General features: G+C 67.0%; 54 protein-coding genes, 1 tRNA gene and 1 pseudogene (2 of these 56 cut by a window edge). 29 read left to right on the forward strand and 27 right to left on the reverse strand.

Going from position 1 to position 56,641, the window contains the following annotated elements; genetic code table 11:
* A pseudogene (locus C457_RS13785) lies at positions 1-2,130 on the reverse strand (NADP-dependent malic enzyme); it reaches 307 nt to the left of the window's first position.
* A gap of 131 nt (positions 2,131-2,261) precedes the next feature.
* Positions 2,262-3,368, reverse strand: coding sequence for a M24 family metallopeptidase (locus tag C457_RS13790; protein WP_008095520.1), 1,107 nt, complete (start codon positions 3,366-3,368; stop codon positions 2,262-2,264).
* A gap of 222 nt (positions 3,369-3,590) precedes the next feature.
* Between C457_RS13790 and C457_RS13795 the strand changes: the two genes are divergently transcribed.
* From C457_RS13795 to C457_RS13815, 5 genes are all read left to right on the forward strand, one after another.
* On the forward strand, positions 3,591-4,382 hold the full coding sequence (locus tag C457_RS13795; protein ID WP_008095522.1) for a COX15/CtaA family protein: 792 nt from the start codon (positions 3,591-3,593) through the stop codon (positions 4,380-4,382).
* A gap of 266 nt (positions 4,383-4,648) precedes the next feature.
* On the forward strand, positions 4,649-5,461 hold the full coding sequence (locus C457_RS13800; protein WP_008095523.1) for a basic amino acid ABC transporter substrate-binding protein: 813 nt from the start codon (positions 4,649-4,651) through the stop codon (positions 5,459-5,461).
* Positions 5,462-5,510: 49 nt separating this feature from the next.
* A complete protein-coding gene (locus C457_RS13805; RefSeq protein ID WP_008095524.1) occupies positions 5,511-6,344 on the forward strand; it encodes an amino acid ABC transporter permease in 834 nt (277 codons plus the stop codon).
* A complete protein-coding gene (locus tag C457_RS13810) occupies positions 6,341-7,069 on the forward strand; it encodes an amino acid ABC transporter ATP-binding protein (RefSeq protein ID WP_008095525.1) in 729 nt (242 codons plus the stop codon). Before C457_RS13805 ends, C457_RS13810 begins: the two co-directional genes overlap by 4 nt.
* A gap of 70 nt (positions 7,070-7,139) precedes the next feature.
* The gene (locus C457_RS13815) at positions 7,140-7,373 is read left to right on the forward strand and encodes a hypothetical protein (RefSeq protein ID WP_008095526.1); all 234 of its coding nucleotides are present in this window, start codon (positions 7,140-7,142) and stop codon (positions 7,371-7,373) included.
* A gap of 35 nt (positions 7,374-7,408) precedes the next feature.
* On the opposite strand, the gene C457_RS13820 is transcribed toward C457_RS13815, so the two are convergent.
* The 3 genes from C457_RS13820 to C457_RS13830 form a co-directional block, all read right to left on the reverse strand.
* Entirely contained in the window at positions 7,409-8,470 is a 1,062-nt protein-coding gene (locus C457_RS13820; RefSeq protein WP_008095527.1) for a zinc-dependent alcohol dehydrogenase family protein, read from the reverse strand.
* A gap of 87 nt (positions 8,471-8,557) precedes the next feature.
* Positions 8,558-10,021: a replication factor C large subunit gene (locus tag C457_RS13825; RefSeq protein ID WP_008095528.1), complete on the reverse strand. Its 1,464-nt coding sequence runs from the start codon at positions 10,019-10,021 to the stop codon at positions 8,558-8,560.
* A 65-nt stretch (positions 10,022-10,086) separates the two neighbouring features.
* Positions 10,087-10,479: a hypothetical protein gene (locus C457_RS13830; protein ID WP_008095529.1), complete on the reverse strand. Its 393-nt coding sequence runs from the start codon at positions 10,477-10,479 to the stop codon at positions 10,087-10,089.
* 198 nt (positions 10,480-10,677) lie between these two features.
* On the opposite strand from C457_RS13830, the gene C457_RS13835 reads away from it, so the two are divergent.
* Both C457_RS13835 and C457_RS13840 read left to right on the forward strand, forming a co-directional pair.
* On the forward strand, positions 10,678-11,316 hold the full coding sequence (locus tag C457_RS13835; RefSeq protein WP_008095531.1) for a GNAT family N-acetyltransferase: 639 nt from the start codon (positions 10,678-10,680) through the stop codon (positions 11,314-11,316).
* On the forward strand, positions 11,313-11,960 hold the full coding sequence (locus C457_RS13840) for a GNAT family N-acetyltransferase (RefSeq protein ID WP_008095533.1): 648 nt from the start codon (positions 11,313-11,315) through the stop codon (positions 11,958-11,960). The genes C457_RS13835 and C457_RS13840 overlap by 4 nt, the downstream gene beginning before the upstream one ends.
* Positions 11,961-11,967: 7 nt before the next feature.
* Here C457_RS13840 and C457_RS13845 read toward each other — a convergent pair whose 3' ends face one another.
* Positions 11,968-13,143, reverse strand: a complete 1,176-nt coding sequence (locus C457_RS13845) for a metal-dependent hydrolase family protein (RefSeq protein WP_049913595.1) — start codon at positions 13,141-13,143, stop codon at positions 11,968-11,970.
* 171 nt (positions 13,144-13,314) lie between these two features.
* Here C457_RS13845 and C457_RS13850 point away from each other — a divergent pair, with 171 nt between their 5' ends.
* Positions 13,315-13,896, forward strand: coding sequence for a hypothetical protein (locus C457_RS13850; RefSeq protein ID WP_008095537.1), 582 nt, complete (start codon positions 13,315-13,317; stop codon positions 13,894-13,896).
* A gap of 55 nt (positions 13,897-13,951) precedes the next feature.
* Here C457_RS13850 and C457_RS13855 read toward each other — a convergent pair whose 3' ends face one another.
* On the reverse strand, positions 13,952-14,518 hold the full coding sequence (locus C457_RS13855) for a GNAT family N-acetyltransferase (protein WP_008095539.1): 567 nt from the start codon (positions 14,516-14,518) through the stop codon (positions 13,952-13,954).
* Between the two features lie 78 nt (positions 14,519-14,596).
* The gene (locus C457_RS13860; RefSeq protein WP_008095541.1) at positions 14,597-15,244 is read right to left on the reverse strand and encodes a metal-dependent hydrolase; all 648 of its coding nucleotides are present in this window, start codon (positions 15,242-15,244) and stop codon (positions 14,597-14,599) included.
* A 140-nt stretch (positions 15,245-15,384) separates the two neighbouring features.
* On the opposite strand from C457_RS13860, the gene C457_RS13865 reads away from it, so the two are divergent.
* Positions 15,385-16,092 (forward strand): helix-turn-helix domain-containing protein, encoded by a 708-nt coding sequence (locus C457_RS13865; protein ID WP_004975230.1) that lies wholly within the window; start codon positions 15,385-15,387, stop codon positions 16,090-16,092.
* Between the two features lie 108 nt (positions 16,093-16,200).
* A complete protein-coding gene (locus tag C457_RS13870) occupies positions 16,201-16,503 on the forward strand; it encodes a DUF5789 family protein (protein ID WP_008095543.1) in 303 nt (100 codons plus the stop codon).
* A 64-nt stretch (positions 16,504-16,567) separates the two neighbouring features.
* Here C457_RS13870 and hmgB read toward each other — a convergent pair whose 3' ends face one another.
* A complete protein-coding gene (hmgB, locus tag C457_RS13875) occupies positions 16,568-17,905 on the reverse strand; it encodes a hydroxymethylglutaryl-CoA synthase (RefSeq protein WP_008095545.1) in 1,338 nt (445 codons plus the stop codon).
* Positions 17,906-17,984: 79 nt separating this feature from the next.
* Positions 17,985-19,892 carry a type IV pilin gene (locus C457_RS13880; RefSeq protein WP_049913597.1) on the reverse strand — a complete coding sequence of 636 codons (1,908 nt, stop codon included), beginning with the start codon at positions 19,890-19,892 and terminating at the stop codon, positions 17,985-17,987.
* Between the two features lie 77 nt (positions 19,893-19,969).
* On the opposite strand from C457_RS13880, the gene C457_RS13885 reads away from it, so the two are divergent.
* Positions 19,970-21,601 carry a hypothetical protein gene (locus C457_RS13885; RefSeq protein ID WP_008095548.1) on the forward strand — a complete coding sequence of 544 codons (1,632 nt, stop codon included), beginning with the start codon at positions 19,970-19,972 and terminating at the stop codon, positions 21,599-21,601.
* Positions 21,602-21,703: 102 nt separating this feature from the next.
* Here C457_RS13885 and C457_RS13890 read toward each other — a convergent pair whose 3' ends face one another.
* The 3 genes from C457_RS13890 to C457_RS13900 form a co-directional block, all read right to left on the reverse strand.
* Positions 21,704-22,291 (reverse strand): DUF2150 family protein, encoded by a 588-nt coding sequence (locus tag C457_RS13890; protein WP_008095550.1) that lies wholly within the window; start codon positions 22,289-22,291, stop codon positions 21,704-21,706.
* A 139-nt stretch (positions 22,292-22,430) separates the two neighbouring features.
* Entirely contained in the window at positions 22,431-23,279 is an 849-nt protein-coding gene (locus tag C457_RS13895; RefSeq protein ID WP_008095552.1) for a TatD family hydrolase, read from the reverse strand.
* Positions 23,280-23,421: 142 nt separating this feature from the next.
* Entirely contained in the window at positions 23,422-23,898 is a 477-nt protein-coding gene (locus tag C457_RS13900) for an NYN domain-containing protein (protein ID WP_008095553.1), read from the reverse strand.
* 195 nt (positions 23,899-24,093) lie between these two features.
* Between C457_RS13900 and C457_RS13905 the strand changes: the two genes are divergently transcribed.
* From C457_RS13905 to C457_RS13915, 3 genes are all read left to right on the forward strand, one after another.
* A complete protein-coding gene (locus C457_RS13905) occupies positions 24,094-25,656 on the forward strand; it encodes a S8 family peptidase (protein WP_008095556.1) in 1,563 nt (520 codons plus the stop codon).
* A gap of 150 nt (positions 25,657-25,806) precedes the next feature.
* Complete coding sequence (locus C457_RS13910; protein WP_008095557.1) at positions 25,807-27,099, forward strand: ATP-grasp domain-containing protein; 1,293 nt, start codon at positions 25,807-25,809, stop codon at positions 27,097-27,099.
* A 338-nt stretch (positions 27,100-27,437) separates the two neighbouring features.
* Positions 27,438-27,689 (forward strand): hypothetical protein, encoded by a 252-nt coding sequence (locus C457_RS13915; RefSeq protein WP_008095559.1) that lies wholly within the window; start codon positions 27,438-27,440, stop codon positions 27,687-27,689.
* 118 nt (positions 27,690-27,807) lie between these two features.
* On the opposite strand, the gene tuf is transcribed toward C457_RS13915, so the two are convergent.
* Positions 27,808-29,070 carry a translation elongation factor EF-1 subunit alpha gene (gene tuf, locus C457_RS13920; protein ID WP_004975270.1) on the reverse strand — a complete coding sequence of 421 codons (1,263 nt, stop codon included), beginning with the start codon at positions 29,068-29,070 and terminating at the stop codon, positions 27,808-27,810.
* 427 nt (positions 29,071-29,497) lie between these two features.
* Between tuf and C457_RS13925 the strand changes: the two genes are divergently transcribed.
* From C457_RS13925 to gcvPB, 7 genes are all read left to right on the forward strand, one after another.
* Positions 29,498-29,983 (forward strand): Lrp/AsnC family transcriptional regulator, encoded by a 486-nt coding sequence (locus tag C457_RS13925; protein ID WP_008095561.1) that lies wholly within the window; start codon positions 29,498-29,500, stop codon positions 29,981-29,983.
* A gap of 379 nt (positions 29,984-30,362) precedes the next feature.
* The gene (locus C457_RS13930; protein ID WP_008095562.1) at positions 30,363-31,847 is read left to right on the forward strand and encodes a proton-conducting transporter transmembrane domain-containing protein; all 1,485 of its coding nucleotides are present in this window, start codon (positions 30,363-30,365) and stop codon (positions 31,845-31,847) included.
* Positions 31,837-34,272 carry a DUF2309 domain-containing protein gene (locus C457_RS13935; RefSeq protein ID WP_008095563.1) on the forward strand — a complete coding sequence of 812 codons (2,436 nt, stop codon included), beginning with the start codon at positions 31,837-31,839 and terminating at the stop codon, positions 34,270-34,272. Before C457_RS13930 ends, C457_RS13935 begins: the two co-directional genes overlap by 11 nt.
* A 316-nt stretch (positions 34,273-34,588) precedes the next feature.
* Positions 34,589-35,680, forward strand: coding sequence for a glycine cleavage system aminomethyltransferase GcvT (gene gcvT, locus C457_RS13940; RefSeq protein ID WP_008095564.1), 1,092 nt, complete (start codon positions 34,589-34,591; stop codon positions 35,678-35,680).
* A 2-nt stretch (positions 35,681-35,682) separates the two neighbouring features.
* The gene (gcvH, locus tag C457_RS13945) at positions 35,683-36,063 is read left to right on the forward strand and encodes a glycine cleavage system protein GcvH (RefSeq protein WP_008095565.1); all 381 of its coding nucleotides are present in this window, start codon (positions 35,683-35,685) and stop codon (positions 36,061-36,063) included.
* Between the two features lies 1 nt (position 36,064).
* Complete coding sequence (gcvPA, locus tag C457_RS13950; RefSeq protein ID WP_049913598.1) at positions 36,065-37,408, forward strand: aminomethyl-transferring glycine dehydrogenase subunit GcvPA; 1,344 nt, start codon at positions 36,065-36,067, stop codon at positions 37,406-37,408.
* Positions 37,408-38,829 carry an aminomethyl-transferring glycine dehydrogenase subunit GcvPB gene (gene gcvPB, locus C457_RS13955; protein WP_008095567.1) on the forward strand — a complete coding sequence of 474 codons (1,422 nt, stop codon included), beginning with the start codon at positions 37,408-37,410 and terminating at the stop codon, positions 38,827-38,829. The genes gcvPA and gcvPB overlap by 1 nt, the downstream gene beginning before the upstream one ends.
* Positions 38,830-38,852: 23 nt before the next feature.
* Here the strand turns inward: gcvPB and C457_RS20670 are convergent, their stop codons facing one another.
* The gene (locus C457_RS20670) at positions 38,853-39,029 is read right to left on the reverse strand and encodes a DUF7838 family putative zinc beta-ribbon protein (protein WP_004969725.1); all 177 of its coding nucleotides are present in this window, start codon (positions 39,027-39,029) and stop codon (positions 38,853-38,855) included.
* Positions 39,030-39,423: 394 nt separating this feature from the next.
* Between C457_RS20670 and C457_RS13960 the strand changes: the two genes are divergently transcribed.
* On the forward strand, positions 39,424-39,765 hold the full coding sequence (locus tag C457_RS13960; protein WP_008095569.1) for a hypothetical protein: 342 nt from the start codon (positions 39,424-39,426) through the stop codon (positions 39,763-39,765).
* A gap of 129 nt (positions 39,766-39,894) precedes the next feature.
* On the opposite strand, the gene C457_RS13965 is transcribed toward C457_RS13960, so the two are convergent.
* From C457_RS13965 to C457_RS13975, 3 genes are read right to left on the reverse strand one after another with little or no spacing between them, the layout of a single operon-like run.
* Positions 39,895-40,674, reverse strand: a complete 780-nt coding sequence (locus C457_RS13965; protein WP_147298779.1) for a hypothetical protein — start codon at positions 40,672-40,674, stop codon at positions 39,895-39,897.
* Positions 40,675-40,718: 44 nt separating this feature from the next.
* Complete coding sequence (locus tag C457_RS13970) at positions 40,719-41,303, reverse strand: hypothetical protein (RefSeq protein ID WP_008095573.1); 585 nt, start codon at positions 41,301-41,303, stop codon at positions 40,719-40,721.
* A gap of 51 nt (positions 41,304-41,354) precedes the next feature.
* The gene (locus C457_RS13975) at positions 41,355-42,071 is read right to left on the reverse strand and encodes a hypothetical protein (RefSeq protein ID WP_147302750.1); all 717 of its coding nucleotides are present in this window, start codon (positions 42,069-42,071) and stop codon (positions 41,355-41,357) included.
* A gap of 98 nt (positions 42,072-42,169) precedes the next feature.
* On the opposite strand from C457_RS13975, the gene C457_RS13980 reads away from it, so the two are divergent.
* Both C457_RS13980 and C457_RS13985 read left to right on the forward strand, forming a co-directional pair.
* Complete coding sequence (locus C457_RS13980) at positions 42,170-42,934, forward strand: ABC transporter ATP-binding protein (RefSeq protein WP_008095577.1); 765 nt, start codon at positions 42,170-42,172, stop codon at positions 42,932-42,934.
* A gap of 3 nt (positions 42,935-42,937) precedes the next feature.
* Positions 42,938-44,542, forward strand: coding sequence for a hypothetical protein (locus C457_RS13985; RefSeq protein WP_008095579.1), 1,605 nt, complete (start codon positions 42,938-42,940; stop codon positions 44,540-44,542).
* Between the two features lie 51 nt (positions 44,543-44,593).
* Here the strand turns inward: C457_RS13985 and C457_RS13990 are convergent, their stop codons facing one another.
* From C457_RS13990 to C457_RS14000, 3 genes are read right to left on the reverse strand one after another with little or no spacing between them, the layout of a single operon-like run.
* On the reverse strand, positions 44,594-45,592 hold the full coding sequence (locus C457_RS13990; RefSeq protein WP_008095581.1) for a metal ABC transporter permease: 999 nt from the start codon (positions 45,590-45,592) through the stop codon (positions 44,594-44,596).
* Positions 45,589-46,413, reverse strand: a complete 825-nt coding sequence (locus C457_RS13995; RefSeq protein WP_081909220.1) for a metal ABC transporter ATP-binding protein — start codon at positions 46,411-46,413, stop codon at positions 45,589-45,591. The genes C457_RS13990 and C457_RS13995 overlap by 4 nt, the downstream gene beginning before the upstream one ends.
* Entirely contained in the window at positions 46,410-47,516 is a 1,107-nt protein-coding gene (locus C457_RS14000) for a metal ABC transporter substrate-binding protein (RefSeq protein ID WP_008095585.1), read from the reverse strand. The genes C457_RS13995 and C457_RS14000 overlap by 4 nt, the downstream gene beginning before the upstream one ends.
* Before the next feature lie 188 nt (positions 47,517-47,704).
* Between C457_RS14000 and C457_RS14005 the strand changes: the two genes are divergently transcribed.
* The 4 genes from C457_RS14005 to C457_RS14020 all read left to right on the forward strand — a co-directional run bounded on the left by C457_RS14005 (position 47,705) and on the right by C457_RS14020 (position 49,133).
* A complete protein-coding gene (locus C457_RS14005) occupies positions 47,705-47,944 on the forward strand; it encodes a glutaredoxin family protein (protein ID WP_008095587.1) in 240 nt (79 codons plus the stop codon).
* Entirely contained in the window at positions 47,941-48,474 is a 534-nt protein-coding gene (locus C457_RS14010; protein ID WP_004969720.1) for a cob(I)yrinic acid a,c-diamide adenosyltransferase, read from the forward strand. The genes C457_RS14005 and C457_RS14010 overlap by 4 nt, the downstream gene beginning before the upstream one ends.
* Positions 48,475-48,734: 260 nt before the next feature.
* Positions 48,735-48,986 carry a hypothetical protein gene (locus C457_RS14015; protein ID WP_008095589.1) on the forward strand — a complete coding sequence of 84 codons (252 nt, stop codon included), beginning with the start codon at positions 48,735-48,737 and terminating at the stop codon, positions 48,984-48,986.
* 72 nt (positions 48,987-49,058) lie between these two features.
* Positions 49,059-49,133, forward strand: a tRNA-Val gene (locus tag C457_RS14020).
* A 239-nt stretch (positions 49,134-49,372) separates the two neighbouring features.
* On the opposite strand, the gene C457_RS14025 is transcribed toward C457_RS14020, so the two are convergent.
* Both C457_RS14025 and C457_RS20785 read right to left on the reverse strand, forming a co-directional pair.
* The gene (locus C457_RS14025; protein ID WP_004975315.1) at positions 49,373-49,561 is read right to left on the reverse strand and encodes a DUF7511 domain-containing protein; all 189 of its coding nucleotides are present in this window, start codon (positions 49,559-49,561) and stop codon (positions 49,373-49,375) included.
* Positions 49,561-49,710, reverse strand: coding sequence for a zinc finger domain-containing protein (locus C457_RS20785; RefSeq protein WP_181950681.1), 150 nt, complete (start codon positions 49,708-49,710; stop codon positions 49,561-49,563). Before C457_RS20785 ends, C457_RS14025 begins: the two co-directional genes overlap by 1 nt.
* Positions 49,711-50,210: 500 nt before the next feature.
* Here C457_RS20785 and C457_RS14035 point away from each other — a divergent pair, with 500 nt between their 5' ends.
* On the forward strand, positions 50,211-51,980 hold the full coding sequence (locus C457_RS14035; protein ID WP_083864298.1) for a DUF7282 domain-containing protein: 1,770 nt from the start codon (positions 50,211-50,213) through the stop codon (positions 51,978-51,980).
* Between the two features lie 90 nt (positions 51,981-52,070).
* Here C457_RS14035 and C457_RS14040 read toward each other — a convergent pair whose 3' ends face one another.
* The 4 genes from C457_RS14040 to C457_RS14055 form a co-directional block, all read right to left on the reverse strand.
* The gene (locus C457_RS14040) at positions 52,071-52,442 is read right to left on the reverse strand and encodes a hypothetical protein (protein ID WP_008095593.1); all 372 of its coding nucleotides are present in this window, start codon (positions 52,440-52,442) and stop codon (positions 52,071-52,073) included.
* An 80-nt stretch (positions 52,443-52,522) separates the two neighbouring features.
* Complete coding sequence (locus C457_RS14045; protein ID WP_008095594.1) at positions 52,523-53,227, reverse strand: haloacid dehalogenase type II; 705 nt, start codon at positions 53,225-53,227, stop codon at positions 52,523-52,525.
* A gap of 120 nt (positions 53,228-53,347) precedes the next feature.
* On the reverse strand, positions 53,348-55,132 hold the full coding sequence (locus C457_RS14050; RefSeq protein ID WP_008095595.1) for an Ig-like domain-containing protein: 1,785 nt from the start codon (positions 55,130-55,132) through the stop codon (positions 53,348-53,350).
* Between the two features lie 3 nt (positions 55,133-55,135).
* Positions 55,136-56,641: the 3' portion of a hypothetical protein gene (locus tag C457_RS14055; RefSeq protein ID WP_049913600.1), read on the reverse strand. 666 nt of this gene lie beyond the right edge of the window; only the last 1,506 of its 2,172 coding nucleotides appear in the window; its start codon lies off the right edge, out of view; its stop codon occupies positions 55,136-55,138.

Raw genomic sequence — 56,641 nt, forward strand, 5'->3', positions numbered from 1 at the left:
TCGTAGGTGCCTTCGAGGATGTCCTCGACGAGGGCGGTGTCGGCCTGCATCTCGCCGTCCACCGGGAAGTCAACGGCGGGGTCGTCCTGCAGGAGCGCCGCGGCGTCGCGGGGCTTGCGCGTCCCCTCGTTCGTGACGCTGCCGAAGTTGGAGTACGAGAGCAGCGCCGCGCGGGGTTCGACGTTGAACTGGCGGGCCAGCTCCGCCGTGTGCTTCGTGATTTCCGCGAGAATCTCCTCGTCGGGGTCGAGGTTGACCGTCGTGTCGGCGCAGAAGACGACGCGGTTCTTGAACGTCATCATGTAGACACCGGCCGCGTAGTTGGCGTCGTCAGCCGTGCCGATAATCTGGAGCGGCGGGCGAAGTGCGGAGGGGTAGTGGTGAGTCAGCCCCGTCAGCATCGCGTCCGCGTCGCCGACCTCAACCATGACGCTGGCGAAGTAGTTCGAGTCGCGGCGGACGAGTTCCTCCGCTTCGGACTTCGTGATTCCTTTGCGCTGGCGAAGCTCGTAGAGGCGGTCGACGTAGTGGTCCCACTCGCCGTCGCGGGGGTTGGCGATGGTCGGGTCGAAGTCGAGACCCAACTCCTCCGCCTTGCGCAGAATCGTCGTCGTCTTCCCGACGAGGATGGGTTCGGCGATGCCCTCCTCCTGCATCTGGTAGGCGGCGCGAATCATCTTCTCGTTGGAGCCCTCGGCGAGGGCGACCCGCTTGGGGTGCGACTTCGCCTTGTTGAGGACGACGCGCATCATCTCGCGAGACTTCCCGAGACGCGCTTCGAGGCGCTCGCGGTACGCGTTCATGTCGAGGCGCTTGCGGGCCGCACCGGAAGTCATCGCCGCCTGCGCGACCGCGGGTGCGACTTCGAACAGCACGCGGGGGTCGAGCGGTTTGGGAATGACGTAGTCGGCACCGAACTGGAGCGGGTGGTCGCCGTAGGCCTTGACGACCGCGTCGGGCACGTCCTGCCGGGCGAGTTCGGCGAGCGCCTCGGCGGCCGCGCGCTTCATCGCCTCGTTAATCTCGGTGGCGCGCACGTCGAGCGCGCCGCGGAAGATGAACGGGAAGCCGAGGACGTTGTTGACTTGGTTCGGGTAGTCGGAGCGCCCGGTCGCCATGATGACGGTGTCCTCGCGGGCCTCTTTCGCGTCCTCGTAGGTGATTTCGGGGTCCGGGTTCGCCATCGCGAAGATGACGGGGTTGTCGGCCATCGACCGCACCATCTCCTGACTGACGATGCCGCCGACCGAGAGCCCAGCGAACACGTCCGCGCCCTCCATGGCGTCCGACAGCGAGCCCTCGTCGACCGGCTGTGCGAACTCGGCTTTGTACTTGTTGACGTCGCCCGCCTCGACGCGCGACTCGGTGATGATGCCCGTGGAGTCGCACATCGTGATGTTCTCCTTTTTCGCGCCGAGGGAGACGTAGAACCGCGCCGTCGCGAGCGCGGACGCGCCCGCGCCGGAGAAGACGATTTCGAGGTCGTCGAGGTCCTTGTCCACGATATCGGCGGCGTTGAGGAGCGCCGCACCGGAGATGATGGCCGTGCCGTGCTGGTCGTCGTGGAACACGGGGATGTCCATCTGTTCGCGGAGCTGTCGTTCGATTTCGAAGCACTCCGGGGCCTTGATGTCCTCTAAGTTGATGCCGCCGAACGTCGGCTCCATCGCCTTCGTGGCCGCCACGAAGTCGTCCACGTCGGTGATGTCGAGTTCGACGTCGAACACGTCGATGTCGGCGAAGCGCTTGAACAGCACGCCCTTACCCTCCATTACCGGCTTCGACGCCTGCGCCCCGATGTCCCCCAGCCCGAGGACGGCGGAGCCGTTCGAGACGACGCCGACGAGGTTGCCCTTCGCCGTGTACNACCGGCTTCGACGCCTGCGCCCCGATGTCCCCCAGCCCGAGGACGGCGGAGCCGTTCGAGACGACGCCGACGAGGTTGCCCTTCGCCGTGTACTCGTAGGCGGCGTCTTCGTCCTCCGCGATGTCGAGACACGGCGCGGCCACGCCCGGCGAGTACGCCAGGCTCAGGTCGCGCTGCGTGTTCGTCGGCTTCGTCGTCGCAATCTCGATTTTTCCGGGTGGGTCTTGTCTGTGATATTCCCGTGAGTCGTCGTCCAGTCCCATGACCCACACGTCCTCACGCAGGGGGCAAAAAGCTATTCAACAACGTCGAATTTTGACTTCGACAATAGTCGAACACTCACCGGACGGCGGCGAGGTCGGGACGGTGAATCGACGCCGTCGCGCTCGAAAAATTACTCCGTTTCGATGTGAAGAATTTCCGGGCGTTCGAGTTCGATGGTCTCCTCGGCGTCGGTCACGGTCCTGGTCGGCCAGCGACCGGTCGTGGTCAGCACTTCGACGCCCTCGTCGGTGACGAGCGCCGTGTCCTCGCTTTTCGCCCCCTGGATGGTCGGGTTGTAGGCGTAGCCCATCGGCGCGTGGACCTCGTCGTCGGCGTCGGGCGTGGCGAACCACTCGCGGCCGGCGAACCCGGCCGCGCCGCCCTGGTGGTGGTTCAGCCACTCCTCGGACTCGCCGACCGAGTCGTAGGCGTCGCGGATGGCGTCGAACACGTCGCCGGCGGTTCCGCCTTCCACGGCGGCCTCTCGGGTCGCCGCCAGTGCCTCCGTCTCGACCTGCATCGCTCCTTCGTGGCGGGTTTCGAGCCACTCGGGCGCGTCGAACGCGACGGTTCGCGTGCAACTCGCGTAGAGGCCGCCGCGCTGGGCCGTCACGGAGACGAGCGCGTAGTCGCCGAGTTCCTCCTGTTTGGGCGTGTAGTGGCGGTACTTCTGGGCCCGCCGCCCGCTGCCGACGAGGACAACCGGCGCTTCGATGCCCATCGCGCTGAGCGTGACTTTCAGGCCGGAGGCGACCTCGTGTTCCGTGTCACCCGGTTCGAGTTCGCGACAGACCCGCTCGACGGCGCTCGCCGCGTCGCGGCCGAGTTCGCGGTAGGCCTCGATGTCGGCGTCGGAAAGCGGCTGGCGGACGGCCGCGGCGTCCACGTTCTCGAAGCCGGGCACGTCGAAGTCGGCGGCGGCGGGGGTCGGCGAGACCGCCTCGACGCCGGACGCCAGCGAGCCTTCGTACCACTGGAAGCGGTGGACGCGAACGTCCTCGTGGGGTACTTCCTCGTGGAGCAGGCGCTCCGCTTCGATGTTGTCTGTCACGACGTGGAACTCGTCGCCGTCGTAGCCGGCGGCGGCGACGCCCAGCGGCGAGTCGCGGTCGACGACGTTGTCGCCGCCGAGGAGCCACGCGAAGGAGTTCGGTCGGGCGAACCAGACCGCTTCGAGGCCGTTGTCGTCGAGGTAGCCATCGAGTCGGTCCGCTCGGGATTCGAGTCGCTCGTCCATGTTCGCGCGTCCAACCGAACCGACTTGAATGGGACGGCTCGGACAAGTGGGACGAAGCCCGTCGGGTCGTCCGGGGCCGGCCGGTTCCGACCGGTGCCAGCCACGGGGCGGCGCTCCGGGGCGACGCCTTCGAGGACCATACCGACGAAATATAAGTTCGCGCGGTCCTGAGCCACGCGTATGACACCTCGGCTTCGCCGCCTCCTCACGGGGGCCGCCGCGATGACCGGCGTCCTGATGGTCCTCGGCGTGTACACCGCCGCCTCGGGGGCCGGCCTCACCTGCGCCGGGCGCTGGCCGTTCTGCGACGGCTTCCTCGGCCTGTTCCCGGCCAACTGGGGCAGCTTCATCGAGTGGTTCCACCGCCTCGTCGCCATGCTCACCGGCTTCCTCATCCTCGGGACGACCGTGCAGGCGTGGCGCGAGGGCGTCGCGAAAGGCGTCCGCTACGCGCTCGTCGTCGCCACGGTCATCCTCCCGTTCCAAATCGTCCTCGGGGCGCTCACCGTCACCGAGTACGAGTGGGTCATCCTCACCGCCCACTACGTGGTCGCGACGTCCATCTTCACCGCCGTCGTCGCCGCCGCGGCGTGGGGGCTCGTCGACCGCGGCATCCCCCGCATCGCCGACGCGGTCAGACTGGCGCTCGTCGGCGCGCCCGTCATGCTCGTCCTCGCGCCCCACGCGTTCGTCTCCTTTGGCCCGACGACGCAAGCGGTCTACTACGTCGTCGGCCTCGCCACCTACGCCGCGCTCCTCGCGGTCACCCTCTGGGCGAACACCGCCCACGGCCCGCGAGCGGACGCCTACGGTCGGCTCAGATTCGTCACCGCGCCCGCGAGCGTCGTGGTCGTCGCGCTCCTCATCGCCGGCCGGCAGGTGTACGGTCCGGCGCTCGAACTCGCCCACCTCGGCGGGACGGTCCTCGCGCTCGTCCTCGTCGTCGGCGCGGCGGTGCTCGTCCGCGGTGGGCTTCCGGTACCGCAGGCCGGCGCGACGAACGACGCGGACTGACGAGCGGACCGCAACCTGATTGGTCGTGCGCTCGCCCGCTTGTCGGAGCTGGCTTCAATACTCGCACTAATCGCGGCAAAAGTTACAACAGTATCGCCAGAAGTTGTACGGCAATCCGAGACCCACGAAGGGGCTGACTCCGTTTCGCGGTTGGAGATATATCCCACCCATCTACACAATTCCCGGATATTTTTCGTCAATATCGGAACGAATTGATGAACGGACCGAAGAAGTGTTATACGGGGCTGTGCTACCTGATGGCTGTTATGGAACGTCGTACCTTTCTGAAGGGCTCCGCCGGGGCCGCGGCCGCGTTCACGCTGGCCGGCTGTCTCGGCGGCGGCGGCAGCGGTAGCGAGACGATTACCATCGGCTCGGACATCCCGTACCGTCCGTTCGAGTACGAGACGACCGAGGGCGAACTCGTCGGCTTCGACGTCGACATCGCGGAGGCGGTCTTCTCAGAGGAACTCGGCTACGAACACGAGTTCCAGAAGACGAGCTTCGACAGCATCATCCCCTCGCTCAACAACGGGAACTTCCGCGTCATCATGTCCGCGATGACAATCACGGAGGACCGCGCGGAGCAGATCGACTTCTCGGACCCGTACTTCACCGCGTACCAGACGGTCATCGTCCTCAACCAGAGCGACATCTCCTCGAAGGAGGACCTCCGGGGCGTCACCGTCGGCGTCCAGAAGGGGACGACCGGCGAGAGCGCCGCGACCAGCCTCAAAGAGGAGTTCGGCGGCGACCTGACGATTCAGAGCTACGACCAGGTGACCGGCGCGTTCGACGCGCTCCGGAACAACCAGGTCAGCGCCGTCGTCAACGACAACACCGTCAACGCCGCGTTCGTCGAGCAGAGCGACAACGTCCGGTTCCTCGAGGGGGCCGGTGCCGCCGAAGAACAGGGCAAGGAGAACGCCCCGCCGTACCTCACCCTCACCGTCGAGGAGTACGGCATCGGCTTCCGGCAGGACGACGACGACCTCCGCGAGGAGGTCAACGGCGCGCTGGAGACCATCCGCGACAACGGGACGTACGACGAGATCTACTCGGAGTACTTCTCCGGATAATTCGACCAGGACGCGTTTTTTTATCCCACTACCGTGAGAAATACTACCAATGGCTGAATCTTACTCCGAGGGACGAACCGGCGACGGTGAGTACCAAGAGCAGTTTTTGAACGACAAAACGCTCAGACGACTGGGCGCGGCCATCGCGGGGCTATTCACGCTCGGAGTCGGCGGATTCATCGCGGCGATTATCTTCACCCAGGTCGATTTCGAACTCTTCGTGGAGATCATCCACCCGCAGTTCGTCAACGCGTTCCTGCGAGTGCTCGCCATCATCCTCGTCGGGAGTCTGTTGTCCGTTACCGCGGGCATCTTCGTCGGACTCGGTCGGGTGTCGAACACGGGGTTCACGAACGCCGTCGCGACCGCCTACGTCGAGTTCTTCCGCGGGACGCCGCTTCTGTTCCAGTTGCTCGTCATTTACGTCGGGATTCCGGCGTTCTGGCCGCCGGGGGAGTTCCCTATCTCCAACTGGCAGTACCCTACAGCCATCATCGGGCTGACGCTCAACCACGCCGCCTACGTCGGCGAGGCCGTCCGCGGCGGCATCGACGCCGTCCCGGAGGGACAGATGGAGGCCGCCCGCTCGCTCGGGATGTCCTACGTGCAGGGCATGCGCGAGGTCGTCCTGCCGCAGGCGTGGCGCAACGCGCTCGCCGCCATCGGCAACGACCAGGTCATCCTCGTGAAGGACACCTCGCTCCTGACGGTCATCGCCGTTCCGGAACTCATCAGCGCGTTTCGCAACGTCAACTCGACCACGTTCGACCCGTGGACGCCGATTATCCTCGTCGCCATCGCCTATCTCATGATTACGGTTCCGCTCGGCAAAATCGTCAGCTACCTCGAAGCCCGCTCGGACTGGGGGGGTGACCGCCGATGAGTCTCCTCGAATTCGACGAGGTTGACAAGTACTTCGGCGAGACGCACGTCCTGAAAGACGTCGACCTCGACGTCGAAGAGGGCGAAGTGTGCGTCATCATCGGCCCCTCGGGGTCCGGGAAATCGACGCTCCTCCGCTGTGCGAACCGCCTCGAAGAGATTCAGGACGGCGAGATTCGACTTGAAGGCCAGTCCATCTCCGCGGCCGACGCGGACATCAATCGCCTGCGCCAGCGAATCGGCATGGTGTTCCAGAGCTTCAACCTCTTTCCGCACAAGACGGCGCGGGAGAACGTGACGCTCGCCCCGACGAAGGTCAAGGGTCTCAAGAAAGGCGACGCCGAGCGCCGCGCCGACGAACTGCTCGACCGCGTCGGCCTCCGCGCGCAGTCGAACTCCTACCCGAACCAACTCTCCGGCGGCCAGCAACAGCGCGTCGCCATCGCCCGCGCCCTCGCGATGGACCCGCACGTGATGCTGTTCGACGAGGTCACGAGCGCCCTCGACCCCGAACTCGTCGGGGAGGTGCTCGACGTGATGCACGACCTCGCCGAGGAGGGGATGACGATGCTCGTCGTCACCCACGAGATGGGCTTCGCCCGCGAGGTCGGCGACCGCATCGTCCTCATGGCCGACGGCCAAGTCGTCGAGGACTCGCCGCCCGAGGTGTTCTTCGAGAACCCGAAGACCGACCGCGGCAAGCAGTTCCTCTCGAAACTGCTCTGAGCCGGGGTAGCCGGGCACACACCCGGATTCATCCAACAAGCTTATCCCCCGAAACGCCGCTTGCTGCGGCATGAACTACGCTCCCCGCGAATTCAGTCACGAACCGCCCGATTGCGAACACACCAAGACCGTTCTCTTCTGTCAGACCTGCGGTCGCGCCGCCGGTATCGACGAGTGGCCCGAACAGGTGCGCGACGGCCGTGCGGTCCGACTCGACTGCCCGGACTGCGGCGAGGTCGTCTGGCGCGGACTGGACGACGACGAGTCGTCAGAAAAACGTCGGGCGCCGACGCCGACGCCCTGAGCGGGCAACGGGCATCCGAACCGACGACCGCTGTTTTACGGAACCATCACTTCGACGCCGACGGTGTCGTAGTCGGTCATCGCGGCCAACCGCCCGGGAACCTCGTCGAGCGAGACGGTCTTCGTCACGAGCGACCCGGGGTCGACCGCGTCCGACGCGAGCAGCGAGAGCAGGTCGTCCGCGCTCGTCGGCGGCATCCCGCGCGCCCCGAGGAACGACACCTCGTGTCTCGTCATCCAGTCGGTCGGCAGCGACACGTTCCCCTTTTCGGCCTCGGTCGTCAGCCCGACTTGCACGTGCGAGCCCCGCGGCCGGACCGACCGAACCGAGTTTCGGCAGGTCTCCGCAACGCCGAGCGCGTCGAGCGAGACGTGCGCCCCGCCGTCGGTCAGCCCCCGGATGGCGTCCACGGGGTCTTCCGCCGAGCCGTTGACCACGGCGTCGGCTCCGAGGTCGGTCGCGGCGTCCAGCGCGGAATCGCGTACGTCGACCGCGACCACGCGCGCCCCGAGGACGTTCGCCACCTGAATCGCCGACAGGCCGACGCCGCCGCAGCCGTGGACGGCGACCCACTGGCCCGCGCGGAGGCCGGCGCGGGCGTCGAGGGCGTTGTAGGCGGTCATGAACCGACAGCCGAGCGCGGCCACGTCGGTCGGCGAGACGCTCTCGGGGAGCCGAATCGCGTTGTAATCGGCGGAGGGGAGATGCACCAAGTCGGCGAACGCGCCCTGCGCGGAGAGTTCGAAGCCGAGGGCGTTGGGGTGGTCGCCCGTGCAGACGTTGCCGTGGCCGGTCCGGCAGTAGCCGCACGAACCGCACGCGAGGTTGAACGGCAAGGCGACGCGGTCGCCCTCCGCAATTGTCTCGACGTCCTCGCCGACTTCGACGACGCGGCCCGCGGGCTCGTGGCCGAGAATCTGTCCGGACGGAACGGCGTCGTTTGCCCACTCGCCGTGGCCCATCCACGAGTGCCAGTCGCTCCGGCAGATGCCGCAGGCCTCGACCTCGACGACGACGCCGTCGGAGTCGCACGTCGGGTCGGGGACTTCGGTCACGTCGAGCGGTTCACCGTGTTCGCGGAGGACTGCGGCTCTCATACGCGCGGTTCGTCGGGCGACCTGAAAAAGCTCCGCGTGGCGTCAATCTCGGGCGTCGGTGCGGCGGAGACGAGACGGCTGGCCCGCTCAGAAGAAGTCGTCGAGGCCGGACTGTCCGTCGTCGGTCGACGCGTCGGTCTCGTCGCTCTCGGCCGACTCGTCGGCGTCGGCGTCCCGGTCGAGCACGTCGTCGGAGCCGCCACCATCGCCGTCGGCGGCCGCGGCGTCGCCCTCGATGGCCACGTCCTCCATCCCGGCGAACGCGCCGCCGGCGTGTGCTTCGACCAGTTCCTCGCGGAGTTCGCCGGCGTCCTCGACGATGGACTGGACCTTGTTCGTCGTCTCGCCGCTCCCGGTGACGAAAGAGACGTGGGACTCGTCGAACTCGTAGTAGGCGGCCGTGGCCACGGTCAGCTCGCGGGGCTTGCAGTGGTGGGTGATAGCCGAGAGGTACGGAAGGACCTCGCGACGGGCGGTCGCCATGCTGAAGCCACCTTGCTCCGCGATTTTCCGGACGACGGTGTCGCGGGTCTTGTCGCGGGTCGAGCGGTAGGGTGCGCCGCCGTAGCGCGTCCACCCGCCGCGGGTCCGGTCGCGGGAGGCCGCGACGCCGGCGGCGAGGTTGTCGGTCGCGTAGCGCCAGTAGGAGTAGTTCTGCGTGGCGCGGACGCGGCCGAGCCAGCGGTCGGCGTTGGCGAGGAAGTCGTAGGCGCGGGCGAGTTCGTCGGGTTCGTAGACGAGCGAGACCTTGTCCTCGACCCACTTCGTGAGGTCGTCGGGCGTCTCGTCCACGTCGTAGGCAGTGTAGAGCGCCTCCTGTGCGGACTTTTCCTTGAGGACGGCGTCGAGGAACTCGAACAGGCCGACAGAGCGGTCGCGGTCGCCCATGACCACGTCCTCCTCGGTGATTTTCTCGCGGCCCTCGGCGATGGCCTGCAGGTCGTTGACGGCCGACCGGAGGTCGCCGCTGTTCATCTCGGCGATGCGGTCGAGGGCGTCGGACTCGAACTCCAGTCCCTCCTTGCGGCAGATGTCGCGGAGGACGGGGACGATAGAGCGGGCGGACACGTCGCGGAACTCGATTTCCTGACAGGCGTTCCGAAGCCCGCGGCTCATGTCGTAGAACTCGTTGGCGATGAGGACGATGGGCTGGCTCGACGACTTGACGAGGCGGGTGACGGCGCTGGCCCCGCCGCGGTCGTAGTTGCCGTGGATGTTGTCGGCCTCGTCGAGGATGACCAACTGCCGGGTGGACGTGCCCGCGGAGGAACCGGCGAGCGTCGCGTTCTTCGCGGCGCGGCCGGCGAAGCGTTCGATGACGTCGCCGGTCCGCTGGTCCGACGCGTTCAGCTCGACCGTCTCCCAGCCCATGTCGGCGGCGAGCGCGTGGGCCGCGGAGGTCTTTCCGATGCCCGGGCTCCCGTGGACGACGACGGCCTCCCGGTGGTCGTCCCACGTCTTGGCCCACTCCGCGAGGGCGTCGCGGGCCTTGTTGTTGCCGCGGACCTCGGAGAGCGTCGATGGGCGGTACTTCTCCGTCCAGTCTACCATTACCGGAAGGAGGACCGAGGCGCGTTTAGTGGTTGCGGAGCGCCGCGCGCCGGTCGGACGCGGACTCACCACGCCGCCCGCCGCGCCCGGTTCCGGGCGTCGACGAGCAACCAGCCGAGCGCCGCCAGAGTGACGAGGCAGACGACGAACAGCGCCACGACGACGCCGACTCGTCCGACACCGGCGTAGTAGCCGGCGCTGTCGATGACGCCGGCGAACAGCAGGCCGAAGGCGACGAGGCTGAGCGGCCGCGCCCACAGTTGGCTCCGGACGAGTCCCACGCCCGTCGCCAGCAGCGACACGCCGGTCAGCCCCCCCAACACGAGCGACGCGAACAGCGCGAACGGGTCGGTCCGCGGTTCCATGACGGACCCGTGCTCGACGGTCAACACCCAGATGGCGAGCGTCACGGCTCCCATGACGAGCGCGTAGCCGCCGACCGTTCGCTCCCAGTCCATACTGACTCCCTTCTGTCAGAGGCGCTCCCGCCACAAATACGCATCTCCGCGTTCTCGCACGGGAGAACGTATGTACGACCGGAAGGTGTTCGAATCCGACTGCTCTGTCGTCCGCGACCGCTCGCCGGACACTGTCCCGTGCCGACATGTGTCAATATTCAGAAAACTTATTAGCGCCCTCCGAGTGGACTCCGTTCCATGTTTCCCGACGAAATCGTGACCCCGCGGCTCAGGCTCCGCGCCCTGTCGCGGGAGGTCGTCGACCCGTTGGACGCGTACGAACACTTCGCCGCCTCGCGGTCGGACACCATCGAAGAGGAGACCGAGTTCGTCACGTGGGGGGCCCACGAGACGCCCAAGGAGACGCTGGACTTCCTCGAACAGGCCGAGGACGGTCACGAGTCCGCCGACAACGCCATCTACGCCGTCTTCCCCCGCGACGGCGAGGACGGCGCGGGCGAGTTCGCGGGCACCGCCGGCTTCAACCCCGAGTGGGACAAGCGCCGGGCCGTCTTCGGCATGTGGCTCCGCAAGGAGTTCTGGGGCCGCGGCTACTCGGGCGAGCGCGCGGCCGCGTTCTTCGCCGCCGTCTTCGACGTGCTCGACCTCGACGTCGCGCTCGCGTACGCCATGCCCGAAAACGAGGCGTCGTGTCGAGCCATCGAGAAGTACACCGACCGCTTCGGCGGGCAGGAAGACGGCCTGTTCCCCAACGAGGCCGTTGACGCCGACGGCACTCCACGGGACGTTCGCGGCTGGTCCGTGACCCGCGAACAGTGGGAAGACGCCACCGGCGGCGACTACGACGCCGAGTTCCGCTGGGAGGGCCGCGCGTGAGCGACCTCTTCCCCGAGGTCATCGAGACGCCGCGGCTCCGACTGGTCGCCCGCCGCCCGAAGCACGTCGGTGTCCACGAGGCCTACGACCTGTGTTCGGCCCCCGAGATGGACGACGTGACCCGGTACATGCCGTGGTCGCGCCACGAGACGCCGAAGGTGACGAAGGACTTTCTCGACCGCGGGGAGTCGAGTTGGACCGACGCCGAGAGCGCCGACTACGCGATTATCCCGCGCGAAGGCGAGGAAGGTGCGGGCGAGATTGCGGGGTTCGGCGGCCTCCACACCGAGTGGGACCGCCGCGTGGGCGAACTCGGTCTGTGGCTCCGGCCGCGCCACTGGGGTCGCGGTTACTCGGGCGAGCGCGCCGCGGCGCTGGCGGCGCTCGCGTTCGACGTGTTCGACCTCGAAGTCGTCGCGGTGTCACACGTCGCGGCGAACGAGAAGTCCCAGCGCGCCATCGAGAAGTACACGGCGGCGCTCGGCGGCGGCCTCGACGGCCGTGAGCGAAACAGCATCGTCATCGACGGCGACCCGGCCGACGAACTCCGCTACAGCGTCTCCCGCGAGGATTGGCTGGCGACGACCGGCGGCGACTACGACGCCGAGTTCCGCTGGGACCTCGACCCCGACGACGTTCGCTGAGGCCGACTTATTCTCCGCCGGGGACCGCGCCGGCGACGACGCGGCCGCCCTTCAGGACCGCCGTCGGGTCGTTCAATACCGTCAGGTCCGACAGCGGGTCGTCGTCGAAGACGAGCAGGTCGGCGTACACGCCGGGTTCGACGACGCCGCAGTCGTCCAACCCCACCGCGTCGGCGGCCGTCTCGGTCATCGCTCGGATAGCGTCCAGTGGCTCCATGGCGTGTTGCGCCATGAACTGCACCTCGGAGGCGTTGCCGCCGTGGAAGTTGAACGGCGTGCCCGCGTCGGTGCCGCCGGCGATTCGGACACCGGCCTCGGCGGCCAGTTTGAACGACTCGATGTGACGCTCGTAGACGGTCTCGGTCTTCGCCACGTCCTCCTTCGTCGCCGCCTCGGTGTTGCGGACGATGTGGTACGGCGCGGAGAGCGTCGGCACGAGCGTCACGTCGCGCTCCACGAACAGGTCGATGGCCTCGTCGTCGAGGAACGTCCCGTGTTCGACCGTGTCGACGCCGGCCCGGATGGCCGCTTTCACGCCCTCGCCGCCGTGGGCGTGGGTCGCGGTGTGGACGCCCCGGCGGTGCGCCTCGTCCACGAGCGCGTGGAGTTCCTCCTCGGTGAACGCCACCGCGCCGGGGTCGCTGCCGGGCGTCGTCACCCCGCCGGTCGTCATGAACTTGATGAAGTCGGCACCCAGTTTCACCTGCTCTCTGACCGCCTTTCGCGCCTCGGTCGGCCCGTCTATCTCGCGGCCCATGTGGTGGCCGTGGCCGCCGGTGATGGTTATCGACCGGCAGTTGGCGACCGTCCGCGGACCGGGCACGTCCCCGGCGTCGATGGCGCGTTTCAGCGCCACGTCGATGTCTCGCGCGCCCATCACGCGAGCGCCCGTGACGCCCGCTTCGAGTGTCTTCCGAGCGTTTCGCGCCTCGACCAGCGTGAGTTCGGCGTCGGACATGCCGACCACGTCCTCGACGCTCCGCTCGCCCGACAAGGAGAAGTGGACGTGCGCGTCCACCAGTCCGGGGGTGACCGTCTTCCCGGCGAGGTCGACGACTCGCTCGTCCCCGCGGGGGTCGAGGTCGCCGACGGCCTCGATTCGCCCCGTCTCGGCGTCGATTCGAACGTCCGCCTCGTCGATGACGCGGTCGCCACGAATCACCCGTGGGCCCCGAAGTAACATGCCCGTCGCTATCGCACGGCGAGACTTGAACGTGACCCTCCGGTATTCGATGGCCGTCGGGCGGTCGCTGGACGCGTCGCCACCGTCACGTATCGGCATCACGTACCGCGAGAGGCCCTCTCACGGCGGCCACGAGACATTTACGGGAGAACGACAATCGCTTCCGACACGATGTCAACGACACCTGAATCAACGCCCGGTTCCACACCATCGACGCTTCGGTCGGTCGGCAGCGGCGGCGTCGCCGGTCTCGGGGCGGCCCTCTTCGGCTACCTCGTGACCTACCTCCTCACCTCCTCGACCATCGAGAACTCGACGGCCAGCCAGGTGCTCGAAGCCCTCGGCTCCGACATCTCGACGTGGAAGGTCGTCGGCTGGGTGTTCATGAGCGCCCACGGCGTGACCACGACGTTCCCCGGGCTGTTCGGGACCACCTCCGCCGCGAACCTCATCGAGAGCGTCGAGGCGTTCTCGCCGGTGCTCTACGTCGCGCCCGTGGTCGCGCTCCTCGCGGCGGGCGCGCTCGCGGCCGTCGTCAGCGGCGCGTCCTCGACGCGGGCGGGCGCGCTGGCCGGCGCGGGAACCACCGTCGGCTACCTCGTCTTCGCGCTCGCGGGTATCGCGCTTTTCACCGTCACCGTCGGCGACGCGGCCGTTAGTCCCGACCCGGTCACGTCCGCGCTCCTCGCGGGCGTCGCGTACCCCGCGGTTCTCGGCACCGTCGGCGGCCTCGCGGCCACGGCGCTCCGGTAGTCGCGCCTGTCCGAGCGCTCGAATCGCCGTTCTCCAGTACCTCGCTTTCTTCGACTCAGAGGTCGCGAGCGACGAGCTCTCCCCAGTGGTCGAAGCCGTAGCGGTCGTAGAACGCCCGCGCCCGGTCGTTCGCCTCGTCCACGTCGAGGACGATTCGGTCCAACGGGAGGTCCTGCGAGCGCGCGTGGTCCAGTACGGCCTCCATGAGTTCGTCGGCGACGCCCGTGCCGCGGTAGTCGGCGTCGAGGAACAGCTCGTTGAGGACGGCGGCGTCCCAGATGAACGTCATCTCCTCGGGGAGCGCGAAGGCGTAGCCGACGAGACGAGCGTCGTCGCCGCGGTCGTCGCCGTCGCTATCGACGCCGACGTCACCGTCCTCGTCGCCCGACACCGCCTCCGCGACGACGACGCACCCGGGGTCGTCGCTCGCGCAGTGCTCGACCCACGAGAGGTAGCGTTCGCGGTAGTCGTCGGTGAGTTTCGCCTCGTACGTGGTGAGCTTGTCGTCGCCGCCGGTTCCCTCGCCGATGCCGAGTTCGAACCCGCGTTTCAGTTCCCAGAACGCGGCCGCGTCGCCCGGTTCGTAGGGTCGCACCTCGACGCCGTCGGGTGTCTCGCTCATGGACGCGAATGCGTCGCCATCGGTTATGAACGCTCGGAGTCGCGAGCCTCGGCCGCTCCCCCGTCTCGTTCCGACGACTCACTCCATCCGCCCGCGCAGGCGCTCCGAGAGGAGTCGACCGCCGACCACGCCCGCACCGAGCACGATGAGCATTAACTCCGTCCCCGACGAGGCCAGCGGAGCGACCCGCTCGACGTTCTCGGGTTCCGCGCCCGGCGAGGGGTCGACGACGGTGCTGTAGTGGAGCGTCTCCGTCGTCGGCGCTGGCGACGACGCCGGCCGTCGTTCGACGAACGTCTGGACGAACCCGCGCGTGCTCGACCACTCGGCGCGCCCGCTAATCGAGTAGAACGCGTCGTGGAGCGGGTAGAAGGCGTTGACGCCGTTTGTGAACAGGTCGGGGAAGATGCCGCCGCAGAGGAGCGCGGCGACACCGACCCACGAGACCACGACGCCGCGAGCGCCCCACCGACCGCGAATCACGGATCGCTCGGGGTCACGAACCCGCGTGTCGTAGGCCACGACGGCGGCGAGAGCGAGCGGAAACAAGAGCGTGTGAAACAGCGCGCGGTGGCTGCCGGGCAGGAGCGTGCTGGTGAACGAGTCGAGGTCGGGGACCGCGGCGGCGACGAGCGCGACGCCGACCGAGCGGGCGTCGAACCAGCGACCGAGGAGGGCGGCACCGACGAGTCCGCCGACCGCGACGTGGACGAGGGTCGATGGCATACCGCGTAGTGGTCGGGCGACGACCTTCAGGGTTCCCACGGGGTTCGTCAGGCGACGACTACCCCTTTCGACACCCTTTTGCGGGACACTCACGCACGTTGTCGCATGATTCACTCGTCCGTCGAACCGAGGTGTTCGCGATGACCGCGGCACCGCGCGACGACCTCGCTCGACGCATCGCGGGCGAGATTACCCTCTCGGACGACCCCGGTGCGACGCTCCGGAAGTGGCGGACCGACTTCGACATCTCGCAGACGGCGCTCGCCGAGCAGTTGGACGTGTCGTCGTCGGTCGTCTCCGACTACGAGAGCGGCCGCCGCGAGAGCCCCGGCATCGGCGTCATCCGCCGGATGGTCGAAGCGCTCCTCGACATCGACGAGGCCCGCGGCGGCAGTCGCATCCGGCAGTACGCCCGCGTCCTCTCGGCCGGCTTCGAGAGCGACATCGTCCAGGACCTCCGGGAATACCCCACGTCGATTCCGCTGGACAGCTTCTACGACGCCATCGGCGCGACACCCATCGTCGACGGCGACCAAGACCGCATCAGCGGCCACACCGTCATCAACAGTATCCAGGCCATCACGCGACTCTCTTCGGAGGAGTTCTACCGGCTCTACGGCCAGTCCACGAGTCGGGCGCTCGTCTTCACCGGCGTCACCCGCGGCGAGTCGCCGCTCGTCGCCATGCGCGTCGTCACGCCGACGCCGAACGCCGTCGTCCTCCACGGCCTCTCGGAGGACGAACTCTGGGAGCACGCGCCCGCGCTCGCCACTATCGACGGCTTCGCCCTCGCCGTGACCGACCGGGACCTAGACGAGATGCTCGAAGACCTGCGGAAACTCCCCTGAACCGGCGTCGGAACCCGTTTTTCGCGTTCTCTCCGATTCGATTCGAATTTCCAGAGTGTCCGTCTAAGGGCGAAAAAAGCCGAAGGGCGGCCGCGACGATGTCCGCCCATGGACATTCGCGACCTCCGATCACATCTCGAAACGGCGTTCGAATACCCCGTTACGACCGACCGCGTGCTCGAACGCGCCGGCGACGTCGAGGTGACCGCGCCGAACGTCGACGACGCGGAGACCGTCGAGACCATCCTCGCCCCGCTCGGAACCGAGACCTACGAGTCGGCCGCCGACCTGTACAACACGATACTCGGAAGCGTGAGCGACGACTACATCGGCAGAAAGTTCTACGACGACCGGGGCGCGGACCCGGCAGACTCGTGGTCGATACTCCCCGAACAGGCTCGTTCGTTCTAACGACCGGCCGCGAGCGCAAGCGAGGCGCTCGCGTAGACGGTCCCCGCTACTCCGCGTATTCTACCTACTCCACGTACTCGTAGCGGCGCTCGTTCATCCGACCCCAGCCCGTGAAGACGAACTCGGCTTCGGGTTGGGTGAACTCCTCGACCTCGATTTCCTTTTCGTGGTTGTGCACGTCGTGGATGAGCTCGTAGTCGTCGAAGGAGATCTCGGTTCGGGCCGCGAGCTGGTCGTCCACGTCCACGGCCTCGATTTCGTCGCGCCACGTCTCTTGGACCGTTTCGGCGTGAATCTCGGCCTGCGCGCCGGAGCCGTACGACCCGACGAGAAGCTGCTTGCCGGTCATGTCTTTCCCCTCGTCGGCGGCGGCGATGAGCGCCGACAGTCGGGCGATGTGGACCGAGCCGGTGTACCAGTTGCCGACGCGGCTGGAGATGTCGAGCGTCGGCTCGATGACGCGGCCGTACCACTCGCGGTACTGTTCGGTCGTCTTCAGCTCGTCCATGTAGCCGCGGATGGCCTCCTCGTAGTCGTCCCACGTCTCGAAGTCCTCCTCGCGGGGCTGTCGGCCGATTTCGGCTTCGAGGTCGTCTTCGATGTCGGTGTCGCGGGTCATGTGACGGAACCCGAGGAGCGCCGCCTTCCGGACCATGCCGGGGAACGGCGTGTGGAACGGGATGTACTCGAAGAGGTCGGGGTGCGTGCGACCCGCGACGCTCTCGTAGTCTTCGAGCGCCTCGCGCATGCGGGCGAGGTACACCTGCATGGAGCGCTTGCCGTCCACCGAGGGGAACTGCTGGTTCGGCTTGAGGAAGTCCGTCTCGTCCATGCTGCCGTAGCCCTGCTCGGTCGAGAGTTCGACGAGGTCCGGGTCCTCGTCGATGAGCATCGCCACCGCCCCCGCGCCCTGCGTCGCCTCGCCGGGGTCGCCCCGCTCGTAGAGGGCGGTGTCGGTGGCGATGACGAGCGCCGCGCGCCCGCGGTTGCGACCCGCCTTAATCCAGTTGTAGGCGTCGTCGAGGCTCTGGGTGCCGGCGATACAGGCGAACTTGCGCTCGCCCTTGTTCGCGTGGCGGAAGTCGCCGTCGTACACCTGTTCGAGACAGCCGGCGATATACGTCGACACCGGCTTGGAGTTGTCGAACGCCGACTCGGTCGCCACGTCGATGCGGCCGATGTCCGCGGGGGTCAGGCCCTTCCGGTCCATCAGTTGCTTGGCGGCGTTCGCGCCCATCGTGACGATGTCCTCGTACACGTCCGGGAACGACGACGTGTGGAGACCGAGGCCCTTCGTGTACTTCTCCGGGTCTTCGCCCTTCACCGGCGCGAAGGTGTTGGGGAGGTCTAACACGAGTTTGCCCGTCCAAATCTCCATGGCGTCGATGCCGACGGAAGTCATGGTCGATGCTACAGAACCGAGGGATAAGGTTTTGTCGATGGTGAGTTACGTCGGTTGTCGAAGAATAGGCGACGAGCGGTCAGGCGTTCTTGTCGCCCGCAATATCCGAGAGGACGTACCGGTCGACCACGATACCGTCGGTGTCGACGACGCGGACCTCGATGTCGTAGGTGTCTCCAGTTCCGTAGGTCTCGGCGTATTCGAGGTTGTTCTCGCTCGTCGCCGAACTTCGGACGACCCCGCTGGCCTGCGGTTGCTGACGGTTGCGGAAGTACACCTCAACTTCGGCGAACTCGCTCGTCCCGATAACGTCGTAGTCGACCCGGTAGCGAACTCGATTCCGGTTAGTCTGCGACTGATCCGACACAGACACCGAGTCGAGCGCGGGGCTTCCCGCGCGGGAGAGGCCGTCGTTTCCGGACGGGTCGGTCCAGTCCGCGTCGTCGGTCACGATGCGCTCGTCGACGACGACGCCGTCGGCGTCGAGCAACTGAAGCCGGATATGGTAGGTCATCCCAAAAGTCCCGCCGTTGTCCTCGGCGGCGAAGTCGTCGATGGTGTGCCGCGGGTCCGCGCTCTCGTAGATTCCCTCGGCGTACGACGCGTCCACGTTCGAAACCCACAGCCTGACGCCGCCGAACTCCGCCCGGTCGGTGACGTTGTACGAGGCCTCGTAGTCGGCCTGCGTCATGCTCAGGTCGTCAATGATGGTCCCCGCGAACGACGGGCTGGACGCCCGCGTCAGGTCGTCGTTGCCGGCGGGGTCGACGCCGTCGGCCACGTCCGAGATGACCCGGCGGTCGACGAGTACGCCGTCCTCGTCGAAGACGCGGATGACTGCCTCGTAGTCGTCGCCTTCGGTCCCGTCGTACGCCGAGTAGCCCGCGATGGTCCCGCGGGATGCGGTCCCGCTGAGTTCCGCGGTCGCCGAGGGCGCGTCGAGGTTGTCGAACTCGACGCGAATTTCCGAGAGGTTCGAGGCGTTCGTGACGTTGTAGTTCAGTTCGTACGCCGCACCCTCCTGCGTCAGGTCGATGAGCGCGGCACCGCGAATCTTCGGGTCGTTCGACTCGGGGAGTCCCGTGTTCGCGTCGGGGTTGTCGCCGTCGGCAACGTCCGAGATGGTCCGCGAGTCGAGCACGTTGCCGCCCGCGTCCAGCGCCGCCACCGTGATTCGGTAGCGGTCACCGACGCCCGCGCCGATATCGTAGGTCGCGAAGCCGCGGGCGTTCGTCTCGGTGACCGTCTGGGTCGCCCACGACGAATCGAGGTTCTCGAAGGTCACGCGGACGCGGTCGAAGTCCGGACCCGCGGCCACGTCGTAGTCCACGCGGTAACCGGCACCGCCGGAGTCGGTCGTCCGGTCTTCCACGTGCACCCCGTTGATAGCGGTCGATTCCGGGGGCGTCGAAGTGGTCGTGGCCGTGGTCGTCGTTGCGGTCGTCGAAGTTACGGTCGTCGAAGTTGTCGTCGCCGTGGACGTGGTTGTCACCGGCGAACTCGTCGTCGTCGGCCGCGGCGTCGGCGCGGGGCCGGGCGTCTCCGTGATCGCGCCGAGCGTCCGCTCCGCGCGGTGGATGACGGTGTTACTCGGTTCGTGGACGACCAATACGAGGTACGGATCGCTCCCGTCGAACCCGACAGGGGCGGCCGGCCGCCAGCTGTCTCCGGGGCCGAACAGCGACTCCGTCGTCGCCGCTCGACCGTTGATGTCACCGTCAGTCCCGAGTGAGTACCGGGTCGTCGTGTCCTCGCTTCGGGTGATGACGGCCACCTCGCCGGCGCGGAGGGTGTCGCCGGCGCGGTGCGCGAGCGTCAGGTTCGACCCGTCGACGGTCACGTCGAGTTCCACTAGCGGAGCGTCGTCTCGGTAGTCGTCGACAGCGGCGAGCGCGGCGACGCCCCCGACCGTGACGACCACCACGACGAGTCCTAACAGGAGGACCATCCCGACCGTCTCGCTCTGTGCGCGCGAAGCGACCTGCACGACTGAACGCAGGCGGGTGCGACATAAAAACGTACGCGGCAACAGACCTTTATCAGTCCGACCAGTTGACCACCCCAATGGAACTCCTCGACAGCGAACGGGGGCAGGCGGTTCAGGTCGGCGCTATCCTCCTGTTCGGCTTCCTCGTTATCGGCCTGTCGCTCTACCAGGCGACGGTCGTTCCCCAGCAGACGAAAGCGACGGAGTTCGGGGCCTATCTGGACGCCTCGGACGACCTCGTGTCGCTCCACAACGACGTGCTGGCGACCGCGACGAGAGGAGTGCAGTCAGGTGTCACGGTTCAGACCGGCGTCCAGTACCGCCCGCGCGTCGTCTTCATCAACCCCGGTCCGACGACCGGAAGCCTCGCGCTTACGGACTCGCGGAACGTCACTATCGCCGGTGCCGACGCCGTCGACGGCGAACCCGAGGCCGTCCGGACGCTCTGGGACGGCGGGGCGCGAACCTACGAGAGCAAGGTCCTGCGCTACTCGCCGGACTACAACGAGTTCGACGGCACGCCGATTACGGTCTCCGGCGCGTCGGTCCAGCGCGAGGCCGGCGCGAACGTGGTCCCGCTCGGCGGCCAGACGCTCGTCTCGGGGAACCGAATCACCGTCGTCTCCGTCGACGGCCGAGTCGGTCAGACGGCGACTCGAACCCCGCTGACCGTCGCGCCCATCTCGTCGGCCACGCGGACGGTGACCGTGACGAACGAGTCCGACGAGGACATCACCCTGACTCTCCCGGTCGGGTCGAACGCGACGGCGTGGAGTCGGTCTCCGACCGCCGACCGGATGCTGGAGAACGTCCGGGTGAAAGCCGTTTCCGACCTCGGCGACGGCGCGGACCCGACGAACAGCCTCGTCCGCGTCACCCTGAACGGCTCGTACACCTACGAACTCCGACTCGCCAAGGTCGAACTGTCGTCCTCGTCGGCCGCGTCGACGGTCGCCAGTCCCGACGGACAGTACCTCGTCCCGGTCACGACGGGAACTTCCGCCGCGCCCGGCGAGTCGACCGGAGTCGTCGTCGAGGCTCGCGACGGCTACAACAACCCTGTCGAAGGCGAGCGTATCGACTTCACCGTTACCGAAGGCGACGCGTCACCGACGAGTCGGACCATCACAACGACCGACGATGGCCGCGCCGGGTTCGCGTTCACGCCCGCCGCCGACGCGGACGGACCGATAACCATCCGGGCGTCGGGCGACCTCGACGGTGACGGGGCGGTCGAAGCAATCGAACAGACGACCTATACTGTCCCGCTCGTCAACGGAAGCGGCGGTGGCGGCGGCACGGGCGCGGGAGACGACGGGTCGACAAGCGAGATTAATCCGCCGCAGGAGGACCAAGACGTCATCCTAACGGGGACAACCGCCACGAACGGGAACGACGCCGCTCGAATCTCCCTCAACAACACCGGAACGGAGCGCGTCGTGACGAGTTTCCGCGTCTCGTTTTATTACCCCGACCAGGGCGGTAACGGCGCCGAGACCGCGTCGTTCAACGGTTCTCCAGCTCAGAACGTTGGGGCTGATCAGTACACGCTTGGCCCGGACCGGGTCACGCTCCCGTCGGACGCGACGACGGACATCACCATCGACTTCGCGGCGAACAAGAACCTCGACACACGTGGCGACTTCTTCATCCTCACCGTCCAGTTCGACGACGGCGAGTTCGCGACGTACTTCGTCGCGGTCCCGTAGCCGGGGCTCGCCGTCGGAACTACAGGTGGGCCGATTCCGGGGGACCCCGACGCTCTCGGCGGTCGAAAAGCGAGACGAAAAGCAGCGTGAGAGAGGCCGAGCTTAGTCTTCTTCTTCGACGACCTCGGGCTCCGAGAGACCGCTCTGGAGGCTGTCGAGGCCGTTGACCCACTCGGTGACGAGTCCGAATTCGAGTTCGTCGAGAACCTCGATATCGAGGTCCTCGCCGTCGATGACGCGGGTGCCGACCTGGACGATGTAGCCGAGCGCGCTGTCGAGGTCGTCGGCGGCCTCGGCGTCCGCGGCGGCGCGGATGTAGGCGTCCATGTCGTCTTCGAGTTCGGCGGGGCCGGCGACGATGAACTCCTCGGCGGCGAAGAAGGCACACGAGAGGCTCGTCTGGACGCTCCCGATGAGGATTTCGGCCTCCTCGTTCTCCGACTCGAACTCGGGCTCGACCATGACGATGTCGTGGACGGTCGAAAGCTCGTCGAGCGCCTCTTCTTCGCCCAGCGTGTCGTCGTCGTAGGCGGTCAGAATCTTGGCGATGGCGATGGCCGCGTCGTTCTGGATGTTCATCAGAAGACGGCCGGTCTCCTCGCTTTCGAGGTCCAGGTCCTCTTCTTCGACGCGCGTCAACCAGTTCTGCCAGCGTTCCGGCGAGTAGTATCGTTCCTCGGCCTCGGTCATACCTACAACCTCCCGTGCCGGACTCAAATGCCTTTCTTATCCTGCTCGTGACCGTGTGAGGGCTCGACGTGGGAGAAGACGGCGCAATTCGGCTCGTGCGCCGGTCTCGGTGGCCGTTCCGCGCTCCGCCCGACGGTCCCTATCGGTCGAGCGTCGCTTCGGTGTCGACGCCGTAGACCAGCGCGGGCGTCTCGACGTGGGCGTTCCTGACGGCGTCCTCGCGCCCCTCGTCGAGGAGCCAATCGACGCGCCGGGGGACGGTCTTCGGCCCCATCACCGCTCCGGGCCGGTCGGGGTCGTCGATGAAGTCGGTCTCCATGAGGAACGGGTCGCCCCGCTCAGCGGCGTCTTCGAGGCGGTCCTTGTCGCTCATGACGCTCGGCGTGCCGCCGGCCAGGTGGCCCTGCGCGTAGTGTTTGACCACGCGCTCTCCGGGGACGCCGCGCTCGGCGGCCCACTCGGCCACGTCCGAGAGGTCGGTCGTCGACTCCGTGTGGAGTTGGAGCGCGCAGTCGCAGTCCGCGGCGAGGTCGAGGCCGTGTCCGAGGACGGCGTTCGAGGCCTCCCAGACGGCGTCCGTGACCTCGTAGTGCGGGCGGCCGGACTTGAGCGCGAGCGCGTCGCCCCCGCGGACGAACTCGGCGGCGGTGTCGAGACCGGCGCACATCAGGTCGCGGGCGTCCTCGGGGTCGTAGCCGCGGTCGTCGACGAGTTTCGAGACGAGGCCGGGGTGGACGCCGAGGACCGGCCACGCGCGTCCGGGAAGTAGTTCGGAAGCCTCGCGGACGACCTCGACCGTCGTCTCGAACACCGGGCGGAAGTCCTCGCCCGTCTCGACCTCGTGGCCGAGGAGCCACGAGGGCTTGTTGACGACGAGGAGATGCGTGCCGCCGCTCCGGGCGAAATCCTTCACCGCCTCCAGCCCGCGCCCGTGGTCCGGGTCGAGGTGGAGGTGGTTGTCCACGACCGGCGTGTCGAACTCCTGCATGGACGAGTGGTCGGTCGGGGGAGGAAAAAGCGAACCGTTCGCGGTCGAGTCGGTGTGTGGTTGGTGCGGTGTCGTTGCGGCGTCGATGTCAGGGCAGGCGGCGTCGGGAGAGCCGGTGACACCGGCCCGCTCGTCTCCCGGCTCAGTCGCCGCCGTCGGCGAGTTCGTCGAGCGTCATCGCGTGGGTCGCCGCGTTCTGGAGCGCGTCCGAGCGGCCGTAGCTCCCCGGCGCGATGGCGACCGTCCGCAGGCCGTAGGCGTTGGCCGTCTCCAGGGCGGGCTTGAAGTCGGTGTCCCGCGAGGCGACCGCGATGACGTCGGCGCGGTCCTCGACGGCGTACCGGGTGAGGTCGACCGCGAGCTTCACGTCCACGTCGCCGCTCGTGACGATGACCTCGAAGCCGCGCGCCTCGGCCGCCTGAATCAGCCCCGGCGTGGCGTGCTCGTCGAGGTAGAGCCGCGCCGCGCTCAACTGCCCGCCGAGCGAGCGAGCCGCCGCCCGGATGTCGTCTAAGTCCACGTCGAACTCGTCGCGGAGGACGTTCGGGCCGTCCACGAAGAGCGCCACTCGGCCCGACGGGAGCCCGTCGGGACCGACCAACCGCCGCAGGAGGTCCATACACCATCTCACCCGGTTTCGGGTTTATAAATTTCGAGGGAGGGGCGACCGAAGCAGGAACGACGATTCGGGAATCTGTCGAGGATTTATTTTGGTTTACGATTCTGTTCCGAATGGTCTTTGAAGAACAGGCTGAAATTGAAATTTCAGTCAAGCTAACAAATATTGCCACGGTCTCCCGAGACATGTGTGCCCATGGCAGGCACACCGAACTTCGACAGACGAACCTTCCTGAAACTCGCCGCGGCCGCCGGGCTGACCGGCGCGGCAGGCGTGACCACCGCGACGCCCGGTCGGTCCCCCGGCCCGAAGAAAGAAGAGATTCTCGTCGGCGTCTCGAAGACGGCCGACAGTCCGCGCAAGGCCGTGGAAAAGCACGTTCCCGGCAACGCGACGGTCGTCCACGAAAACAAGACCCTCAGTTACGTGGCCGTCAAGTTCCCGTCGGTCGCCGCCGACCGCGCCCGCGAGAACTTCATCTCGGCCGTCACGAAGCGCGACGAGGTAAAGTACGCGGAGAAGAACGTCACCCATCAGGCGCTCTACACGACGAACGACCCGCAGTACGGCAGTCAGTACGCCCCGCAGCAGGTGAACGCCGACACCGCGTGGGACACCACGCTCGGCAGTTCCGACGTGACCGTCGCCGTGGTCGACCAGGGGGTCAAGTACGACCACCCCGACCTCTCGGCGCAGTTCGGCTCCGACAAGGGCCAGGACTTCGTCGACGCCGACGGCGACCCGTATCCGGACGTGCTCGCCGACGAGTACCACGGCACCCACGTCGCCGGCATCGCCGCCGGCACCACCGACAACAGCGAGGGCATCGGCGGCATCAGCGACTCCTCGCTCCTCTCGGGGCGGGCGCTCTCTGAATCCGGCAGCGGCTCGACGAGCGACATCGCCGACGCCATCGAGTGGGCCGCGGACCAGGGCGCAGACGTCATCAACCTCTCGCTCGGCGGGGGCGGTTACACGTCCACGATGAAGAACGCCGTGTCGTACGCGACCCAGCAGGGGAGCCTCGTCGTCGCCGCCGCCGGCAACGACGGGAGCGGGAGCGTGTCGTACCCCGCCGCATACAGCGAGTGCGTCGCCGTCTCCGCGCTCGACCCCGACGAGACGCTGGCGTCGTACTCGAACTACGGTACCGACATCGACCTCGCCGCCCCGGGGACGAACGTCCTCTCGTGTTGGACGACCGATACCGAGTACAAGGAAATCTCTGGCACGTCGATGGCGACGCCGGTGGTCTCGGGGGTCGCCGGGCTCACGCTCGCCGTCTACGACCTCTCGCCGGCCGACCTGCGGAGCCAGCTCAAGAACACCGCGGTCGACGTCGGCCTCTCCGAGAACGAACAGGGAGCGGGCCGCGTCGACGCCGCGAACGCCGTCACGACCGAGCCGGGAAGCGGCGGCGGCGGCGGTGGCGGCGGCGACTCGACCACCTCCACCATCGACGACTCGCTGTCGTCGTCGGCCGACTCCGACTGCTGGAGCTACGCGTGGGAGTACGGCTCGCCGTCGCAGGTCGTCGTCGACCTCAGCGGGCCGTCGAGCGCCGACTTCGACCTCTACGTCAACGAGGGCTCGGGGACGTGCCCCACGACCGGGTCCTACGACTACCGCTCGTGGACCACGGACAGCGAAGAGCAGATAGTCATCGACGACCCCGACACGTCGGCCGACCTCTCGGTGCTGGTCGACAGCTACTCCGGCGGCGGCAGCTACACCGTGACCGTCACCGAAAAGGAGTAACCGCGACCGCCGACTCGGTGGCGGGACCGAACCGATAGCCGACTTCATGAGCAGGTGACCGCCGCGCCCGCGACGCGTCGCGCGGCGTCACATTCCGATTCTGCGGAACCTCGCGATGCGCTGATGCGACCGCGACGCGTAGTGTCACCCATGGAGGGGGACAAACCGACGGTCACCGTGGGGATTCTGGGGTTCCACGACAGCAGGGAGACGAAAGCCATCAGCAACGCGGTCACGGCGCTCGGCCACGAGGCTGTCTGGCTCCACGAGGAGGCGGTCGGTATCGACGTGTCGCCGTCGGGCGTCGCGCTCGACCCCGACGTCGACGTGGTGGTCAATCGGCTCCTGCTGTCGAAGTCGACGAGCCCGCTCGAAGACCTCTCTATCGCCAGTTGCTACGCCGCGGTTCGGCCCGTACTCAACGACCCGCGGAACGTCCTCTTCGCGGTCCACAAACACGCGACTTCGAGCAGACTGGCCGCCGCGGGCGTCCCGGTGCCGCACACGTACATGGCCACCGCGGACGCCAGGCTGAACGCCGCGCGAGAGGGGTTCGGGACGCCGGTCGTCTACAAGACGGCCATCGGGACCAACGGCGGAGGGACGTGGCTGGTCGACCACGACCGGGCCGTCTCGGCGACCGTCGACGGCCGGCGAGCGTTCATTCAGGAGTACGTCGACGCGAGTGAACGCCACCGCGACCTCCGAATCTATATCGTCGACGACGAGGTCGTCGGCGCGATGTACCGATACGCCCCGGCGGGTGACTGGCGCACGAACGTCGCGCTCGGCGGCGACGTCGAGGACGCGACGGAGGAACTCTCGCCGGAGGCCGCGGAAACGGCGCTCCGGGCGGCGAGGGCGCTCGGTCTCGACTACGCCGGCGTCGACCTCATCGAGAGCGACGACGGCTGGGTCGTCCTCGAAGTCAACCCGACGGCGGGGTTCCGCGGGCTCTTCCGCGCCACCGGTCGGTCGCCCGCGGCGGCCATCGCCCGCCTCGCAATCGAGCGCGCCGGCGGACGCGTCGACCCGGCGCTCGTCGAGCGGGTCGGGCGCTCTCTCGACGGGACGCGACCGGCAGACGCCCCTTCGGGAATCCGCGACGAGCGAGTCCCCGTCGTCGGCCACGCGGAGCGCGTGACCGTCACCGGCGTCAGCGGGTCGAAAGCGGTGCTCGCGCGCATCGACACCGCCGCGTCGACGACGCGAATCGACCCCCGGTTGGCGGCCGACCTCGGTACCGAGCCGCCGGACGTGGTTGACGACGGCGCGCCCCCGCGAGTGGATATCGTGGTCGAACTCGCGGGGGAACGGCGGACCGTGACCGCGGTGCTCGACGAGGACGTGGGTCCGGAGACGCCGCTTCGAATCGGCCGAGACCTGCTCCGCGACTACTACGTCGACGTGCGCCGGGGCGTCCGCGGCGACGCGGGTGACTAATGAAACCGGATATATCAAGCCATTCGGTTAATTGGCTCCAACCCCTAGGATGACCGCGCCCCGTCCCCGATTCGAGAAGCCGTACTTACGCGACACGATTCGTTTCGACGACCCACCCGCGCTCGATAGCGTGGCCGTGTCGCGTCACGTCCCACGCCGGTCGCAACCCAACAGCCGGCGCACGGCGCGTCGAATCGACCACCGGACGCGGGCCATTCTCCGAAAATCGACTGACGGCGAGCGGACAGTTTCCCGTGGGGAACAATCACGATGTGGTTTATAACGATTTACTAAACGCACCGCCGGGTTTTATGTATCCAATTAACATATAATTGGGTATGTCTGAGACAGCGTCCAGAAATAATTCGAATACGTTCACAATCGTAAACGAGGTAAACGACCACGGTGCGGCGACCCTCCGCGGCGACAACGGCTCGACGTACCACGTGACCTCCTACGAGAACAGCACCTTCCGCGCCTACCTCGCGAACCACCACGCCGGCGACCGCGTGCGGATGGACATCGAGCGGGCCGGCGTTCGCGCGAACGTCTGGCAGGTGTCGGCGCTCTACCCCGGCGCTAACGAGTGACGCCGCAGGCGGCGGACGCTCACACGCGGTTTGTGACCAATCGGTCGACCGACCGCCGTGCAGACGGCCCAACCGCTGTCGCGGCGGTGGGACGAAAAACGGTGGTCGAAACCGGGCGCTACTCGTAGACTTCGAGGACTTTGCCGGCCGCGATGGTCTGTCCCATGTCGCGGATGGCGAAGCTGCCGAGTTCGGCGATTTCTGACGACGGTTCGATGCTGAGCGGCTTCTGGGGACGCAGCGTGACGACGGCGGCGTCGCCGGCCTTGATGAAGTCCGGCTCTTCCTCTGCGACCTCGCCCGACGCGGGGTCGAGCTTCTGGTCGAGCGACTCGAACGTGCAGGCGACCTGCGCCGTGTGCGCGTGGATGACCGGCGTGTAGCCCGCCGTGATGACCGAGGGGTGTTGCATCACGACGATTTGCGCCTTGAACGTCTTGGCGACCGACGGCGGGTCGTCGGCCGGGCCGCAGACGTCGCCGCGGCGGATGTCGTCCTTGCCCACGCCGCGGACGTTGAAGCCGACGTTGTCGCCGGGGCCCGCCTCCGGGACCTCCTCGTGGTGCATCTCGATGGTTTTCACCTCGCCACCCGCGTCAGAGGGCATGAACCGGACGTTGTCGCCGGTCTTGAGAATCCCCGTCTCGACGCGGCCGACCGGGACCGTCCCGATGCCGGAGATGGTGTACACGTCCTGAATCGGGACGCGGAGCGGCGCGTCCGTCGGCGGTGACGGCTCTGGGAGGTTGTTGAGTGACTCCAGTACGGTCGGCCCGTCGAACCACGGCATGTTCTCCGATGGCTCGGAGATGTTGTCGCCCTCGAACGCCGAGATGGGGATGAAGCCGGCGTCGTCGGAGTTGAACCGTACCTGGTTCAGGAGCTGTTGGACCTCCTCTTTGACCTGCTTGTAGGAGTCCTCGCTGTAGTCGACGACGTCCATCTTGTTGACCGCGATGATGAGTTCCTCGATACCGAGCGTTCGGGCGAGGAAGACGTGCTCGCGGGTCTGCGGTGCGACGCCGTCGTCGGCGGCGACGACGAGAATCGCGTGGTCGGCCTGCGACGCACCCGTAATCATGTTCTTCACGAAGTCGCGGTGGCCGGGCGTGTCCACGATGGTGAAGTAGTACTTGTCCGTGTCGAAGCGCTGGTGGGCGATGTCGATGGTGACGCCGCGTTCGCGCTCCTCGGCGAGGTTGTCCATGACGTAGGCGAACTCGAAGCCCGACTTCCCCTTGGACGCCGCCTCCTCGCGGTGCTGTTCGATGATGTGTTCCGGGACGCTGCCTGTCTCGAACAGGAGCCGGCCGACGAGCGTGGACTTCCCGTGGTCGACGTGTCCGATGATGGCTAGGTTTTGGTGTGGTTTGTCTGCCATGGGTATCAGGGCGGTGTCGCCCAGTTTGATAGAATATGACACCCAAAGGTAAATCCGTTTTCCCGGGGCGAAGCGCGTCTCGCGCCGGTTCAGACGGGTCGTTGAAACGGGCTATCAGGAAACGCGAAAACTCAGGAAATCAGTCATGTCGCGGCGCAGTCGGGCGAACTGAAAGGAGAACCGAACCCCGACGAACCGCTCAGAACCCGCGCATCGCGGCGGCCATGTCGGCGAAGGTGGCCGTGCGGCGAACGGACTGCTCGTGAGCGTCGGGCGCGTCGGTGTTATCTTTTACAACAATCATAGTAACTAATTGTATCGGATGGGTAATAAATCTATCTCCGGAGACGACGGACCTCGGATGCCGAGCGGGCCTCCGTCCGAGCAATATCAAAGGATAAAGTGCTCTCCTCTCCGATGTAGTGGTATGGCTGGCGAGGATATCGACGACGTAGACAAGGCGATTCTGTACGCGCTCCAAGAGGATGCCCGGAACATGTCGTCCGGCGACATCGCGAAGCGAACGGGAACCTCGGACAGCACCGTCCGCAAGCGCATCCAGCGACTCGAATCCGACGGCGTCGTCAAGGGTTACAGCGCGAGCGTCGACTATGGGAAGTCGGGCTACCCGCTCCGAATGTTGCTCTACTGTACGGCCTCGATTCCCAAGCGGGGCGAACTCGTCCCCGAGATTCTGGAGATGGACGGCGTCGTGGCCGTCCAAGAGCTGGTCACCGGCGAACAGAACCTCCTCGTCACCGCCGTCGGCGAGACGGACAGCGACATCACCTCCATCGCGCAGGAACTCCTCGATATGGGCCTCACGGTCGCCGACGAGGTGCTCGTCCGCACGCACGAGACGACGCCGTTCGGGAAGTTCGACGCCGAGAGACACGCCGAAAACGATTCCTGAGCGGACGCGCGCACGATATCCTCGCGACGAACGGAGCGTTCACGAATCGGTCAGCGAGTCCGACGAACGACTGCAATCGCGGATCGTCGCGGAAAGTCGCCCCCGTGTGAACCGTCGCCGACACTCGGCCGTCGAACGGGCAGATAGCAGGGCACGAGGCTCGAAACGAGCGTTCTAAGCCGATTTCCCCTTCCAGAACCGGCGGTTCAAGCCGGACCGCACTCACAAAACCATAATGTTCTATAATGGCTAATTTGCGAACGATTTGTGAATGTAGGTAGATTTAATAGACAATCTGTTCTCGGATGGGTGTAAGGACGACCAGTATCGGACGCCGAACGCGTTTCGGTGACCGTTCTGGTCAACGACGAATCGAACGATGTCAGGACACAGCTCGAAGCCGACGGTCGGAGCACTCCCGGACGCGGTGGCGGACTCGCCACTCGCGCCCGTCGCACTAACGAAGCTCGTGTGGGCGCTGTTCGCCGCGAGCGTCGCCGTGCTCTTCGCCCGAGTCCGACTCGGCGGCGCGTGGGAGGTTCCCGGCGTCGTCGCCGTCGACGGCCTGACCGTGCTGCTATGGGTGGTCGTGACGTTCTTCAGCGGCATCGTCCACAGCTACTCGCGCCGCTACATGGCCGGCAGTCGCCACGAGACGAGCTTCTTCGCTACCGTGTTCGGCTTCACGGTCGCCGTGATGGGCCTCGTCGCGGCCGACCACGTCGCGCTGTTTTGGCTGCTCTGGCTGGCGATGGGACTGGCGATGGCGAAACTCATCGGCATCGTCGACGGCTGGAGTCAAGCGCGGGCCGCCGCGAGCGTCGCTCGCAGGTACTTCCTCGCCAGTAGCGCGTTCCTCGGCGTCGCGCTCGCGGCTCTGTGGTGGGCGACCGGCGCGGCGACGGTCTCCGGCATCGCCGCGAGCGCCGACGGGCTCGGCGGGCCGGTGTGGCTTCTGGCCTGCGTCGCGCTCGTCCTCGCGGCGATGATTCAGTCCGCGCTCGTCCCGTTCCACGGCTGGCTCCTCTCGTCGATGACCGCCCCGACGCCCGCCTCCGCGCTGATGCACGCCGGGTTCGTCAACGCGGGCGGCATCCTGCTGCTTCGGTTCGCCCCGGTCGTGACCCTCGACGCCACGCTCATGCTCGGCATCGTGGCCGTCGGCGCGACGAGCGCCCTCCTCGGAAAGCTGCTCAAGAACGTCCAGTCGGACGTCAAGAGCGAACTCGGCTGTTCGACCATCGGACAGATGGGCTTCATGATTATGCAGGCCGGCCTCGGCTTCTTCGGAGCCGCCATCACCCACCTCATCCTGCACGGCTTCTACAAGGCGTACCACTTCCTCAGCGCGGGCGCGGCGGTCGAACACACCGCCCCGACGGACCACGACGCCCACGAGACCGGTGTCGCGGGCGCGGTCGTCGTCCTGGCGACCGGGCTGGCCGGCGGCGCGCTGTTCGCGGCGCTCACCGGGAAGGGAACGCACCTCGACAGCGGGCTCCTGCTCGTGACGTTCGTCGTGCTCACCACGCTGCACGCGGCCCGCAACGTCGTCGCGCACGCCTCGCTTCCGACGACAGTCCGCTACGGCGCGGTCCCGCTCGTCTTCTTGCCGGCAATCACCGTCTACGCGCTCGCCTACGAGGCGATTTCGAGCCTCCTGTCCGGGCTGCCGGTCGTCGAGGCCCCGGCCGAACTGAGCGCGCTCCACGCGCTCGTCGCCGGCGTCTTCCTCGTCGTCTACGCCGCGATAGAACTCGGCGTCCACGAGCGCAGCCACCGCCTCTACGTCGCGCTGTTGAACGCGAGCCAACCCGCCTCCAGCACCGTGCTGACCGCCACGGAGGACTACAATGAGTACTGAACACACCATCGAAGACAGCATCGACAAAGCGGCGACGACCGTCGGTTCGGTCTGGCCGATTCACTCGTTCGTGACGGCCAACCCGCTTTCGGGGTTCGAAGACATGCCGTTCCACGAGGCCGTCACCCAGGCCGCTGACCTCGTCGGCGGTCGCGGCTACCCGACCCCCGAGACGTTCCGGGCGGCCCTCGACGACGGGCAAATCGACCCCGACGTGCTCGCCTCGGAACTGGCCGACCGCGGCTACGAGGACGACCCCGAAACGCTGCTGGAGCGCATGGACGCCGGCGTCGAGTCGGAGCCCTCGGACGCCGAGACTGACGCCAACACCGACACCGCTCGGGTCGACCGCGTGCTGACGAAGTGGCTGTCGGCGTTCCTCGACGAGGGACAGGCCCACTGGCCGATGCCGAACCGCGAAGACGGGTTCTACAGCGCCTTCCGGTCGATGGCCGCGTACGACGGTCAGATTCCAGACGACGGAATCGTCGCCGACCTCCCCGAGTCGCCGGTCGAAACCGTCGAAGCCGCGCTGGAGTCGTATCCCCAGGGCCAGTGGGTCCCGATATTCGAGGAGCAACTCGCCGCGCTCCCCGGCTGGACCGGCTTCGTCAAGCAACGCGCCGCCGACGGCGGCGAGTGGCAGTCCACGCACCCAATCACGCTCGAAGGCTACCTCGCGGCACGTCTCGCGCTCCTCGACGCGTTCGGCGTCGATGTCGAGCCGTCGACCGGTCCCGAGACCCCCAAGGCCGACGCGGCCGACGAACTCGCCGACGCGTTCCTGAGCGCGTGGGAGGCGAGTTACCGCGGCGAGGTCGTCGACCGCGTCGCCGCCGAGAGCGAGGCCCTCGACGATAGCGACTCCGCCGGCCGCCCGGACGCGCAGTTGGTCTTCTGTATCGACACGCGTTCCGAGGTCATCCGCCGCCACATCGAGGACACGGGCGACTACGAGACCCACGGCTACGCCGGCTTCTTCGGCATCCCGATGGAGTATCAGGGCTACGACGCCGATGTTGCGGTCGACGCCTGTCCCCCGATTCTCGACCCGCAGCACCACGTCTCCGAGGTCCCGACCGACAGGGAGACGAAGGCGAGTCACGACCGCTGGTCGAACCTCCGTGAGACCGCGGGCGAAGTCATCGAGTCGCTGAAGACCAACCCCGCCACCGCCTTCGGATTCGTCGAGAGCGCCGGAAGCGGGTACGGACTGGCCCTCGCGGCTCGCACGTTCGTCCCCGGTCGCGTCTCCGACCTGCTGGGAACCGCCGACGACGCGGTCCCCGACAACCACGAGTTCTGCGACCAGGCCGTCCACCGGCAGCACTCCTACGTCGGCGACCTCCCGGTGGGGCTGACCGACGAGGAGAAAGTCGAGTACGCCGCGAACGCCTTCGGACTGATGGGCTGGGAGGAGTTCGGCCGTCTCGTCGTGTTCACCGGCCACGCCAGCGAGACGGCGAACAACCCGTTCGATTCGAGTCTGGACTGCGGTGCCTGCGCCGGCAACCCCGGCGGCCCGAACGCCCGCGTCCTCGCGGCAATCTGCAACGACGAGACCGTCAAGGCTGAACTCCGCGACCGCGGGTTCGACATCCCCGAGGACACGGTGTTCGTCGCCGGCGAGCACAACACGACGACCGACGAAATCGACCTGTTCGACGGCGACGTGCCCGAGAGCCACGCCGACGACCTCGACCAGTTGCGCGCGGACCTCGCGGTCGCCCGGGAGAACGCGACCGCCGAGCGCGCCGAGTCGATGGGTGCCGACGGCTCCGCGGGTGTCAGGGAGACCGAGCGCCGCGCCGCCGACTGGGCCGAGACGCGCCCCGAGTGGGGACTGGCCGGCAACGCCGGTTTCGTCATCGGCCCCCGCGAACTGACGAGCGACCTCGACCTCGACGGCCGCGCGTTCCTCCACTCGTACGACCACTCGACGGACTCCGACGGCGACGCGCTCGAAGCGATTCTCACGGGACCGATGGTCGTCACGCAGTGGATTAACGCCCAGTACTACTTCTCGACGGTCGACAACGCCGTCTACGGCAGCGGGTCGAAGGTGACCCAGAACCCCGTCGGCAACGTCGGCGTCTACCAGGGCAACGGCGGCGACCTGATGACGGGGCTCCCGCTCCAGTCGCTGATGGCCGCCGACGACAGGCCGTACCACCAGCCGCTCCGCCTCTCGACGATTATCCACGCGCCGGTCGACCGCGTCTCCGACGTGCTGGCCGACCACGAGGAACTGACCGAACTGCTCGACAACGACTGGCTCTCGCTGACGGTCGTCGACCCGACGCAGGACCACCGCGCCTTCCACTACGAGGAGGAACTGACGTGGACGCCGGCGTCCGAACAGATAGCCGCCGAGGTCGAAGCGCGTCCAGAGTCGCCGAACGCGCCCGCCGTCGCGGACGACTGAGACCGGCCTCGCCCCGAACAGGCGGCAGCGACCCCGACGGTCTCCGCTTTTCTGACTCTCTGTCACCACCCAGTACGACACGGATAGCGATCTCGCGGCGCGTCGCAACCCCGTTTCGGAGTTCTGTATCGCAGTAGTCGGTTTATCACTCCGAACGCCGTCCAGACCGCAACCGCTCCCGGACGGCAGATTTCGCCACCTGGTTGCGGGTTCGTGGTGTTTACCCCCGTAACTCGACCCAGATTCATGCAAGATAATGAACAGACCGAGCGAACAGATACCAAAGCATTACTTATCGCAGTTCGCAGGGGCCTGTATGGGCCTTCGCAAGCCGCCGTTGTACGACGTCCACGCGGACGCCGGGGCGACGTTTACCGAGTTCGGCGGATGGGACATGCCTGTGGAGTACGACTCCATCAAGGCCGAACACGTGGCCGTCCGAGAATCGGTCGGCATCTTCGACGTTTCGCACATGAGCGAACTCGAGGTGTCCGGCCCGGACGCGACCGCGCTGATGCAGCGCCTGACGACGAACGACGTGACGGCCCTCGAACCGGGTGATTCGCAGTACTCGGCCATCGTGAACGACGAGGGCGTCATCATCGACGACACCGTCGTCTACCGACTCCCCGACCGCGACGAGCGGGTCTACCTCTTCATCCCGAACGCCGGCCACGACGAGGAGATGTACGACCGCTGGACCTCGTTCCGCGACGACTGGGACCTCGACGCCACCGTCGAGGACGTGACCGAGGACTGGGCGATGTTCGCGGTACAGGGCCCCGACGCCCTCGATTCGGTCACGGACGCCACCCCCGACGCCGCCCTCGACGACCTCTCGAAGTTCCAAGCGACGTTCGCCGACGTGGCGGGCGTCGAGTGCTGGGTGGCCCGGACGGGCTACACCGGCGAAGACGGCTTCGAGGTCCTCTGTCCGTGGGACGACGCCGAGACCGTCTGGTCGGCGCTCGACGCGACCCCCTGCGGGCTCGGCTCCCGCGACACGCTCCGACTGGAGATGGGCTACCTGCTCTCGGGACAGGACTTCGACCCCGAGACTGAGCCCCGGACCCCCTACGAGGCCGGCATCGGCTTCGTCGTCAAGCTCGATACCGAGTTCGTGGGCCGCGACGCCCTCGAACAGCAGTCCGAGGCCGGCGTCGACGAGACCTTCGTCGGCTTCGCCCTCCTCGACCGCGGCGTTCCCCGACACGGCTACGACATCGCCGACGCGGACGGCGAAGTCATCGGCGTCGTGACGAGCGGGACGATGAGCCCGACGCTGTCGGAGCCTATCGGCCTCGGCTACGTCCCCGTCGAGTACGCCGACGACGAGACCGAGATTTCGGTGCTCGTCCGCGGCCGCGAGAAGCGCGCAGTAATCGTGACACCTCCCTTCATCAACTGACAATGTTCGAAATCCCTGACGACCGGAAGTACCTGGAATCGCACGAATGGACCACCACCGAGGGCGACGCCGTCAAAATCGGCATCTCCGACTTCGCGCAGGACGAACTGGGCGACGTCGTCTTCGTCGAACTCCCCGCTGAGGGCGACGAACTCGCCGCCGGCGAGGAGTTCGGCGTGGTCGAGAGCATCAAGGCCGTCTCGGACCTCTACGCCCCCATCTCGGGCACGGTCACGGCCGTCAACGAGGAACTGTTCGACGCCCCGGAACTCCTCAACGACGACCCCTACGGCGACGGCTGGATGCTCGAAGTCGAACCGGCCGACACGAGCGAGTTCGACGACCTCCTCTCTCCCGAGGAGTACCGCGAGCAGACGGAGTGAGATGACGGCTGGAAACGGACGGCGGGTCGGAAGCCCGTACGCCCCACACACCGACGCCGACGAGGAAGCGATGCTGGACGCCGTCGGCGTCGACAGCGCGGAAGACCTCTTCGACATCCCCGGTGAGGTCCGCTTCGACGGCGAGTTCGGCGTCGACAGCGCCGACGAACAGGAGCTCAGGAACGCCATGGCCGACCTGTTTTCACGCAACGAGGAGCTGACGGAGTTCCTCGGTCGCGGCCACCACGCCCACTACGTGCCGGCGCTGGTCGACGACCTCTCGCGGCGCTCGGAGTTCCTCACCTCGTACACGCAGTACCAGCCCGAAATCGCACAGGGCTTCCTGCAGGTGCTGTTCGAGTACCAGTCGATGCTGGTCGAACTGACCGGGCTTCCGGTCGCCAACTGCTCGATGTACGACGCCGCGACGGCGCTCGCCGAGGCCGCGCTCCTCGCGAACCGCCTTCGCCGCGGCGCGAGCGGCCACCGCGTGCTCGTCCCCGAACACCTCCACGAGGGTCGTCTCGGCGTCCTGGAGAACTACCTCGACGGCGCGGAGATGGAAATCGGCGAGTACCCGATGGACGACGGCGCGGTCGACGTCGAGACCCTCGCGGACCTCGTCGACGACGAGACCGTGATGGTCTACGCCGAGACCCCGACGGTCCGCGGCGTCATCGAGGAGCGACTCGCCGATATCAGCGACCTCGCCCACGACAACGACGCGCTGTTCTGTCTCGGAAGCGACCTCGTGGCGCTCGCCCTGCTCGAAGAACCCGCGAGCGTCGGTGCCGACGTGGTCGTCGGCGAGGCCGGCGCGCTCGGCCTCGGAACGGCCTACGGGATGGGTCTCGGCATCTTCGCCACCCGCGAGGAGTACCTCAGGCAGGTCCCCGGCCGCCTCGTCGGCGTCTCCGAGGACAGCGCCGACATGCGGGCGTTCACGCTGACGCTCCAGACCCGCGAACAGCACATCCGAAAGGAGCGCGCGACCTCGAACATCTGTACGAACCAGGCGTGGGTCGCGCTCCGAACCGCCATGCACATGGCGTGGCTCGGCCCCGACCGCCTCGTCGACTTGGCGACGCAGGCCGTCACCGACGCGCGCGACCTCGCCGCCCGACTGGACGAGCTTTCGGGCGTCAAAGCACCGCTGTACGACCGCCACCACTTCCGCGAGTTCGTCGTCCGGACGGACCAGCCCGCGCCAGCCATCACGAACGACCTCGCCGGCCGCGGCTTCGCGGTCCACGCCCTCGACGACCACCATCTGCAGGTCTGTATCACCGACGCGAACGCCGACGCCGCGGACGGACTGGTCGCGGCCTTCGAGGAGGTCATCTGATGAACTTCGACCAAGCCCGATTCAGCCGCGACGACGAGTACGAACCGCTCCTGTCCGAGAAAGACAGTACCACCGTCGAGGTCGATTCCGACGGCGTCCTCCCCGACGACCTGACCCGCGACGAACTGACGCTGCCGGCGCTGTCTGAGCCGCAACTGGCGCGCCACTACACGCGCCTGTCGCAGATGAACTACAGCGTCGAACTCGGGCCGTACCCGCTGGGGTCGTGTACGATGAAGTACAACCCCTCGTTCACGGAGGACGTGGCCGCGGACCCCAACGCCGGGGTCCACCCCGACCGCTCCGACCGGACGATTCAGGGGACGCTCGGCCTCCTGCACGGCCTGCAGGAGTACCTCGCCGACATCGGCGGGATGGACGCCGTGACGCTCCAGCCCCCGGCGGGTGCCGCGGGCGAGTTCACGGGTATCCTCGTCGCCAAGGCCTACCACGAGTCGCGCGACGACGACCGCTCGGAGATTATCATTCCCTCGTCGGCCCACGGGACGAACTTCGCGTCGGCCGCGATGGCCGGCTACGACGTGGTCGAACTCCCGTCCGACGACGACGGCCGCGTCGACATGGAGGCGCTCGACGCCGCCATCTCCGAGGAGACGGCCGCGCTCATGCTCACGAACCCCAACACGCTCGGGCTGTTCGAGCGCGACATCGTCGACATCGCCGAGATGGTCCACGACGCGGGCGGCCTGCTGTACTACGACGGCGCGAACCTCAACGCGCTGCTCGGCCGCGCCCGCCCCGGCGACATGGGCTTCGACATCATGCACTACAACGTCCACAAGACGTTCGCCACGCCCCACGGCGGCGGCGGCCCCGGTGCGGGTCCGGTCGGCGTGGTCGAAGAGCTCGCGGAGTTCCTCCCGAGTCCGATGGTCCGCGAGACGGCCGCCGGCTACGAGCAGTACGAACCCGAGTCCTCTATCGGCAAGGTCCACGGCTTCGCCGGTAACTGGCTCGTCCTCGTGAAGGCGTACGCCTACATCGCCCGCCTCGGCGACGCCGGTCTCGCGGACGCCAGCGCCAAGGCCGTCCTCAACGCCAACTACCTCGCCTCGCAGATAGACCTCGAAGTCCCGTACGGGCCGTTCCACCACGAGTTCGCGGCGACCTCGGGCGACCGCGACGCCGCCGACGTGGCGAAGCGCATGCTCGACTACGGCGTCCACCCGCCGACGACGAAGTGGCCCGAACTCGTCTCGCAGGCGATGCTCACGGAGCCGACGGAAGTCGAGGACAAGGCGTCGCTCGACGACCTCGCACACGCCTTCAACGCGGCGTACGCCGACTCCGACGAGGCGCTCGAAACCGCGCCCACGAAGACCAGCGCCCGCCGCATCGACCAGGTGTCCGCCGCGCGGAACCCGCGGCTCTCGTGGCAGGCGCTCGGCGACGGCGAATAACGAGAAAACCTCTTTTTCGCGGCTTACGCTTCCGCTTTCGCGTACGTCTCGATGTCGTCCGTGATGTGGATGTAGCCGTAGTCGCACTCCGTGCAGTGCCACTTCGTCTTCGTGCCGAGGTGAATCTCCATGCTGGCGGCGAGGTAGAACGTGTCGTTGCCGCAAGCCGGGCATTCGCGCTGGATTTCGAGGTCGCTCATGGGGTCGAATCCGTGGTAGTCGTTGTTGAAGATATTGGTTCGCGGGCGGGATCGGCCCGTGATAAATCAATTACGACGATATGAAATTCGTCTCGGCGGCCGAATGCCCGCAATGGCGAGGGCATCGGCGTCTGCGCGCTCGACACGAGAGCGACATCGGCGCGAGCGTCCAGAGCGTCGTCGCCGGGATGAAGACCTCTCGGCGTCTGCATCGAGGTCAAAGCGACCGGCCGACGGGAGGCGAGACTCACCGTCTCGGGACTCGCCGGCGTCGACGAGACACTCACCGTCTCGATATAGGCGGCCGACGAGCGAGTGCGACGGGGACCGTGTCGGCCTTGCGCACACCTGTCTGTGAAGTAGTGTTATCTCCTTCCAGACACAAGCGACCGGCGTGTCCATCACCGCTATCGAGCGACCCCGCGTACTGCTGTTTTCCCTCCTCACCGTCGTCTTAGGCGGCCTGACCGTTCGGGCCACCGTCGGCGGTCACGACCCCGTGCAAACGCTGCTCCTCGCCTCGCTGACGGGGTACGCGGTGACGGGGTTGTTGTTCCACCGGGTACCGAACGTCGAGCGCCTCGCCGCGGTCCCGCTCGGCGTCATCGGCGTCGCCGCCTACGCGGTCGGCGCGCCGACGGACCTCCCGGTGCTGTTGGTTCTTCTCGGCGTTGGGGGAGTGGTCGACCTCCTGTGGGACCCGACCGGGAACGTCCAGGGGAGCCAGTCGGACTGAGCGCGGGCAAGCCAGCAAACGGCTCGGGCGGGCGTCGAAGCGTGATTTCGTGGTCGCCGAGAGACGAGGGTTCGGGTGTCCGAGTCCCCTGAACGGCACGCCGACCGGCGGCCAGCGGGACCATCGTCACTAGGGAACCAGTCCGCCGAACCATTGATGCACGTAGAGAACAGCCGGGTACGTCGCGGGAAACGCGAGTAGGAACCCGTTCAAGCCCATGAACGCAGCGTTGAAAACGTGGAACAGGACGCCGAGTGAGAGCAGTCCGACCGACAGTTCAATCGGTCGAAGGAGTACTAGCGGGAAAGCACACTCGAAGGCGATGACGCCCCACGAGCCGACCTGGGTGAGCCGGGGATAGCGGTCGAGAAACCGAAACACGCGGCCGTTCCCCCAGTTGTTCGTCGCGAAGACACCGAGCACTGCTGTCCCGTCCCGCCACTCGTCCGACATCGCCTTACTGAGCCCCGCAATCGCGTATGAGAGGACCGCCTGGGCGGCGACGAACGCCATGGCAGCACGGGAAAGAACGCTCCCCTGGGGGGCGAGCGTGACGAGCAATACCCCGAAGGTAACGATCGTCGCCATCTGGAAATCACCGCTCAGGCCGCCCTGACACCGAAAGACGATGCAGACGTCGGTGAAAAGAACGACGAGAAGTCCGAGCGGGGATGGCATCCCGAACGCCGCCGTCACGCCGACCGCAGCGCCAGCCAAGAGTCGGCAGCCGAGTACCCACCGGAATCGGGGATACGTTATCAGCGGAACGACCACCTTCGAGGCCGGTCCGGACTCCGCGAACAAGCGGGAGACGTCCCAATTCAGTACGCCGTCGGGCTCGAATCTGCCGCGGGTAGCTAACTGCTCTGCCGACTTCAGGACCGTGTGAACGCCGATAAGGAGTGCCATCACGCGCGTGGCTCCGATGAGTGTGAGCGTTGGAATCATGTTAATCAGTCATCGAGTGAGTGAAATTCCGAGGCGAATACCAGTTCGTGCCCGTCGCTCGCGCGCGAGTACTGCATAACAGCGAACTGCGTGGACTCTCCGAGCGGTGAGTGTTCCTGTGCCGTCACGAGCTGCAAGAGCGTGAGGTACATCGTCGAGAACTTCACCTGACCGAGATCGACTCGTCTCGGTTCCGGGGGGGTTGCCGCTGTTACCTCCGTTTCGGAATCTGCGCGCTGTTCGTCGTCATCAAAGGCTGACGTGAGACCCTGTGTGAGGTCGAAAAGTGCCTTACTCCGGTACATCGATGGGTTCCAGACCCACCGGACGATAGCCGGAGGGGCCGACTGACTGAGTTTGTCGACGCTCCGCCAAGCGCTCAGCGACCCGTCGGTTCGACGGTCGCGGTATAATAAGACGTAGTCGTGTTGCCCCGGATGTGGCGAAAAGAAGTTCCACTTCGGAACTATCGCGTACAACGGACCGAGCCGTTGGGAGAGCGCGCTTGCGCCAATCCGGGTTGAGTTTCCTACCGTGGCTCCGACCCACGCACCCAGAAACGCGAGAACGACCGACTGAAGCGGCGTCATCGCGGACCAATTCGGGAGGTTTGCTGCATGATTGGAGCCAGATGGCGTCGTTTAGGCGCCAACCCGCGCCTCGATCAGCTCACTCACCGACTGGCCCGAGTCGGCGTCGGAACTGGCACCCGAGGGAGCCTCAAACGCATGGTTAGCTCGTCCGCTGCTCGAGACGGCAACCGCTGCGATGGTGACGGCGACGACGGCCGCCGCGGCGGTGGACAGGTCGGACTCTGGGTCGAAGTCGGGGACGTCTTCGCCCGCTGGAAGCCGGTCGAGCGCATCGCGTTCCGCCGAGTTGAGACCCGGCGGCGCGACGATGATGTGGAACGTCAGTTCGTCGGCACCTGCAGCCTCGCGGACCCAGAACGACGACGAGTCGATGCGACCGCCATTGAACGGGACGGAGGTGACGGCAATTGAGGCCTCGGATGGAATCGCCCGGTCGGCGACGATTTCCCGGTCACCGTAGCCGAGGTCGAAGCTCGAAACGTCACCGCTCACTTCCGAAGCCGGGCGGGGAGCGACCGACTCGTCGGCGATCTGCTCGGCGATGTGGTCGCGCTCGTTCGCGTCGAACGCCCCGTCTGCGTCGTCGAGGCCGGCGAGCGGATCGTCAGCCTCCCGGGAACAGATCAGCGTGATGCTCCCGCTTAGTTGCGGCGGCACCACGTCGAGTTCTGACCGTGAGAGCACGGTAACTTCGGGGGAATTGGTCTCGATGCTGGCACTACTATTCTCAACGCTTTCACGTTGATTTATGACACTGCCGGACATGTCATCAGTATAATAATGTTAGATGATAATAAAGATACTCCCGGGGCAAATCCGAGTGACTGGAGTGCAGCCCCGTTTGAGGAGGCAGTTTAATTATCGTGATACACGACGAACGAAACGTGCCGCTAGCAATCGAGACCGAGTCGCTCCGGAAGGAGTACGGCGACACCGTCGCAGTCACAGGGCTCTCTCTCCGAGTGGAGTCGGGGAGCGTCTATGGATTCCTCGGTCCGAACGGTGCGGGGAAGACGACGACGATGCGCATGCTCACGACGCTGACGGCGCCGACGAGCGGCCGCGCGCGCGTCGCCGGGGCGTCCATCGAAGACAGGGCGTCGGTGACGAGTCGAATCGGATTTCTGCCGGACGTTCCGCCGCTGTACGACGAACTCACCGCGCGCGAGCAGTTGCGGTACGCGGGCGGCATCCGTGACCTGCCCGCCGAGACGATTCGCGAACGGGTTTCGGCGCTTCTCGACCGGTTCGACCTGTCCGACGACGCCGACCGCCGCCTCGGAGCGTACTCCCGCGGGATGCGAAAGCGCGTCGGACTCATTCAGATACTCTTGCACGACCCCGACGTTGTGTTTCTCGACGAGCCCACGTCCGGACTGGACCCGCGGTCGGCGCGGACGATGCGCCGCGTCATCGAAGACCTGGCCGACGACGAGACCACCGTGTTCCTCTCCTCGCACCTGCTCACCGTCGTCGAGGCGCTCGCGGACCGCGTCGGCGTCATTCAGGACGGACGGCTCGTCACCGAGGGGCCGCTGGACGCGGTGAAACGCAAAGCGCAGCGCGACGGGGAGTCGGAAGGGCTCGAAGCCGCCTTCCTAGAGATGACCGAGGGCCGGAGCGAGTGACCGATGGAGACGATGGTTCGGCAGGTCGGACACGTCGTTCGCGTCCGCGCCCTCCGCGGGGTCCGGCGAGCGCGCGACCGCCCGATGGTGTCTGTGCTCTATCTCGCCGCCGTCTCGTTCGCACTCCTCGCGGTCGTCGGCCGACTCCCGGTCTCCGGCTACGAGGCGGTCTGGAGCGACCCGGGTGCGTACGCCGCCGGCGTCGCCGTTGCGGATGGGAGAGGGGCCGGCGCGCTCGGCACCGCGCGCGGGCTGTCGGGACTGTTGGCAGTCGCGACCTGCTACGGTGTGCTCGTGAGAACGGCCCAACGAGAGGACGACGAACGGACTGACCACCGGCGCCTCGCGCTCTCCCCGACGGCGTTTTTCACCGCGGAGCTTCTCGACCAGCTCGCGTTCGCCGGCCGGCTCGTCGGCGTCGTGGGCGTCGCCGGTGGCGTCGCGTTCGCCGCCGGAGCGGCGTCACCGACGACGGCTGTGACCGCGCTCGTCGCCGTCACGGCGCTGGTCGCGACGGCCGTTGCGGTGACATTCCCGGTCGCGCTGGGTGTCAGATTGGCGTTCCGTCACTATCCGCGAGTGCGACGGCACCGGCTCCTTTTCGGCGCGCTCTTGGTCTCGGTCGTGGGCTTCGCGTTCGTTCGAACTCGGTCGTCCTTCGCGCTCCTGAGCGGACTCCCGGTCGGTTGGTACGCCGACCTCGCGCTTGTCGGCGCGGGCGTCGGTGCCTCGGACGGGCGCGCCGTCGCCGCCCTCCTCGGAACGCCTGTCGCGTGGTGGCTCGGTGTCGCCACGGCCCGCCGGATAACTGACTACCAACGGGCGGACGCTGGAAAGGCAGGGGAAACGCGGGGAGACCCGGCAATCGTAACCCGGCTTCGGGTCGCCGGCGGCCGGCTCGTCGCCCGTGTCGCCTCGCGGCCGACGGCCGCCGTCGCCCGCGTCGTGTGGCTCCGCCTGTGGCGCGAACCGCGCGCACTACTGTTCAGCGGAATCGTCGTCGGAGCCACCGCGGGGGTGGGACTCGTGGTCGTCGAGACGTTCCCGACCGCGCTTCCGGCCGTCGTCGCGACCTACGTCGCGGTCGCGACGGGCGCGGGAGTGACGCTCGACCCGCTCGGAACCGAAGGTGCCGCGCTCCCGCTTACGCTCACGGCACCCCACGGGCGCGAACGAGTCGTGACGGGCTACGCGCTGTCGGCGGCCATTCCGGGGACCGCGCTGTCGGCGGCGGCCGGACTTGGAACCGCGCTCTCGATTGGCGCTGCCCCGGCGGCCTGCGTCGGCGCGGCGCTCGTCGGCTCGATACTGGGTGCGACAGCGCCCGTCGTGTCGCTCGCGGCCGGTCTTCGGCTTTCGCCGACGGACGCGGCGACCGGCTCGCGAGGCGTCGGGCTCCCCCCGCTCGGCGCGCTCTCGGCGTTCTCCGTGGTCGTCGCGCTCATCGGGATGCCGGCTATCGCCGCGACCGCCGCCATCGAGACCGGTTCGATGTCTCTCTCGACGGCCATGACGGTCGCCGTCGCCGCGACGGCGCTTCTCGGACTCGGCGTGGGCTGGTACGCGTTCCGGGACGCGGTCGGGCGACTCGACCGGTACGAACCATGAGCAGCCTCGAAACCGCCGAGCTGACGGACGGGGCGAAAAACGCGAGCGACGTTACAGGTCGGAGGACTCGATACTCCCCAGTTCGGGCGTCGCGTCCTCTCCGGCGCGCGACTGCAACTTACCGATGGCGACGGAGACGACGTAGATACCGACCGCGAAGAGGACGATGACGCCCCCCGCGGTGGCCTCGCCGTAGTAGGACGCGCCGATGCCGAGCAGCACGGCGAGTTCGGCGAGGACGACGGAGACCAGAAGCGACTCGGAGAAGCTTCGGGAGACCTGCGCCGCGCCCGCGACCGGGACGACGAGCATGGCGGCGACGAGGATGACGCCCATAATCTGCATCGCGCCGACGACGACCAGCGCGGTCAGCATGACCATCACGCGGTTGTACCACGTCACCGAGATGCCCGAGACGGCGGCGGCCGTCTCGTCGAACGTCACGTAGAGCAGTTGGTTGCGCGTGAGCGCGACGGTGCCGACGATGACGGCGAACAGCACGAGCAGGATGGCGGCGTTCTCCGCCGAGACGGTCGAGAGGTTGCCGAAGAGGTACTGGTTGATGCCGACCGCGAGGCCGCCCGCGTTGAGGCTGATGAGGACCGTCCCCAGCGCGAATCCGGTCGACAGCACGATTGCCATCGACACGTCGTTGTAGGCGTCGGTCGTCTCGGAGATGAGTTCGATGAGGAGCGCCGCGATGACGGCGACGACGACGGCGGTCAGGTACGGCGAGACGCCGAGGCTGAACACGCCGTTGAGAAAGAGGCCGACGGCGACCCCGGCGAAGGCGGTGTGGGCGAGCGCGTCGCCGATGAGCGCGAGCTGGCGGTGGACGAGAAACGTCCCGATGAGGGGAGCCATCACGCCGATACAGAGGCCGACGAGGATGGCGCGGTGCATGAACCGGTAGTCGAGGAAGCCGAGACCCGTTGCGTCGCCGACGGCGAAAAGCAGGTCGGACCACAGCGCGAGGAACCAGTAGAACGGCGCGAGGACGGCGTCCAACGGTCCCGCCTGCAACGCGGCGAACAGTTCGACGGGTATCACGCGCCACCACCACCGGCGAACGAGGCCGCGGTCCCGAACGCTCGTGCGAGCGCGTCGCTCTCGACGAACTCGTCGGTCGGACCGTCGAAGTAGACCTCGCGGTTGAGACAGACGACGCGCCGGGCGTGGTCGGTGACCGCGCCGAGGTCGTGTTCGATGAGGAGAATCGTGATGCCCTCCTCGTTGAGCGCTTCGAGCAGGTCGTAGAAGGCGTCGACCGACTCGGCGTCGACGCCGACGGTCGGCTCGTCCAAGACGAGCAGGTCCGCCTCGCCGGCGAGCGCACGGGCGATGAAGGCGCGCTGGCGCTGGCCGCCCGAGAGCTTCGTCACCCGGCGGTTGGCGAAGTCCGTCATGCCGACTGTGGCGAGCGCCTCGTCGACGATGCGGTGGTCCTCGGCCGAGAGCCGGCCGAAGCCGACGTGGGGGAACCGACCCATCTTCACGACCTCGCGGACCGTGATAGGCATCTCCTTGGAGGCGCTCGCGTGCTGGGCGACGTAGCCGATGCGCGCGCCGTCGTCGAAGGCGTGCGAGGGCTCGCCGAACAGCCGCGCGGTCCCCGCGTCGGGCCGGAGCAGGCCGAGGATGAGCTTCATGAGCGTCGATTTCCCGGAGCCGTTCGGCCCGACGATGGCGACGTACTCGCCGGGGTCGATGCGGAGCGAGATGTCCTCCACGACGGGCGTCGCGGTGTACCCGAACTCGACGTCTGCGAGTTCGACGAGGGGGCCGGACGAGCCGCCGGCGTCGGCGGTGGCGTCGTCGGCGACGCCGATATCAGCGGACTCCGCGGACTCGCCGTTCCGGAGGGCGCTCATTCGAAGTTCCTCCACTCGTCGGCCCAGCCGTCGTGGCCGACCTCGTCGGGCGACTTGTTGCCGAGGACGACCTCGAACGTGGGCATGTTGATGTTGTACGCGATTTCCTCGTAGCCCCAGTCGTTTTCGACCCAGTCCTCGCGGACGCCCGCGTAGGGTGTGACGGGGAAGTACGCCTCGACGGGCGTCTCGGCGATGAGCTGTTTCGCCGGGCGACGCGTCTCGAAGACGCCCGCGCCGATGTACTTGATGTCGTTGTCCTCGATGACGCGCTTCGCCTCGGTGATGTCCGAGGGCTTCACGTCGCCGCTGGCGGCGAGGTTGACGACGAGCGGGCGCATCTCGACGCCGTAGCGGACGCCGATGTACTGGAAGGCGTTGTGGGCCGCCAACTGGACGACCTTGCGCGACGCCCGGTCGAAGATGTCCTGGTAGTCCCGGTCGATGCGGTCGAGCACGTCGGCCTTGTACGCGTCGGCGTTGTCGCGGAAGGTCTCCTCGTGCTCGGGGGCGAGTTCGACCAGCCCCTCGGTGATGTTGTCGACGGCGGTCTTGGCGCGCCGCGGGTCGAGCCAGAAGTGGGGGTCTCTCCCGCGGCCCTCGCCGACGCCCTCCTCGTCGCGGTCGAGGCTCGCGGCGAGTTCCACGAGTTCGACGCCCTCGCGGACGTTGATGAGTTGGGTGTCCACGTCGTCGTCTTTCAGCGTCTGGATGGCGCGGTCGGCCCACGGTTGGAAGTCCTCGCCGACGTGGACGAACGCGTCGGCCTCGATGATGTCGCGCGTGACGCTCGCGTCCGGCTCCCAGCCGTGGCCGTGGAGGCCGGTCGGAATGAGGTTCTTGAGCGTCACCGGCGTGTCGGCCGCGACCTTGCGCGCGAAGTCGTAGAAACTGAAGAACGACGCGACGACGACGAATTCGTCTTCCGACTCGGACCCGCCAGAGGCGTCGTTGGAGCCGGTGTTCGAGCCATCGCTTCCGCTTCCGGCTCCGCCGCCACCGCCGAGACAGCCGGCGAGGCCGGCCGTCAGCAGACCGGAACCGGCCGCGACGACCGACCGCCGAGAGAGTTTGGGGTCGACCGAATCTGCGTTAGTGTTCATCACTATGTGAAATAGATACAAGCCACCATATAGATTTGTTGCTCTAAGGTTGAATTTTGACGTGTCTAAAACATGCGGGTGGAGAGCCGTAACGGCTCACGGGGCACCGACGGCACGACGACCGAGGCGTGGCGGTCGGGTCCATCGGCGTGCAAATCTCTTTGAGTCGGCGCGCCCAACGGCGGGGCATGGGAATCGAACTCTACGCGCTCGACGGCTGTCCGTACTGCGAGAAGGTCCACGACGCGCTGTCCGAGGCGAGCGTCGACTACGAGACGCAGTGGGTCGACGCGCTCCACTCGGACCGAAACGAGGTCAAGCGCGTGAGCGGCCAGCGCGGTGTCCCCGTTCTCGTTGACGGCGACCGCGGCGTGACGATGTCCGAGAGCGAGAACATCCTCCGGTACGTCGACCAGACGCTGGCATGAAGATATACACCGGCCGCGGCGACGAGGGGATGACCGACCTGCGGGACATGACCCGCGTGTCGAAGACGAGCCACCGCATCGAGGCCTACGGGACGGTCGACGAGGTGAACGCCCTCGTCGGGACCGTCCGCCCGACCGGCCACGACGACGTGGACGACGTGCTGGAAGCCGTCCAGAACCACCTCCACATCGTGCAGGCCGACCTCGCGAACCCCGACCCCGACGAGGACGACCCGCAGATAGCCGCCGACCACGTCGACGAACTCGAAGCGTGGATAGACGAGGCCGACGAGGAACTCGACCCGCTCACGTCGTTTATCCTCCCCGGCGGGAGCGAGACGGGAGCCAAGCTTCACCACGCCCGCGCGGTGTCGCGGCGGGCCGAGCGTCGCGTCGTCTCGCTCGCGGCCGAAGAGCCGGTCAACGAGGAAGTCGTCGCGTACCTCAACCGCCTCTCCGACGCGCTGTTCGTCTTCGCGCGACTGGTCAACAAGCGCGACGGCGTGCCCGAGGAGTCGCCGACGTACTGAGTCCGAGCGCCCGCTTCACCCGCCGGCGTCGGCGCGGTCGCTCACGAGGATAATGGGACCAGGACGGACGAATCGTGCCCACGGTATCGCCGTCCCGGAAAGGGGCCAGACGCTAACTGGAACCGACCACGAAGCGTGGCCTGCGTTCCCGGTTTTAGGTATGCCTAAGAATCACTAAAGTGTATCGCTCTTTCCCAGACAAATGACTCTCGGTAACACGTGACATAACCGTTTTCTCGTCGCCGTGGCTATCCAGAGGTATGAACCGACACTTCACCGACGCGCGGTACTACTTCCGACGGGGATTCGAGCACCTGTACGCCGGTCTGGACGAGGAGACGGCACCGCTCCGTCGCCGCCTCATGGCGGCGCTCGGGCGCGAGGTTGAGGACGGGGAGGAGTCCGAGCCGCAGACGCGGCGAGAGCGCGTCGAGTACGGCGCGCGCCGGGCGGCGACGCGGAGTCGCCGGGCCGCCGGGCGGGTTCGCCGTCGCGTGCGGCGACCCGAGTAGGCTCGTTTGTGCCCTCGAATCGGGGCACAACGTAAGTCTTAATTGGCGGCGCGGAAAATCGAAATCGTAGCCGGGTTGGTGGTCTAGCCAGGTTATGACGGCTCCTTCACACGGAGCAGGCCGGCGGTTCGAATCCGCCCCAACCCACTTCTCTTCGACACCACCGACGAGCGACAGCGAGGAGCGTGTGTCGAAGTGTGTGGTCGCCGCGGATTCGAAGCAGGGAGCGAACGGAGTGAGCGACCGAGGTTCGAATCCGCCCCAACCCATTTTCTGATTCCTCGAACACCGAGCGGAGCTGAACGTCGTGGCCGGAGCGAGGCGTCCGTGGAATCGGAGACTGAGCACTACCAGGTGAACTACCGAAAAGCGCCGCCCGCCGACGCCTACGCGATGTCGTCGAGCGAGACGGCGCTTCCGCGGTCGACCGTAATCCACGACGTCGTCAGCTCATCCGACTTCGGGGAAAACACCGTCAGTTCGGTCGGGTTCTCCGGGTCGTCGTAGATACATTCGAGGTCGAACACCGGCGCGTCAGCCAACTCGTCGGAACTGTGTGGTGCGGCCGTGCTCATCAGATGGATACGTCCGTCTGGCAACTCGCACACAGCGCGTCGGCGACCGCCTCCTTCGGGACGGACGTCCCGCATCGAGGGCACCGCGAACGGGTGCGCGAGTACTCCGTGTACGGTGCAATCCGCGAATTCTCGTTGGATTCGCTCATACACGACCAAATAGGACACGAGTACAAGAAGTTTTGGATATTAAGAGTGTAATTCCCCAAATTCGAACTCATATGTAACGGCAATTCTGATTATATTGCCTACTCCTCAACGTCGTGGGGACAATCGGTACCCGGGTGGGAAGTCAGATGAGACTACTCGAACGACACGTGGGACAGCCAGCGATTCGACACCGTTCCGTTTTCGAAACGCTCAGCCGACCCCGTCTCTCAAAATGTCAAGAACTTCGAATAAACGAGAAGCTACCACGTTAGCTTTGGCGACCGACTCGCTTTTCTGACAGTTAAATCGTAGCGTCTCGCGTGAAACATCGTGTTTCGTGAACTGTTGCAAAAAAACAGGTCAATGAGCCCCCAGTATCGAAATCAGAGACAGACTAACCACCTATACCATCAGGTAAGTTGACAGCTTGCACGCGAAACTATTGAAACTATCTCGTCAGCTTTTGCCCACAGCGTCGGTAGATTGTCACTGCAGACACATGAATACACGAACACGTATCGCCGGCGTCCTCGTCGTCGTCGCGCTCGTCGCGGCGGCGGCGACAGGAACTGGGATGGCGGCGGTCGACACACGGCAGGCACAGGTACAGCAACAGACACAGACACAGATGCAGGCGGAGTACTGCACGTATCCGAGCAACACGACCTACGGGTCGTTCGAGGTGAGTAACCTCTCCGCGCCGTCCGGCGTCGAAGCCGGTGAGCCGGTGACGGTATCGGCGGACATCACCAACCCGAACGACGTGCCGATGATTCAGTGCGTCGAGTTCCGTCTGGAGGGTGACGTGGTCGAACGGACCGGCTGGGCGCTGAACCCCAACGAGACCGAGACCATCACGTTCGACGTCAACACGACGGGCCTCGAAGACGGGACGTACATCCACGGCATCGAGACGCGCGACTTCGGTGAACTGGCGACGCTCACCGTGGGCGAACAGCCCGAGCCAGAACCCGAAGAACCGACCGCGTCGCTCCAGTTCGACGACCAGGAGTCCGACGGGAGTAGCGTGACCGTCGCGAGCGCGAACCTCTCTGACGGCGGCTACATCGCTATCCTCGACGAGAACGGCTCGGTCGTCGGTGCGACCGACTACCTCGAACCCGGCGAGCAGGAGAACGTCTCCGTGCCGCTCCTCGAATCGCTCAACGAGAGTGCGACGCTGACTGCACAGGCGCACCTCGACACCAACGACAACCAGACGCTCGACTTCCTCACGTCTAACGGGACTGAAGACGGCCCGTACACGGTCAACGGGACGCCCGTCACCGACGACGCTGACGTGACCGTCGGCGAGGAGCCGACGCCGGAAGAGCCGACCGCGTCACTCCAGTTCGACGACCAGGAGTCCGACGGGAGTAGCGTGACCGTCGCGAGCGCGAACCTCTCGGAAGGCGGCTACATCGCCGTCATCGACGAGAACGGTTCGGTCGTCGGCGCGACCGACTACCTCGAACCCGGCGAGCAGGAGAACGTCTCCGTGCCGCTCCTCGAACCGCTGAACGAGAGTGCCACCCTGACTGCACAGGCGCACCTCGACACCAACGATAACCAAACGCTCGACTTCCTCACGTCCAACGGGACCGAAGACGGCCCGTACACGGTCAACGGGACGCCCGTCACCGACGACGCTGACGTGACTGTCGGTGAGGAGCCGACCACCGAAGAACCGACGACTGAGGAGCCGACCACCGAAGAACCAACTACGGAAGAGCCAACGACTGAGGAACCGACCACCGAAGAACCGACAGCGACCGTCGAGTTCGAAGACCAGAACTCCAACGGGGCCACCGTGACCGTCGCGAGCGCGACCCTCTCTGAGGGCGGCTTCGTCGTGATTCACAACGAGAGCGGCGACGTCGTCGGGATATCGAACTACATCGAAGAGAGCGACAGTAACATCCGAATCTTCCTCACCGAGTCGCTGAGCGAGAGCGCCACCCTGACCGCCATGGCGCATCTGGATACGAACAACAACCAACAGCTCGATTTCCTCTCGTCTGACGGCGCTGAGGACGGCCCGTACACGATGGACGGGTCGCCCATCACCGACGACGCGGAGATAACCGTCGGTGACGAGCCGACGACAGAGGAACCAACGACAGAGGAACCAACTACGGAAGAACCGACCACGGAAGAACCGACGACTGAAGAACCGACGACTGAAGAACCGACCACGGAAGAACCGACGAACGAGACGGAGACACCACCGCCGACCGAGACGCCTATCGACAACGGAACGGAGAACTGAGACGACGACCGCCGACCGACCCGGTCCTACCGCCGAGTCGGCTCGAACTATTTTTCACGACGAGCGCCGGTCCGACCGACCCGGCAGCAGTCACCGACCGAGCGCCGCGAGCAGGCCGTCGGGAACGGTGAGGAAACCGAACCAGACCAACAGGACCACGAGCGCAGTGTAACCGATAGAGATGGCGAAGTCCTTGGCGAACCGTCGGGTCGTATATGGATGCGATTCGGCGGACACCGCGTCGACAGCGCCCTTGTGGAGCAGGACGAAGCCGACCACGTTCGTCAGCCAGTAGCCGGCGACGACACCCGGGAGAAACCAGCTTCTGGAGACGAGACTCACCGTGACGCCGAACGCGTAGGCCAGCGGGAGGTTGACCACGAGGTCGTTCCACCACGAAAGCGGGGACAGAACGAACCCGATAGCGGCCAAGATTCCGCCTTTCACGCGCCGGCGTTCCATCCAACTAGATGAACGGCCAGCGACAATAGTATTGTGAGCACCTGGCGCGCGGTTCCCGCGAGCGGGTGCGAGCCGTGGGGTCAGTCCGCCGTCCCGCTTTCGTCGCCGACGAGCGTGTCGACGAGCGCCGTGAGGTCGGAGACAGAGAGGTCCGGCTCCGGTCCGAACGGTTCCCACGGCGAGTCCTTCCGGTCGACCCAGACGCCCTGCATCCCGGCGTGTTGGGCCCCCATCACGTCGAACCAGCCGGCGGTCGCGTGGGCGATTTCGTCGATGGGCGTCCCGGTGCGGGCGGCCGCGTGGCGGTAGAGTTCCGCGTCGGGTTTGAACACTCCGACCTCGTCGGCGCTGACGACGCCGTCGAGGAGGTCGCGGATGTCGGCGTGGTCGACCATCGAGTCGAGCATCTCCGGGTTCCCGTTCGAGACGACGTAGCAGTCGTAGCCGGCGTCGCGGAGGCGGCCGACCGCGTCGCGCACGTCGTCGAACACGTCGAGTTCGTGGTAGACCGAGAGAATCTCGTCGCGCTCGGTCGCCGAGACCGACGCGTCGTGGGCCTCCAGCGCGTACTGGAGCGCCGCGCGGTTGACCTCGTAGAAGGGCTCGTACTCGTCGATGTGGTTGCCGACGAAGGTGTATTCGAGCGACCGCGACCGCCAGAGCCTCGAGACGGGCTCGGGGTCGTCGACGCGCTCGGCGAGCGCCTTCTCGGCGGCGTCGACGTCCACGAGGGTGCTGTACGAGTCGAACGTGACCGTCGAGACGCGGTCCGGGTCGAACGACATGCGAGACCCTACGGCGACGCGGGTGTTAACGATACGGCGGTCGTGCGAACCCGGCGGGAAAAAAGACCGAAGAATGGGGTTGGCGCTCCTGACGAGCGCGGCGGAGGTGAGTCGGCCTACTCAGTCGTCCTCCCAGAGGGTCACGAGGATGACCACGTCCTGCATGTCGAAGGCGTTGCTGTTCGTGTTCGTCGTGCCGAGTTCGAACAGGAAGATGGCTTGGTTGCTGTCGAGTTCCATCGTCTGTCCGTCGTCGCTGATGTAGGGGGCGACGAACTCGGCGGCGTCGTCCTGTCCGTTGTAGCCTTTTATGTCCGGCACCGGGTCGCCGTCGCGGAGGACCGCGACCTGCCGGTGGTCGACCGACGAGTCGGCCGTGACGTAGCCCTCGGCGGCGGCGACGATGGAGAGGCCGTCGCCTGCGTCGCCCGCCACGTTGAACGAGCGCGACGCGCCGTCGTTCACGTTGTTCCAGTCGAACGGGCTGTGGGACTCGCCGTCGACGACGAAGGTGACGGAGACGGGCACGTCGTACCGCCCGTTCTTGATGGCGCTGCCGAGCAGTTCGAACTCGCCCGTGAAGTCGTCGGAGGGGACGACCTCGCCGTCGTCGATGGTGAAGTCATCTTCGGGCTCCGGCGTCGGGGTCGGCGTGGGTGTTGGCGTTGGTGACGGCGTCGGCGTTGGAGTGGGCGTCGGAGTCGGCGTCGAGGTGACGACGTTTCTGACCTCGTAGGTCTCGCCCATCCCGCGGACTTCCAGCGGGAAGGTGACCGTCGCGCCGGGGCCGGACGCCCCGTCGAGGGTGACGGTGACCGTGTCGTGTTCGATTTCGGTCACGCCGTCGGGCGCGGTGTACGTGAAGCTCGCGCGGCCCGACTCGTCGGTGACGGCGGTCGCCCCGTCGGTGGGGGCGACGGTGCCGCCGAGCGAGGTCGGCGATGCGACGGTCAGCGTCGCGCCCGCGGCGGGCGCGCCGTACCGGTCGAACGCGCGGACGACGAGCGTCTCGCGGCCGCCGGAGGGGACCGCGGCGTCCTCGCCTTCGACCGCGACGGCGTAGGCGGCGGGGTCGGGTTCGACAGCCTCGCCGACGCCGAGGCGAGCGACGCGGAAGTCGTAGCGGACGCCCGCGTCGAGTTCGATAGTGACGACCGCGTGGTCGCCGCTGGAGGTGTAGGAGACGACCCGCGCGTGGGGTTCCTCGGCCATGAGGTCGACCCACGCGTCCTCCGAGAGGTAGGTCGGCACCGAGATGCGAACCGGGTCGGTGGCGCTGTAGACGGGTAGCGACTCGGTGCGGACGGAGACGGGCGCGAGCGCCACGGTGTCGCCGGCGGTCGTGTGGCCGTCGAGGTCGCCTTCGAAGAAGACGAGCGTGACGGTCGTGCCGCGGACGAGCGACTGGCGGTGGACGACGGGGGTTCCGTCGGTTTCGAGGTACGAGACGCCGCTTTCGAGCACCATCCGGGCCTCGTCGCGCTCGGCGTAGTCGGGTTCGTAGACGATGGCCCCGGTCGCGTAGGTGTGCGTCGAGCCGTTCCAGAAGACCCGCTCGGGGCCGACCGCGGAGACGCCCGTGACGGTCACGGCGTCCGCGCCGTCGACCCGGAACGTCCCGACGCTGTCGGGCGGTGAGACCACGAGGTAGCGCTCGGGGTACGACACGTCGGAGTCGACCGCGACGCGGCTGCCGGCGTCGACGCCGGAGGCGCGGAACACCTGCGAGTCGAGCGACGCGAGGTCGGTCGAGACGCTGGCGCTGTGGTCGGCTTCGTCGCCGGCGGTCCAGACGGGCGTGCCCGCGAGTTGGACCATGGCGATGACCGACACGATGAGGCCGAACGCGAAGACGAGCCCGAGGATTTCGGACACGCCGCGAGAGTCCAGAGAGAGGCGAGACACGGCTCAGACCTCCACGTCGGGCGCGTTCAGTTCGGGCGAGTCCTCGTCCTCGATGGCGGAGTCGGGGAGGTAGATGCGGGTCGCCGCGGTGATGACCACGTCGTCCTCGGCGGAGATGGCGGCCTCGCGGCCGCTGACCATGCCGCTGTCGGAGGTTATCTCCACGTCCGTCTTCGCCGAGGCGATGTTCGCGCCGACGACGAAGATGTTGCCCTCGGCGTCGACGAGGATGTCGCCGTCGCCGAGCATGACCACGCCGTTGAGGTTGACGCCGCCGCGGGCGGAGTCGATTTCGAGGTCGGCGTTGTCCTTGACGCCCGAGAGGCCGGCCCCGGCGAGGTCGACGCCGTCCGCGCCGTCGATGCGGACGTCGCCTTTCCCGCTGATGTCGGCGCTCCGGGCGCTGACGAAGCCGTTCGTCGAGGTGACAGCGAGGAGGTTGCGATCCTGCGTGAGCGTCACCCCGGCGTTGTCGAGGTCGATGTCGCCGCCGGCCTCGATGGTGAGGTCGGCGTTGCTGCCCTGCGTGACCGACGCGCCGGAGAGGTCGATTTCGTCTCCCGCGGTCACGTCGATGTTCTTGCCCGAGACCGAGGTGACGCTCACGCCGACCGCGGCCAGAGAGCCGCTTCCGGCGTCGATGTCGATTCGACTGTTCGAGCCGGTCGCGACGACGTCGACGTGGAGCGAGACCCCGTCGCCCGCGAGGGTGATGTCCTCGTCGGAGACGATGGTTCGGACGCTCGGCGGGACGACGAGCCGGTCGGAGCCGGCGTCGTAGACGATGTCGCCGCCCGTGCCGGTGTTGTTGACGCGGTAGTCCGCGCCGTCGAACTCGCCGTTGCCGTCCACGTCAGCGTAGACGAAGCCGGGGTCGCCGATGGCGGCCACGAGCCCGCGGAGCGGGTCGGTGACGCCGCCCTCGCGGAGCTGCACGTCGAAGGTCACGCGGTCGACGTTCGCGCCCGCGGAGTCCTCGACGACCACGTCGAACTCGTCGGAGACGACGCCGTCGACGCTGCTCGTCGCGGTGTAGACGAACGTCGCGCGGCCGTCGCCGTCGGTGACGGTCGAGATGGTTCCGGTGTCGCGCGCGACGATGCGCCCGCTCTCGGCGGTCAGGCCGGGGCTGGCCTTGACGACCGCGTTGGGGACGGGGTTGTTCTGCGCGTCGCGGACCTCGACGACGGCCCGGTGGGTCGCACCGGGCGGGACGACGGCGTTGTCGCCCTCGACGTCGACGATGTAGGCGGGCTCTTGGAGCGCGCCGGGGGTGTCGATGCCGACCCGCGAGAGCCGCAGGTCGTACGTCTTGCCGGGCGCGAGTTCGACCGTCAGGGTGTTGTAGTCGGCTCCGGTCGCGTAGGCGATAGAGCGGACGTTGGGTTCGTCGGCCAGCAGGTCGCGCCACGTGTCTTCGGAGAGCCGAGTGGGGACCGAGATGGAGATGGGCGTGCCCGCGTCGGTGACCGTGATGTAGTCGGTGCCGGCGCTCAGGGGGACGACGCT

Origin of the sequence: Haloferax prahovense DSM 18310 (assembly GCF_000336815.1) — an archaeon.
Taxonomy (GTDB): Archaea; Halobacteriota; Halobacteria; order Halobacteriales; family Haloferacaceae; genus Haloferax; species Haloferax prahovense.

Coding starts and splice junctions, on each gene's coding strand:
- C457_RS13790 (WP_008095520.1), bottom strand. CDS start 3,368: ATGGACGAGCGACTCGAATCCCGAGCGGACCGACTCGATGGCTACCTC.
- C457_RS13795 (WP_008095522.1), top strand. CDS start 3,591: ATGACCGGCGTCCTGATGGTCCTCGGCGTGTACACCGCCGCCTCGGGG.
- C457_RS13800 (WP_008095523.1), top strand. CDS start 4,649: ATGGAACGTCGTACCTTTCTGAAGGGCTCCGCCGGGGCCGCGGCCGCG.
- C457_RS13805 (WP_008095524.1), top strand. CDS start 5,511: ATGGCTGAATCTTACTCCGAGGGACGAACCGGCGACGGTGAGTACCAA.
- C457_RS13810 (WP_008095525.1), top strand. CDS start 6,341: ATGAGTCTCCTCGAATTCGACGAGGTTGACAAGTACTTCGGCGAGACG.
- C457_RS13815 (WP_008095526.1), top strand. CDS start 7,140: ATGAACTACGCTCCCCGCGAATTCAGTCACGAACCGCCCGATTGCGAA.
- C457_RS13820 (WP_008095527.1), bottom strand. CDS start 8,470: ATGAGAGCCGCAGTCCTCCGCGAACACGGTGAACCGCTCGACGTGACC.
- C457_RS13825 (WP_008095528.1), bottom strand. CDS start 10,021: ATGGTAGACTGGACGGAGAAGTACCGCCCATCGACGCTCTCCGAGGTC.
- C457_RS13830 (WP_008095529.1), bottom strand. CDS start 10,479: ATGGACTGGGAGCGAACGGTCGGCGGCTACGCGCTCGTCATGGGAGCC.
- C457_RS13835 (WP_008095531.1), top strand. CDS start 10,678: ATGTTTCCCGACGAAATCGTGACCCCGCGGCTCAGGCTCCGCGCCCTG.
- C457_RS13845 (WP_049913595.1), bottom strand. CDS start 13,143: ATGTTACTTCGGGGCCCACGGGTGATTCGTGGCGACCGCGTCATCGAC.
- C457_RS13850 (WP_008095537.1), top strand. CDS start 13,315: ATGTCAACGACACCTGAATCAACGCCCGGTTCCACACCATCGACGCTT.
- C457_RS13855 (WP_008095539.1), bottom strand. CDS start 14,518: ATGAGCGAGACACCCGACGGCGTCGAGGTGCGACCCTACGAACCGGGC.
- C457_RS13860 (WP_008095541.1), bottom strand. CDS start 15,244: ATGCCATCGACCCTCGTCCACGTCGCGGTCGGCGGACTCGTCGGTGCC.
- C457_RS13865 (WP_004975230.1), top strand. CDS start 15,385: ATGACCGCGGCACCGCGCGACGACCTCGCTCGACGCATCGCGGGCGAG.
- C457_RS13870 (WP_008095543.1), top strand. CDS start 16,201: ATGGACATTCGCGACCTCCGATCACATCTCGAAACGGCGTTCGAATAC.
- hmgB (WP_008095545.1), bottom strand. CDS start 17,905: ATGACTTCCGTCGGCATCGACGCCATGGAGATTTGGACGGGCAAACTC.
- C457_RS13885 (WP_008095548.1), top strand. CDS start 19,970: ATGGAACTCCTCGACAGCGAACGGGGGCAGGCGGTTCAGGTCGGCGCT.
- C457_RS13890 (WP_008095550.1), bottom strand. CDS start 22,291: ATGACCGAGGCCGAGGAACGATACTACTCGCCGGAACGCTGGCAGAAC.
- C457_RS13895 (WP_008095552.1), bottom strand. CDS start 23,279: ATGCAGGAGTTCGACACGCCGGTCGTGGACAACCACCTCCACCTCGAC.
- C457_RS13900 (WP_008095553.1), bottom strand. CDS start 23,898: ATGGACCTCCTGCGGCGGTTGGTCGGTCCCGACGGGCTCCCGTCGGGC.
- C457_RS13905 (WP_008095556.1), top strand. CDS start 24,094: ATGGCAGGCACACCGAACTTCGACAGACGAACCTTCCTGAAACTCGCC.
- C457_RS13910 (WP_008095557.1), top strand. CDS start 25,807: ATGGAGGGGGACAAACCGACGGTCACCGTGGGGATTCTGGGGTTCCAC.
- C457_RS13915 (WP_008095559.1), top strand. CDS start 27,438: ATGTCTGAGACAGCGTCCAGAAATAATTCGAATACGTTCACAATCGTA.
- tuf (WP_004975270.1), bottom strand. CDS start 29,070: ATGGCAGACAAACCACACCAAAACCTAGCCATCATCGGACACGTCGAC.
- C457_RS13925 (WP_008095561.1), top strand. CDS start 29,498: ATGGCTGGCGAGGATATCGACGACGTAGACAAGGCGATTCTGTACGCG.
- C457_RS13930 (WP_008095562.1), top strand. CDS start 30,363: ATGTCAGGACACAGCTCGAAGCCGACGGTCGGAGCACTCCCGGACGCG.
- C457_RS13935 (WP_008095563.1), top strand. CDS start 31,837: ATGAGTACTGAACACACCATCGAAGACAGCATCGACAAAGCGGCGACG.
- gcvT (WP_008095564.1), top strand. CDS start 34,589: ATGGGCCTTCGCAAGCCGCCGTTGTACGACGTCCACGCGGACGCCGGG.
- gcvH (WP_008095565.1), top strand. CDS start 35,683: ATGTTCGAAATCCCTGACGACCGGAAGTACCTGGAATCGCACGAATGG.
- gcvPA (WP_049913598.1), top strand. CDS start 36,065: ATGACGGCTGGAAACGGACGGCGGGTCGGAAGCCCGTACGCCCCACAC.
- gcvPB (WP_008095567.1), top strand. CDS start 37,408: ATGAACTTCGACCAAGCCCGATTCAGCCGCGACGACGAGTACGAACCG.
- C457_RS20670 (WP_004969725.1), bottom strand. CDS start 39,029: ATGAGCGACCTCGAAATCCAGCGCGAATGCCCGGCTTGCGGCAACGAC.
- C457_RS13965 (WP_147298779.1), bottom strand. CDS start 40,674: ATGGCACTCCTTATCGGCGTTCACACGGTCCTGAAGTCGGCAGAGCAG.
- C457_RS13970 (WP_008095573.1), bottom strand. CDS start 41,303: ATGACGCCGCTTCAGTCGGTCGTTCTCGCGTTTCTGGGTGCGTGGGTC.
- C457_RS13975 (WP_147302750.1), bottom strand. CDS start 42,071: ATGTCCGGCAGTGTCATAAATCAACGTGAAAGCGTTGAGAATAGTAGT.
- C457_RS13985 (WP_008095579.1), top strand. CDS start 42,938: ATGGAGACGATGGTTCGGCAGGTCGGACACGTCGTTCGCGTCCGCGCC.
- C457_RS13995 (WP_081909220.1), bottom strand. CDS start 46,413: ATGAGCGCCCTCCGGAACGGCGAGTCCGCGGAGTCCGCTGATATCGGC.
- C457_RS14000 (WP_008095585.1), bottom strand. CDS start 47,516: ATGAACACTAACGCAGATTCGGTCGACCCCAAACTCTCTCGGCGGTCG.
- C457_RS14005 (WP_008095587.1), top strand. CDS start 47,705: ATGGGAATCGAACTCTACGCGCTCGACGGCTGTCCGTACTGCGAGAAG.
- C457_RS14010 (WP_004969720.1), top strand. CDS start 47,941: ATGAAGATATACACCGGCCGCGGCGACGAGGGGATGACCGACCTGCGG.
- C457_RS14015 (WP_008095589.1), top strand. CDS start 48,735: ATGAACCGACACTTCACCGACGCGCGGTACTACTTCCGACGGGGATTC.
- C457_RS14025 (WP_004975315.1), bottom strand. CDS start 49,561: ATGAGCACGGCCGCACCACACAGTTCCGACGAGTTGGCTGACGCGCCG.
- C457_RS20785 (WP_181950681.1), bottom strand. CDS start 49,710: ATGAGCGAATCCAACGAGAATTCGCGGATTGCACCGTACACGGAGTAC.
- C457_RS14035 (WP_083864298.1), top strand. CDS start 50,211: ATGAATACACGAACACGTATCGCCGGCGTCCTCGTCGTCGTCGCGCTC.
- C457_RS14040 (WP_008095593.1), bottom strand. CDS start 52,442: ATGGAACGCCGGCGCGTGAAAGGCGGAATCTTGGCCGCTATCGGGTTC.
- C457_RS14045 (WP_008095594.1), bottom strand. CDS start 53,227: ATGTCGTTCGACCCGGACCGCGTCTCGACGGTCACGTTCGACTCGTAC.